Origin of the sequence: Amycolatopsis acidiphila (genome assembly GCF_021391495.1) — a bacterium.
In the GTDB taxonomy this organism is placed as follows: Bacteria; Actinomycetota; Actinomycetes; order Mycobacteriales; family Pseudonocardiaceae; genus Amycolatopsis_E; species Amycolatopsis_E acidiphila.
The window spans coordinates 956,101-1,011,796 of sequence record NZ_CP090063.1; the positions used below are offsets into that span (position 1 = coordinate 956,101).

Consider the following 55,696-nt stretch of genomic DNA (forward strand, 5'->3'; position numbering starts at 1 on the left):
GCTCGGCGCGGTGGTGCACAACGCCCTGCGCGCGCTGTTCGAGCTGCCGCCCGAGCGCCGCTCGCCGATCCGCGCCGCGCAGCTGCTGAGCGAGCACTGGCAGGACGCGGGCTTCGCGGACGCCGAGCAGGCGGCGACGTACCGGGACCGGGCGAAGACCTGGATCATGGAGTACGTCGAGCACAACGACGTCTCCACGACGCCGATCGGGCTCGAGCGCTGGGTTTCCGCGCCGGTGAACCCCGAGCCGGGGAAGCCGCCGTCGATGATCATCGAAGGCCGCGCGGACCGGATCGACGAGCGCGGCGCCGAACTGGTCATCGTCGACTACAAGACCGGGCGGCGGCAGCCCGACGAGTACGAGGCGCGCAGCTCGCAAGCGCTTGCCATGTATGCCGTCGCGGCCACCCGGACGCTGCGCCGCCCGTGCCACCGCGTCGAGCTGCACCACCTGCCCACCGGCACGGTCGCGGCCGCCGAGCACACCGACGAAAGCCTGCGGCGGCACCTCGCCCGCGCGGAGGAGACGGCCGAGGATCTGCGCGTCGCCACGGATACGCTGACCGCAGGCGGAGACGGGCAGGTCCTGTTTCCGGTCAACGTCGGCACGCGCTGCTCGTGGTGCGACTTCCGGCCGAGCTGCCCGGAGGGGCAGGCGGCCGCGCCGGCGGCGAAGCCCTGGGAGCTGCTGGCGCCGTGAGCACGGAAGAACTTCGGGTTCCTCCCGTCGAGGAGGACCGGTCCCGCCGGGGCCGGTGGTGGCGTGGGCTGACGGGCTCGCTCGCCGCGGGTCTGGCGGGGCTGGCCGTGATCGTGCTGGGCGCGGGCCTGCTGTGCCTGCTGCTCGGCGCGCCGGGGCCCGGGGTGGCGATGCTGGTCGGGCACCCGTTGGCGGCGGCGATCGCGCTGGTGGCCCAGCGGTTCGCCGACCGGCGCGAAGGCCCGGTCGCGGGGCTCGCCGGACTCGTGGTGGTCGTGGTGCTGCTCGCCGCGTTGTGGCTGTTCTGGTGGGGCTAGGGGGTGTCCTCAAAGGCTGGTCGATGGGCTTCGTGATCCAGGTGGTTCCTGGTGGTGCCAGGGATTCGCCCTCGTACCGGGTTGTACTCGGGTGAATTCCCGGTGCCGTCCAGGGGCCGCCTGGGCGCGGAGAGCGCGATTGAGCCTTTGAGGACGCTCCCTAGAGCCAGGAGCGCCAGGCGGGCAGCAGGACGCCCAGCAGGCCCTTCGGGTTCTCGATGTTGGGGGAGTGCGCCGCGTGCGGCACGAGCGCGAACGGCGCGTTCAGCCGTGCGGCCATGTCCTGCTGTGCAGCCACGCTCCACGCGTCGTCGCCCTCGCCCGCGACGACCAGGGACGGCACGTTCCGCGCGCGCAGCGCCTCGACGAGGTCCGGTTCGTAGCGCAGGCCGTCGGCCATGCCGAGCAGCCCGGCTGGGCTGGACGAGACGAACCGGTGCCGGTAGAACGCCTTGAGCTCGGCCGGAAGGGCCGTCCACGACGGGAACCGCTCGTTCATCTGCTCACGCACGCCGTACGCGGCTTCGATGCCTTGCTTGCGCAGCAACGGTTCCCCGAGACTGAGCGCGGTGCGCCGCGGCCCCTCGGGGAGCGCGGACGGGCCGGTGTCCATCAGGGTGAGCCCGGCGACGCCCGCTCCCGCCAGCACGGCGGCGCGGGCGACCAGACCGCCGTAGGAGTGCCCGAGCAGTAGTACCGGCTTTCCTTCTGTCGCGAGGTGTTCGACCGTCGCGGCGACGACCTGGCCGAGCGCGGCGGGCAGGTAGGCGGACTCGTCGTCCGGGCCGGGGGACTCGAACTGTCCCGGCAGGTCGATCGCGACCGCGCGGAACCCGTCGGCGGCGATGTCGTCCAGCAGCGGGGCGAAGTCCTCTTTGGAACCCGTGTACCCCGGAACCAGCAGCGCGGTGGCCTTTCCGGCTCCCCTGGTGCTCAGTGCGGCGATCGGACCGTACGGCCCGGGCAGCTCGGCGCGCTCCGCGTCGTGCACCGTGAGCGGGCCGGTCATCTGAGCGCGGCCAGCGTCGCGCCGCGCTGCTCCAGCAACACGGGGCCGAGCGCGGCAAGGCGGACCGGACCGGTGTAGCCGTGGCGGTCGACGCCGATCGTGCGGATCGTCGAGCCGTCCTCTTCGTTCAGCACGGCCAGGCCGCCCTGGATGGGCACCACGAGCTGGTGGTCGAACAGGACGCCCGGCCCCAGCGCCGAGCTGAGCGTCCACTTCGGAGTGAGCGTGTCCCGCGCGAAGGCCATCAGCTTGGAGCCGGTGAACCAGTAGACGTTGGCCGCGGTCGACGACGTCGCCGGGACGCCGCCCGCCGGGTCGTGGTCGAGGTCGCTCGCCGGCAGGTCGAGCGGGTACGCCGACAGCTCGGCGCCGTCCGGGCCGTAGAGCACGAGCTGCTTCTGGTCGGGCATCGCGACCGCGACGTAGTCGCCGGACATCGCGACCATGCGGGCGTGGTAGCCGGGAAGGATCTCGCTGAACGACACCTGGGGGCTGTCGGATTCCTTGGGCGCGGCGCGGAAGACGGTGATCCGGTCGCCGGGGTCGTTCGGGCAGCGCTCGACGACGCCGACGCGGCTGGACGCCATCGCGATGGAGCCGTAGGTGCAGCCGACGCGGGGCTGCTTGTCGGGGTTGACGAGTGCGGGCACCTTGCCGTACTCGGCGGTCTCGACCAGGTCGTCGCGCCAGGTGTTGAGCAGCGTGGTGCCGAACGCGGTGACGTAGGCGCCGTCGCTGACCAGGCCGGTGCCGAGCGGGGCACTGCCGGTGCGCTGCGCCATGCGGTGCCCGGTGCCCGGGTCGAGGGCGACGACCTCGCTGCAGCCGGTCTCGCCGTTGACGCCGTCATTGCGGTACAGGGCGACCGCGCGGGCCCAGCCCTCGGCGGCGGTGCACAGCGGGAGGTCGCGGGAGTAGCGCCAGCGCACCTGGCCGGTGAGCGGGTCGCGGCCGTCCAGCTCGCCCCCGTTGGCGGTGACAGCGGCGTTGCCCTCGGCGATCGGCACCGGGGCGGCCGCGCTGGGGGCCTGCCAGAGTTCGCTGAGCTGCGCGGGGACGGCGGTCGCGGCCTCGGGCAGGGCCGGCCCGGGGTCGGCGGTCTGCGAGACCGTGGCGCGGCTTTCGCTGTTCGCCCAGACGGTGACCCCGGCGGCGACGGCGATCACCGCGATGACCGCCGCGATCACCCGGTCGCGGGGCCGGTTCCACGGCGACCGGCGGTCCCGCTTGACGACGGTGTGCCGGCGAGGCGGCCCCAGCGGAGGCTTCCCGGCGCCCGCGAGCACGTCCTCGACGCCGATGATCACGGTGGTCTCGGAGTCGTCGGCCGGCCGGCGATGCCGCCCGCCCCGGACAGGCGGCCGTGCGGGGCCGCCGTTCTCGGGGTCGCGTTCGTACGTGTATCGCCCCGAGTCCGCCCGGAAGGTCCAGCTCCCGGTGCTCTCGGCCCGGCTCTCGGGCGGGACCGCGGAGGCGGTGAGTGGCGGGGTGGTTTGTGCCGGGGCTGCGGGTGGCGGGGTGGTGACCGCCGGCTCGGTGGTGGCCGAGGTGGCCGCCGAGTCGGAGGTGGCCGCCGGTGGTGATGCGGGGCTGCCCGCTGGCGGGGTGGCTTGGGCCGGGGCTGCGGGTGGCGGCGTGGTGCCCGCCGATGGTGGCGTGGGGCTGTCCGGTGGTTCGGGAGTGGCCGGAGTGGCGCACGCGGGTGGCGGCGGGGTGGCCGAGGTACCCGGGACCGCCTCCTCGGCGGGTGCGGGACTGCCCTCTTCGGCAGGTGCAGAGGCTTGAGCTGGGCCTTCGCCCGCGGTGGTGCCGCCAGTGCCCTCGGGGGCGCGCTGCGCTTGAGCCGCGTCAGCAGCCGCCGGGCCGTCAGCAGCAACCGCGCCGCTTTCATCGGCCGCCGGGCCATGACCCACCGCGGGGGGATCGCCATCCGCCGGGCCATCGGCCGCCGGGCCATGACCCGCCGCCGCGTCGTCGGGCACGGCCGGGGCATCGACCGAAGCCTCGCCGCCAGCGGGCGTCGAAGCGTCACCCTCCGAAGCGCCACCCGTGTTGGCGTCACCCGACCGGGCGGCGCCCGACACGGCGGAGCCGGAGGCACTCGCCTCCGGCTGCCGGCCTTGCTGCTGCTCCGGGCCCTCGTCGTGCTCCGACGTCCCCTCGACGGGCTCGCTCACCTGCTACTTCTCCCGTTGTTCGGCGCGCTTGTGCTCAGTCTGCCGAAGCGGGTGTGTCGGTTGCGTTTGCCGCGCCGGAACGACGGCGGCGACGTCGCCGGGCGGGGCGCTCGGCGCTCTCGACGTTCTCACGCTCGGCCGACGGCGCGGTCTCGCCGCTACGGGTGCGTGAACGACGGCGCGGACGCTCCTCGTCGGACGACGGCTCCGCAGCCTTCGCGGCATCCGCCTTCTCGATGGCCTCCGCCGCACCGGCACCACCACGGGTGCGCCGACGACTGCGGTTCCGCGGCGCCGGGGAGTCCGAACGACGCTTGTTGCGCCCGCCGCCCATCTTCTCCTCGGGCTCGGCGCCCAGCCCGGCGCGGGTCCGCTTGCCCAGCGGCAGCCGACCGGTCGCGTCCTCCGGGATGTCGAGCTCGCTGAACAGGTGCTTCGACGTCGAGTACGTCTCGGCCGGCTCCGGGATGTCCAGGTTGAGCGTGTCGGAGATCAGCTTCCAGCGCGCCATATCGTCCCAGTCGACGAGGGTGATCGCCACACCGGTCTTGCCCGCGCGACCGGTGCGGCCGATGCGGTGGATGTAGGTCTTCTCGTCCTCGGGTGTCTGGTAGTTGACCACGTGCGTGACGTCGTCCACGTCGATGCCGCGGGCGGCGACGTCGGTGGCCACCAGCACATCGATCTTGCCGGAACGGAACGCGCGCAGCGCCTGCTCACGGGCACCCTGGCCGAGGTCGCCGTGCACGGCGGCGGCGGCGAAACCGCGCTCCGCCAGGTCGTCGGCCACCTTCTGCGCGGTGCGCTTGGTGCGGGTGAAGACCATCGTCAGGCCGCGGTCACGGGCCTGCAGCACGCGGGCGACCAGCTCGGGCTTGTCCAGCGAGTGCGCCCGGTAGACGAACTGCGTGGTGCGCTCGTGGATCGCGCCGGCGTCGTTCTCCTCGGCGCGGATGTGCGTCGGCCGGTTCAGGAACGTGCGGGCCAGCGTGATGATCGGGCCCGGCATGGTCGCCGAGAACAGCATGGTCTGCCGCTCGTCGGGCACCATCGTCAGGATGCGCTCGATGTCGGGCAGGAAGCCCAGGTCGAGCATCTCGTCGGCCTCGTCCAGCACCAGCGCCTGGACCTTGCCCAGCACCAGGTGGCGCTGTTCGGCGAGGTCCAGCAGCCGGCCTGGCGTGCCGATCACCAGGTCGACGCCCTTGCGCAGCGCGTCGATCTGCTGCTCGTACGGGCGGCCGCCGTAGATGGCGAGCGTCCGCACGCCCAGGTGCTTGCCGGCGTCGGTGAGGTCGTGGGTGACCTGGAGGCAGAGCTCGCGGGTCGGCACGACGACCAGCGCCTGCGGGGTGCCGTCACCGGGGGTGGTGATCCGCTGCAGCAGCGGGACGCCGAAGCCCAGCGTCTTGCCCATGCCGGTGCGGGCCTGGCCGATGAGGTCCTCGCCCGCCATCGCGAGCGGCAGGGTCAGCGCCTGGATGGCGAAGGTCCGCTCGATGCCGGCCTCGGCCAGCGCGCGGACGATCTCCGGGCGTACCTCGAACTCGGCGAAGGTCGGGTTCTCCGGCTCGACCTCGATGCCCGCCTGCAGCGGGTGGGACGGGTCGGTTGCCGGAAGGCCGCTCTCGCTGTGCTCGAGAGCAACCGGGTCGGTCTCTGTTCGGTTGTCGGAAGTGCTTGCGGTCAGTGTGATCGCCTCTCTCGTACCAGCGCGCACAGCCTGGTCGGAACTCGGCACTCGACCGCGGGATCTTGGTCGCGGGAATGCCGCAAAAAAGGCGTGCACGCACACTGTTGTTCACGAGCCGCAGCGAACGCGGCTCGATATCCGCCCCACAGCGGCGTCGTCCCAGCTCAGAGGTACTGTGCCTCGAGGACGGGCGCACTGTCACGGAGCGGAAGCTCCGTCAATACACCACCCATTGTACCGGTACACCCCCCGGCCCTGGCATTTCGGCCCGGCGTGTCCAGTGGGATTGGTCTCCACCAGCAACCCGACAGGGGCCGGCCGCTTCCCCGCCACCACCCTCAACGGAGACGCTTCGCACCGCGGCTAGATTCAGGCTGTGACTTCCGAGATCAGCGAGGGCGTCGTCGACCTGCTCGGCGTCATCGCGTACGGCGAACTGTCCGCGTTCGACCGGCTGGCCGAGGACGCCCGTACGGCGCCGACCCTGTCCGGCCGGGCCGCGCTGGCGTCCATGGCGGCGGCCGAGATCGGGCACTACGACCTGTTGTCGCGGTACCTGGCGGAGCACGGGCTCACCGTCGAGGACGCGATGACGCCGTTCGTCGACCACATCGACGCGTGGCACGCCTCGACCGCGCCGAGGTCGTGGCTCGAATCGCTGGTCAAGGCGTACGTCGGCGACGGGCTGGCGGCTGACCTGTACCGCGAGGTCGGCAGCTGGCTGGACGAGGAGACGAAGGACCTGGTGACCACCGTGCTCGCGGACACCGGGCATTCGGAGTTCGCCGAGCGCGAGGTGGCCGCGGGGATCGAGGCGGACCCGAAGACGCGCGACCGGCTGGCGTTGTGGGGGCGGCGGCTGCTGGGGGAGGCGCTCACGCAGGCGCAGTACGTGGTGGCCGAGCGGGACGGGCTGGCCGAGCTGATCGTGTCCGGTTCGGGTGATCTCTCGGGAATCGCGGCGCTGTTCCGGCGGTTGCAACAGGGGCACACCAAGCGGATGCAGAAGCTGGGGCTCAGCTAGGCCCGCCGCCACCCTCGACGGACGCGCTGCGCGCGGCGGGATTAGCCTTGAGCACCGGTACGTGACGAACAGACAGGCGGAGGTCACAAGTGGAGGTCAAGATCGGCATCAAGGACACGCCGCGCGAGCTGGTGGTGTCCAGTGGCCAGTCTGCCGAAGAGGTCGAGTCGCTGGTCGCCGACGCGCTGAAGGCCGCCGACGGGGTGTTCCGCCTCACCGACGAGAAGGGGCGCAAGTTCCTCATCCCGTCCGACCGCATCGCCTATGTCGAGATCGCCCCGACCGACGTGCGCAAGGTCGGGTTCGCCGTCGGCGCGTAGTTTTCGGTCCTGCCACGAGGGACGCCCGCCACCGGCGGGCGTCCCTCGTGCTATTCCGCGGCGGTGAGCGTCGCAGGCACCGCGAACGGCGGCGTGCTGGTGCCCAGCACCCGGTACCGGCCCCACGGGTCCGGGTCCGACAGCTCGCCGCGGGCGGTGCCGTCCGGGGTGCGGATCTCGGCCTGCTTCCTGCGGCCGTCGAGCAGGTCGTGCAGGGCCTCGTGCCGGGCGATGCGCCCGTACCAGCGGTAGTAGCCGTCGATGGGCTGGAAGTGCCCCCGCAGCTCGAGCTGGACCTCGAACTCCGACCCGTCGACGACGAGCGTCGCGGGGCCGGTGTAGCCGTCTTCGTCGTCAGCCGACATCCGAGTCCTCCTTGTTGGTAACCGCCGCGAGCTGCACGACCTTGTTCTCCTCCAGGGGCAGGTCGGGGTCGATCGTGACGCCGTTCTGCCGCGCCAGGCCGTCGATCGCCGCCCAGATGATCTGCGTCAGGTACTCCACGACGCTGTCCCGGCTCATCGACCGCCGGTCGAGCCACCATTCCCCGGTGTTCTGGACCATGCCGACGATCCCGTACGCCCACGGCTCGGCCGCGCCGGAGTCCATGCCGAACATCCGCATGTAGTCGCCCAGCAACGCGGTCAAAGCCGTCGCGATGAGCTCCTTGTCCTCGGCGACGACGTCCGAGTCCGCCGCCTTCTCGGTGAACGAGCCGCGGGCCAGCAGGCGGTACAGGTTCGGGTGTTCCTCGATGACGCCGAAGAACGCGTCCAGCGCCATCCGGATCCGCGGCACCGGCGCCAGCTCGGCGTTGATCGCCGGGACCAGCCGGGAGAACAACAGCTCCGTGCCGCGCTGCCCGAGCGCCACGTACAGGTCCGCCTTGTCCTCGAAATGCCGGTACAGCACCGGTTTTGTGACCCCGGCGGCCACCGCGACGTCCTCCATCGCGAGCTCGGGCCCGTGCTCGTCGAGCGCCTTCAGTGCGGCTTCGACGAACTCCGCCCGCCGGGCCACCCTGTGCTTGCGCCACCGGTCCCGCCGGGCGTCCCCCGTCGCCGGTTCGCCTGCCTTGGGTGCCTTGCCGCCGCGCTTGACATGCTCCGTCACAGGACCCATGCTACCAAAGGTAACTGTTACCTCAAGTTACATGAACCTGGGAGGGCGCGATGACGCGGACGCTCAAGGAGTCGGGGCGCGAGAAAACCGCGGAGCGGCTGCTGAAATCTTCGGCCAACAAGTTCTACGACCCCGAGGTCGACATCGACTGGGACGCGCCGCTCGCCGAGGGCGCGCCGTACCAGCTCGAGCACCGGTGCTCGCTCTACGGCACGCACCTGTGGGACCGGCTGACCCCCGAGCAGCGGCTCGAGCTGGGCAAGCACGAGCTCGCGAGCGTCGCCAGCAACGGCATCTTCTTCGAGGTGCTGCTGATGCAGATGCTGCTCAAGGAGGTCTACAGCGCCGACCCGACGACCCGGCACGTGCAGTACGCGCTGACCGAGATCGCCGAGGAATGCCGTCACTCGACGATGTTCGCGCGCTCGGTCGAACGCATCGGCGCGCCGCCGTACGGGCCGGTCAAGCTCGTGCACCGGCTGGGCAAGCTGCTGCCGTTCATCGGCTACGGCCCGGCGCTCTACGGCTCGATCCTGGTCGCCGAGGAGATCCTCGACCGCATCCAGCGCGAGAGCATGGCCGACGAGCGCGTCCAGCCGCTGGTGCGCATGGTCAACCGGATCCACGTGCTGGAGGAGGCGCGGCACGTCACGTTCGCGCGTGAAGAGGTCACCCGCGGGATGGCGAAGCTGTCCAAGGCGGAGCTGCCGTACCAGCGGTGGCTGATCGCGAGCGTGAGCTTCGCGATCAGCCGCAGCCTGATCAACCCGCGCGTCTACAAGGCCGTCGGTCTGCGGCCGAAAGAGGCCTGGGAGACCGCGATGGGCAACCCGCACTACCAGGAGACGATCCGCTGGTCGGGCGAGCGCATCATGGCCTTCCTGGGCGAGGCCGGGCTGGTCGGCGCCCCGGGTATGCACCTGTGGCGCAAGTCGTTCCTGGTCGCGAAATGACCGCGACGATCGGTCGCAGGGGGACCGGGCGCCGCTTCGTGACCAGCGACGGCACCGGGCTGTTCGTGGACACCCGCGGGCCCGAGGACGCTCCGCTCACGCTGGTCCTGGTGCACGCGTGGACCCAGGACCACACCGAGTGGGACCCGATCCTGCCGTTGCTGCCGCCGGACGTGCGGGTGGTCCGCCACGACCACCGGGGGCACGGCGTGTCGGACCCGGCCAAGCCGGGCACGGCCACCATCGCGCAGCTCGCCGACGACCTCGCCGAGGTCATCGCCGACCGCGTGCCGCAGGGGCGGATCGTGCTCGCCGGGCACTCGCTGGGCGGGATGACGCTCATGGAGCTGGCCGACCGGCATCCGGACCTGGTGCGGGAGCGGGTCGCGGGGGTCGCGTTCATCGCGACGTCGTGTTCGAACATGGACCGGCTGACGCTCGGGCTGCGGGGCGCCGCGGGCCGGGCCGCGATCCGGGCCGACAACCGCCTCGCGCGAATGCTTTCCCGCTACGGCAAGGAATCCGTGCCGGTCCCGGCCGTGCTGGCGCGGCCGGCGACGAAGTGGCTGGCGTTCGGGAAGAAGGTCCGCCGGGCGGACGTGCGGGCCATGACGGAGCAGTTCCTGCGAGCGCATCCGCGCAGCGTCGGCGGCTTCCGGGACTCGATCTCACAGCACGACCGGCGGGTGGCGCTCGCGACGCTGGCGGGTAAGCCGGGTGTGATCCTCGTCGGCGACCGGGACCGCATCACGCCCGTGCACCACGCCCGGGTGATCGCGCAGGAGCTGCCGGGGGCGGAGTTCGTGCTGTTCCCGGGCGCGGGGCACGAGCTGACCTACGAGCGGCGCCAGGGCGTGGCGGCGCGGCTGCGGGCGTTGCTGGCGGCGGCCGGAGCGCCAGGCAGGGTTTGACCGGATGACGCGGAGCTGCCGGGTGTGCGGCTGTTCCCCGGCGCGGGCTACGAACGGCGCTGCTGGCGGCCGGCCGGCTACTTCCCCGGCTGCTGCAGGGGGAAGCCGGCACCGATGCCGCGCCAGGCGAGCGTCGCGGTGAGGGCGACGGCCTCCTCCTGGCTCATCGTGCTGTGGTGGGTCAGCCAGAACCGTGCGCTCACCTGGCTCAACCCGACGAGCCCGACCGCGAGCAGCCGTGCCTTGGCCTCGTCCAGGCCGGCGTCCGCGGTGATCGTCTCCGTGATCGCGTCGACGCTGGCCGAGGTGGCCCTGTCCACCGCCTCCTGCACCGCGGGCTCGCCACGCAGGTCCGACTCGAACACCATCCGGAACGCCCCGGCGTCGTTGCTCACGAAGCCGAAGAACGCGCCGACCGCGGCCTGCACGCGCAGCTTGTTGTCCGTGGTCGAACCCAGCGCCTGCTCGACCCGCCCGACGAGCTCGTCGACGTGGCTCTCCAGCAGCGCGATGTACAGGTCGAGCTTGCCCGGGAAGTGCTGGTACAGCACGGGCTTGGACACCCCGGCCTGCTCGGCGATCTCGTCCATAGCCGCCGCGTGGTAGCCGTTCGCGGAGAAGACGCGCTGCGCGGCGGCGAGCAGCTGCGCCCGCCGCTCGGTGCGCGGCAGCCGCACTCCCCGCTGCTGTGCGGGCGCCATTTCCGTCATGCTTCCCTCCCGGTTCAACCCGTTCGAGATTACTCGCCGGTACCCACGAGTCGCCAAGGCCGGGCCTCCAGTTGCATGCTGGATCGATGACCGACACAGTTCCCCGCACCGCGGACGCCCCGTCCGGCAGACGTCCGCCGGTCACCCACGTGCCGCTCTCGAACACCCCGCTGCCCGACCTCGACCCGCACCAGCCGCCGTGGCCCGGCGCCGTCGAGACCTCGGGCGGCGTGACGCTGCACGTGCGCCGTACGCCCGGCTCCGACGAGGCGACCGCCGTGTACGTGCACGGCCTCGGCGGCTCCTCGACCAACTGGACGGACCTCGGCGCACTGCTGTCGCCGTTCGCCGCCGGGATCTCGGTCGACCTGCCCGGGTTCGGCTTCTCCGAACCGGTGCGCGGGTTCAGGTTCAGCCTCGACGAGCACGCCGAGGAGCTGGTGAAGTTCGTCGAGGGGCTGGGCGCCGGGCCGGTGCACCTGCTGGGCAACTCGATGGGCGGTGCGGTCGCGCTGCTGGTCGCGGCCCGCCGGCCGGACCTGGTGCGCACCCTCACCCTGATCTCACCCGCGATGCCCGACCGCCGGCCCGATCCGCGCCGCCTGTCGGACCCGTTGATGGCGCTGGCCTACCTCCCGCTGATCGGGCGCGGGGTGCGCCGCCGGCTGGCCGGGCTGAGCCCGCGGGAGCGGGCGGCACAGGTGATCAAGCTGTGCTTCGCCGACCCGGCCGCGTTTCCCGAGCACCGGCTCGACGAGCTGGCCGAGGAGCACACCGCGCGGGCAGGGCTCAAATGGGCCAACGCGGCGATGTCGGCGAGCACCCTGGGCATCTTCCGGACCTGGTTCGCCCGCGGGCCCGCGTCGCTGTGGTCGGTCGCGCCGCTGGTGTCGGTGCCCGCGCTCGTGGTGTGGGGCACGCAGGACAAGGTGATCTCGGTGCGCCGCGCGGCCCGCACGGCGAACGCGCTGCAGCGGGCCCGGCTGCTCGTGCTGCCGCGCACCGGGCACGTCGCGCAGATGGAGCGCCCGGTCGCCGTCGCGAAGGCCGTATTGGGCATGTGGGAGCGTCAGGAAGGGAACGCCTGGTAGGCCATCCGGGTGACAAAAATCCGGCCCGTACCAGGGCGGTCGCTGTGCGCAGCAGCGGGGAGGTGTGGCACGCTGAGCGCGTGAACCGGGTGACGAACGGCGCGCAGAGCGAGGGGCAGCGCTCTCCGGAGCCCCCTTCTCCCCGCCGCTCGCGTGACGATCTCGGCGACCGCTACCAGCCGGGCCGCCGGCGCACCGCCGGTGAACCGCTCAGTGCGTCGTGGCGCCCGGCGCCCGGACAGCTGGAGCAGACCGCGGCGCAGGCCCGCCAGGCCCGCCGGGAGCGCAATCCGGTCCGGCGGATCACCAAGGCCTACGGCTGGCGCGTGTACGCGCTGCCGATCCTGGTGGTCATCACGGCGCTCGTGGTGTTCAACACCGCTCGCGGGCCCGCGGAGCCCGCCGGGGGCTCGGCGTCGATCGGCACCGACAGCAGTTCCGGCACGGGCAGCGACCTCAGCGAGAAGCCCGCGCTCCCGGCGAACCTGAACGTCCCGACGGCCCCGCTGCCCGACGGCGGCGCGTTCACCCAGAGCGGCCGGATGAGCTGGCACGTGGTGCCGCTGGCCGCCGACGGCACCAGCGGCAAGCGCGCCGGGACGACCGGACGGCTGTACCACTACACCGTCGAGGTCGAGGACGGGATCGACCCGTCGAGCTACGCCGGCGACGACTCGTTCGCCAGGACGGTCGAGGCGACCCTGTCGGACACCCGCAGCTGGGTCGGCACCGGCAAGGTGAGCCTGCAGCGGGTGGACGCGAGCTTCCCGAACCCCGACTTCCGGGTCCGGCTGACCACCCCGGACACCGCGACGCGGGCGGACCTGTGCGGGTTCGGCATCCCGTACCCGACGTCCTGCTACATCCGCGGGTTCCAGCGCAGCGTGATCATCAACCTGTCGCGCTGGGTGCGCGGGGCGCTGGCGTTCGGCGCGGACATGGGCACCTACCGGCAGTACGCGGTCAACCATGAGGTCGGTCACGCCCTCGGCAAGAGCCACGTCGGCTGCCAGGCGAACGGCGCGCTGGCGCCGGTGATGATGCAGCAGACCTTCGGCGTGAGCAACGACTACGTCGCCCAGCTCAACCAGGTGGACATCTACAACTCCAAGGCCGTGCCCTCGGACGGCAAGGTCTGCAGGCCCAATGCGTGGCCGGTGCTCGACCTCGGCGACTCCGCGCCCACGGGCTGACCACCTGCTGGGAAGACCTTGCGTCTCGTCCGCGTTGTGGATACTGGGACAGGACACGCGATTTCGCGCGAGATGGAGGACCGATGTCAGGCACGCTGCCGCCGCTCGTCGAGCCGGCCGCCGAGCTCACCAAGGAAGAGGTGGCCCGGTACAGCCGGCACCTGATCATCCCGGATGTCGGGATGGACGGGCAGAAGCGGCTCAAGAACGCCAAGGTGCTGGTCATCGGCGCCGGCGGACTCGGCAGCCCGGCGTTGCTGTACCTGGCCGCGGCCGGGGTCGGCACGCTCGGCGTGATCGACTTCGACGTCGTGGACGAGTCGAACCTGCAGCGCCAGGTCATCCACGGCCAGTCCGACGTCGGCAAGCCGAAGGCGGTCTCGGCCAAGGAGTCGATCGCGGAGATCAACCCGTTCGTCGACGTCATCCTGCACACCGAGCAGCTGACCAACGAGAACGCGCTGGACGTCTTCTCCGGCTACGACCTGATCCTGGACGGCACGGACAACTTCGCCACCCGGTACCTGGTCAACGACGCCGCGGTGCTGCTGGACAAGCCCTACGTCTGGGGCTCGATCTTCCGGTTCGAGGGCCAGGTGAGCGTGTTCTGGGAGAACGCGCCCGACGGCAGGGGCCTCAACTACCGCGACCTCTACCCGGAGGCGCCGCCGCCGGGCATGGTGCCCTCCTGCGCCGAGGGCGGTGTGCTGGGCGTGCTGTGCGCGTCCATCGGCTCGATCATGGTGACCGAGGCGATCAAGCTCATCACCGGGATCGGCGAGCCGCTGCTCGGCCGGCTGATCAGCTACGACGCGCTGGAGATGAAGTACCGCGAGGTCAAGATCCGCAAGGACCCGGAGACCCCGAAGATCACCGAGCTGATCGACTACGACGCGTTCTGCGGGGTCGTCAGCCAGGACGCCGCTGAGGCCGCCGCCGACCACACGATCACCCCGGCGGAGCTGAAGGCCAAGTTCGACGCGGGCGAGAACTTCGCGCTGATCGACGTCCGCGAGCCGCACGAGTACGAGATCGTGAACATCAAGGGCGCGAAGCTGATCCCGAAGGACCGGATCCTCTCGGGCGAGGCGCTGGCGGAGCTGCCGCAGGACAAGCCGATCGTGCTGCACTGCAAGTCCGGCGCGCGCTCGGCGGAGGCGCTGGCGGCACTGCACCGCGCGGGCTTCAAGGACGCCACGCACCTCGGTGGCGGCGTGCTGGCCTGGGCCAAGCAGATCGACCAGAGCCTGCCGACCTACTGATCGTTTCCGCGAAAGGGGCTTCGGTGCGTTCCGGAGCCCCTTTTCGTGGGTAGCCTCGGGCTGGTGTCCGGTTCCCCTGTGCCTCAGCGCGTGCTGAACGCGTTCGGCGCGCAGGGCGAGCCGGAGAAGCTCCCCGGCAGCTCGGCCTGGCGCTGCGCCGAGCTGGTGCTGAAACCGGTGACGGACAAGGCACGCGCCGTGTGGCTGGCGAACGTCCTGGGCCGGCTCGTGGTGCCGGACCTGCGGATCGCGCGGCCCGTGCGGGCCACCGACGGCCGCTGGATCATCGGCGGCTGGGCCGCGGGCCGGTTCCTGCCCGGTCGGCCCGAGCACCGGCACGACGAGACCATGCTGGCCGCGCTGAAGCTCGCCCAGGCCACCGCGCGGTTTCCGCGGCCGGACTTCCTCGGCCGCCGCCAGGGCCCCGACGCGCTCGCCGACCGGATCGCCTGGGGCGAGGTCGACGTGCCGGTCGAGGAGCGCAAGGGCGGGCGCTGGTTCGAGGTGCTCGCCGTGGCGCGAAGACCCGTGCGGCTGCCGGACCAGGTCGTCCCCGGCGACCTCTTCGGAGCCGTGTTGTTCGACGGCTCGTCCCCGCCCGGGATCTTGGACTTCGAGCCCTACTACCGCCCCGCCGAATGGGGCGCCGCCGTAGCCGCGGTGGACGCCGTCGCCTGGGGCGGCGCCGACCTGGAGTTCCTGAGACGGTGGTCGCACCTGCCCGAGTGGTCGCAGCTGCTCCTGCGGGCCGTGTTGTTCCGGCTCGCGGGCAACTCCCTCAACCCGCGTGCCACCGTTTCCGCACTCGACGGCCTGCGCGCCGCCGCCGCGTCGGTCAGCGAACTGCTCTGAGCAGCGGCTTCTCACCGCCTGCCACGCCCGGTTCCCGAGCAATGTCAAATGCCCGAAACATTCGGGCATTTCCAGGTAACACGCCCTCCTTACCGTCGGAAGTCGTCGACGGAGGAGGTGCGAGTGACGCTGACGGTGGACCAGGAGGTCGGAACGGCCACCCATTGCCCGTACTGCGCGCTGCAGTGCGGGATGACCGTGTCCGGCACCACGGTCGCGCCGCGCGAGTTCCCCGCCAACGGCGGTGGCCTGTGCCAGAAGGGCTGGACGGCAGGCTCGCTGCTGACCTCGCCCGCCAGGCTGACCTCGCCGCTCGTCCGCGTCGACGGCGAGCTGGTGCCGTCCAGCTGGGACGACGCGCTCGACCTGATCGCCTGGCGGCTCACCGAAACCCAGGCACAGCACGGAAAGGACGCCGTCGCGCTGTTCGGCGGCGGCGGGCTGACCAACGAGAAGTCCTACCTGCTCGGCAAGTTCGCCCGGGTGGCGCTCGGCACCTCGCAGATCGACTACAACGGCCGGTTCTGCATGTCCTCGGCGGCGGCCGCCGGGAACAAGGCGTTCGGGCTCGACCGCGGCCTGCCGTTCCCGCTCACCGACCTCGCCGGGGCCGACGCGGTGCTGCTCGTCGGCGCCAACCCGGCCGAGACGATGCCGCCGTTCATGCAGCACCTGCGACCGGTCGCGGACCAGGGCGGCCTCGTCGTGGTGGACCCGCGCCGGACGCCGACCGCCGAGCAGGCGAACCTGCACCTGGCTCCGGCGCCGGGCACCGATCTCGCCCTGGCATCGGGCATCCTGCACGCGGTCGTCGCCGACGGTCTCGTCAAATGGTCCTATGTGGACGAGCGAACCCACGGTTTCGACGCGGTGTGGCGGATCGTCGCCCGCTGGTGGCCCGAACGGGTCGAGCGGGTGACGGGGGTCGCGGCCGCCGACCAGCGCCGTACCGCCGAACGCCTCGCGAAGGCGCGCAACGCCTACATCCTCACCGCCCGCGGCACCGAACAGCACGCGAGCGGCTCCGACACCGTCAGCGGGTGGATCAACCTCGCGCTGGCGCTGGGACTTCCGGGCCGCGCGGGCTCCGGCTACGGCTGCCTGACCGGGCAGGGCAACGGCCAGGGCGGGCGTGAGCACGGCCAGAAGGCCGACCAGCTGCCGGGCTACCGCAAGATCGACGACCCCGCCGCGCGCGAGCACGTCGCGGGCGTGTGGGGTGTGCCGGCGGAGTCGCTGCCCGGTCCTGGCCGGTCGGCGTACGAGCTGCTCGACGCGCTCGGCACCGAAGCCGGCCCCAAGGCGCTGATGGTGTTCGGCAGCAACGTGGTCGTCTCCGCGCCGAGGTCGGCGCACGTGGCGGATCGGCTGTCCGCGCTGGACTTCCTGGTGGTCGCCGACCTCGTGCTGTCCGAGACCGCCGCGCTCGCCGACGTCGTGCTGCCGGTGACGCAGTGGGCGGAGGAGAGCGGCACGATGACGAACCTCGAAGGCCGCGTCCTGCTCCGGCAGCGTGCGTTGACCCCGCCGCCGGGAGTGCGCACCGACCTGCAGGTCCTCAATGGACTCGCGAGTCGCCTCGGCCAGCCCGTGGGCCGGTTCCCGGTCGACGCCGAGGCCGTGTTCACCGAGCTGCGCGAGGCTTCGAGGGGCGGCCTCGCCGACTACTCCGGCATCACCTACGACCGTCTGCGCGCGGGGGAGGCGTTGTACTGGCCCGTGCCGGAGCCCGGGCACGAGGGCACGCCGCGGATGTTCCTCGACCGGTTCGCGCACGCGGACGGCCGCGCGCGGTTCGCTCCCGTCGAGCACCGCGGCCCCGCGGAGCCGACCGACGAGGAGTTCCCCCTGCAGCTGACCACCGGCCGGGTGCTGCAGCACTACCAGTCCGGCGCGCAGACCCGGCTGGTCGCCGAACTGAACGACGTCGTGCCGGAGGCCTACGTCGAGGTGCATCCCGACACCGCCGCCCGGTGCGGTGTCAGCGGGGGCGAGTGGGCGCGGGTCGCGTCGCGCCGCGGGGAGATGACCGCGCGGGTGCGGTGTGTGTCGTCGATGCGGCCGGACCTGATCTTCCTGCCCTTCCACTTCGCGGGCGCACAGCGCGCGAACCTGCTGACCAATCCCGCACTGGACCCGTCGAGCCGGATGCCCGAGTTCAAGGTCTGCGCCGTCGCGCTCGGCAAGGCGGCCGGATCATGAGCGCGCGCAAGGTGGTCGTGCTCGGGTACGGCATGGCGGGCGCGCGGCTGGCGGACGAGATACGCCGTCGCGACCCCGAGGGCAGCGACGTCGCACTGACGGTCATCGGCGAGGAGCCGCAGCACGCCTACAACCGGGTGCTGCTGTCCGCCGTGGTCGCCGGAACGATGCGGCCGGAGCTGGTGCGGCTGCACGAACCCGGCTGGGCCGCGGCGCACCAGGTCGACCTGCGCACGGGTGTCGGCGCGACCGGCATCGACCGGGAACGCCGTGTCGTCACCCTCGACGACGGGTCCACTGTGGACTATGACGCGCTCGTGCTCGCCACCGGCAGCAAGCCGTGGCTGCCGCCGGTCGAGGGCCTGACCCGCGACGACGGCACCCTGGCACCCGGCGTGGTCACCTTCCGCACGCTCGAGGACTGCGAGCGCATCCTCGGCACGGCGCGCGCCGGAGCGCCGGTCGCGGTGCTCGGCGGTGGCCTGCTCGGTCTGGAGGCCGCGCGCGGGCTGGCCGGGCGCGGAAACCTCGTGACGGTCGTGCATCCGGCCGGGCACGTGATGGAACGCCAGCTCGACGCCGGCGGCGGCCAGGTGCTGGCCCGCCTGCTCGGCACACACGGCATCGACTTCCGGCTGAACGCGAGCGCGGCTCGCTACCTGCCCGGAAGCGGCCTCAAGCTCGACGACGGCAGCAAGGTCGCCGCCGATCTCGTCGTGGTGTCCGCGGGAGTCCGCGCGGAGACCGAACTGGCCCGGCGCGCCGGGCTGACCGTCGACCGCGGTGTCGTCGTGGACGACACGCTGCGCACCAGCGACGGGCGGATCTGCGCGATCGGGGACTGCGCCCAGCATCCCGGCACCGTGTCCGGGCTGGTCGAACCCGCGTGGCAGCAGGCGGCCGTCCTCGCCGACCTGCTCACCGGCACCCGGGTGTCCGCGCGTTACCGCGGCACCCGGGTCGTCACCAAGCTCAAGGCGCGCGGCATCGACCTCACCGCGCTCGGCGAGGCGCACACCGACGTGCACGACCCGGACGCCGAGGTCCTGTCCCTGACCGATCCGACCGGCGGCCGCTACACGAAACTCGTGATCCGCGAAGACCGCGTCACCGGAGCGATCCTCCTCGGCGCACCCGACGCGGCCGCCACCATCACCCAGCTCTACGACCGCGGCGTGCCGGTCCCCGACGACCGCCTCGCCGTCCTGCTCGGCCGCGCACTGCCCTCCGGCGCATCCGCCGCCGCGGGGCCTGCCGACCTGCCCGCGTCCGCCGTCGTCTGCCGCTGCAACTCGGTCACCAAGGGCCGGCTCGTCGAGGCCTTCCGGGCGGGTGCGACCGGGGTGGCCGAGCTCGCGTCGGCGACCAGGGCGACCACCGGCTGCGGCAGCTGCCGGGACGCGGTGTGCGGCATCACCGACTGGCTGGCGACCACTTCCTGACAGGAGCAGCGAATGACGACGATGACCTCCCACCGGGGCCGCCGGTGGATCGAGCACTGGACTCCCGAGGACGACACCTTCTGGGCGGCCACCGGCCGGAAGGTCGCCAACCGCAACCTGTGGTTCTCCATCTTCTCCGAGCACGTCGGGTTCTCCATCTGGTCCCTGTGGTCGGTGATGGTGCTGTTCATGGGCCCGAAGTACGGCCTGTCCGCGGGGGACAAGTTCCTGCTGACCTCGACCCCGACGCTCCTCGGCGCGATCGCCCGGCTGCCCTACACCTTCGCCGTGGCGAAGTTCGGCGGTCGCAACTGGACGATCATCTCGGCCCTGCTGCTGCTCGTGCCCACGATCGCCGCGGCGATCGTGATGGAGCCGGGCACGCCGCTCTGGGCCTTCCTGCTGTGTGCCGCGCTCGGCGGTTTCGGCGGCGGGAACTTCGCGTCCTCGATGACCAACATCAACGCGTTCTTCCCGGAGAAGGCCAAGGGGATGGCACTCGGGCTGAACGCGGGCGGCGGCAACCTGGGTGTCGCGGTGATCCAGCTGGTCGGGCTCCTCGTGATCGCCACGGCCGGCAGCAGCGCACCGCGGATCGTGTTGTTCGTCTACCTGCCGCTGATCATCATCGCGGCGCTGTGCGCGTACCTGTTCATGGACAACATCGCGTCCGTGCGCAACGACGGCAAGGGCATGCGCGAGGTCGTCAAGGACCGGCACGCCTGGGTGATGTCGTTCCTCTACATCGGCACGTTCGGCTCGTTCATCGGCTACAGCTTCGCCTTCGGCCTCGTGCTGCAGAACCAGTTCGGCCGCACGCCGCTGCAGGCCGCGGCGGTGACGTTCCTCGGCCCGCTGCTCGGTTCGCTCGCGCGCCCGGTGGGCGGCTGGCTGTCCGACCGGATCGGCGGCGGCCGGATCACGTTCTGGAACTTCGTCGGCATGGCGGTGATGACCGTCCTGCTGATCATCGCGTCGAACGCGAACTCGCTCGCGTTGTTCACCACCGCGTTCATCGTGTTGTTCGTGGTCACCGGGATCGGCAACGGCTCGACGTACAAGATGATCCCGGCGATCTACCGGGCCAAGGCGAAGGCGGCGATCGCGGCCGGCGCCGACGAGACGCTCGAACTGCTGAAGGCGCGCAAGTTCTCGGGCGCGCTGATCGGGTTGGCCGGCGCGATCGGCGCGCTGGGCGGGCTGTTCATCAACCTGGCCTTCCGGCAGTCGTTCATGACCGCGGGCAGCGGGGTGCCCGCCTTCGTCGGGTTCCTCGTGTTCTACGGCCTGTGCTTCGTGGTGACCTGGGCGGTCTACCTGCGTGGATCCGAGGTCGGCGAGAAGAAGCTCGCGCTGGCCGGCTCCGGAGTCTGAGAAACCGCTAGGAGGAACGAAGAGATGACGCGAACGCTGGTCGTCGCCGGGCACGGCATGGTGGGGCACCGGCTGGTGGAGGCCGTCCGCGCCGGGGACACCGAGGGTGCCTGGCGGGTGGTCGTGCTCGCCGAGGAGCCGCGCCCGGCGTACGACCGGGTCGCGCTCACGTCCTATGTGGACGGCTGGGATGCGCAGGCGCTCGACCTCGGCGAGCACACCGAGGTCGAGCTGCGCCTGGGCGACCCCGTGGTGAAGCTCGACCGCGCCGCGCGCACGGTGGTCACCGCGAGCGGGTCGGCGCAGTCCTACGACGCGCTCGTCCTGGCGACCGGTTCGCGGCCGTTCGTGCCGCCGGTGCCCGGTCGCGAGCTGCCCGGTTGCTTCGTCTACCGGACGATCGACGACCTCGACGCGATCCGTGCCGCGGTCGAGAGCGCGAAGGAGCGCAAGCGGGGCCGCGCGGCGGCGATGGTCGTCGGCGGCGGTCTGCTCGGGCTGGAGGCGGCGAAGGCGTTGCGGGACATGGGCCTTTCGCCGCACGTGGTGGAGATGGCGCCGCGGCTGATGCCCCTGCAGGTCGACGACGGTGGCGGCAGCCTGCTGCGCAGGCTGGTCACCGAGCTGGACCTGACCGTCCACACGGGAACCTCGGCGGAGCGGATCGAGCGGGACGGCGACCGGCTGTGCGCCAAGCTCACCAACGGCACCGAGCTGGACCTGGACCTCATCGTGTTCTCCGCAGGCGTGCGCCCGCGCGACGAGCTGGCCCGCGAGGCCGGGCTCGACGTGGGCGAGCGCGGCGGCGTGCTCGTCGACCTCTCCTGCCGGACCAGTGATCCCGCGGTGTGGGCGATCGGGGAGTGCGCGGCGGTCGAGGGCCGGTGCTACGGGCTCGTCGCGCCCGGCTACACGATGGCCGAGATCGTCGCAGCGCAGCTGCTGGGCGGCGAGGGCGAGTTCCCCGGCGCCGACCTGTCGACGAAGCTGAAGCTGATGGGCGTGGACGTGGCGAGCTTCGGCGACGCCCACGCCGCCACCGAAGGTGCGCTGGAGGTCGTGCTCGCCGACTCGGTTTCGGGCTACTACAAGAAGCTCGTGGTCTCCGGCGACGAGCCGCGCACGCTGCTGGGCGGCATCCTCGTCGGGGACGCGAGCGCCTACAACCTGCTCCGGCCGCTCGTCGGCAGCCCGTTGCCCGCCGACCCGGCGGCGATGCTCGCGCCGGAGGGCGCCTCGGGCACGGTGGGCGTGGAAGCGCTTCCCGACGAGGCGCAGATCTGCTCGTGCAACGCGGTCACCAAGGGCATGATCACCGGCGCGATCCGGTCGGACGGCTGCGACAGCGTCGCGTCGATCAAGGGCTGCACCAGGGCGGGCACCACGTGCGGTTCGTGCGTGCCGATGCTGTCGAAGCTGCTCGGCTCCTGTGGCGTGGAACAGTCGAAGGCCGTGTGCGAGCACTTCACGCACTCGCGCCGGGAGCTGTTCGAGATCATCAAGGCCACCCGGATCACCACGTTCGGCGAGCTGATCGCCAAGCACGGCACCGGGGCCGGCTGCGCCCTGTGCAAACCCGCGGTCGCCTCGATCCTCGCGACCATCGGCACCACCGAGGGCGGCGGCGGGCACGTCCTCGACGGCGAGCAGGCGAGCCTGCAGGACACCAACGACCACTTCCTCGCCAACATGCAGCGCAACGGCACCTACTCGGTGGTGCCGCGGGTGCCGGGCGGCGAGATCACCCCGGCGAAGCTGAAGGTGATCGCGGAGGTGGCCGCCGAGTTCGGGTTGTACACGAAGATCACCGGCGCACAGCGGCTCGACATGTTCGGCGCCACGGTTGACCAGCTGCCGCACATCTGGAAGCGGCTGGTGGACGCGGGCTTCGAGTCCGGGCACGCGTACGGCAAGGCGCTGCGGACGGTGAAGTCCTGCGTCGGCTCGACCTGGTGCCGCTACGGCGTGCAGGACAGCGTCGCGATGGCGGTCGAGCTGGAGCTGCGCTACCGCGGCCTGCGCTCGCCGCACAAGCTCAAGTCCGGGGTGTCCGGTTGTGCCCGCGAATGCGCGGAGGCGCGGAGCAAGGACTTCGGCGTCATCGCGACCGAGAAGGGCTGGAACCTCTACGTCGGCGGCAACGGCGGCACCCTCCCGAGGCACGCGGAGCTGCTCGTGTCCGATGTGGACTCCGAATCGCTCATCCGGTACATCGACCGGTTCCTGATGTTCTACGTGCGCACCGCGGACCGGCTGCAGCGCACCGCGCCCTGGATCGAGGAGCTCGACGGCGGCCTGGATCACCTGCGCGAGGTGATCGTGGAGGACAAGCTGGGCATCTGCGACGAGCTCGACGCGGCGATGGCCAAGCACGTGCAGAACTACGCCGACGAGTGGCGCGGCGTGCTGGAGGACCCGGAGAAGCTGGCCCGGTTCACCTCCTTCGTGAACGCGCCCGGCACGCCGGACCCGACGATCTCGTTCAGCACCGAGCGGGAGCAGAAAGTGCCTGTCCTGCTGGGTGTTCCGGAGGTGGTGTCCCGATGACCGCGGTGGACACGCGAACCGTCGCCGTGTGCGAGGCCGGGCTGCTGCTCCCGGGGCGCGGGGTCGCCGCGCTGCTGCCCGACGGCAGGCAGGTGGCGATCTTCCGGACCGAAGGCGGCGAGCTGTACGGACTGTCCAACATAGACCCCTTCGCGCGGGCGGCGGTGCTCTCGCGGGGTCTGGTCGGGGAGACGGGCGGGGTGCCGTTCGTCGCCTCGCCGTTGCTCAAGCAGCGGTTCGACCTGCGCACCGGGGTGTGTCTCGACGACGAGTCCGTCGTGATCCGCAGCTACCCGGTGCACGTCGTGGACGGCATGGTGCACGTCACGCCATGACCACTTCGCCGCCCGTCCCGACCCTCGCCGGGTACGCGATCGGCATCACCGCCGCCCGGCGCGCCGACGAGCTCGGCGCGCTGCTGGTGCGCAAGGGCGCCACGGTCCGGTACGGGCCCGCGATCCGGATCGTCCCGCTGGCCGACGACACCGAGCTGCACGCCGCCACCACGGGTCTGCTCGACGAGCCGGTCGACGTGGTCGTGGCGACCACCGGCATCGGCTTCCGGGGCTGGATCGAGGCGGCGGAGGGCTGGGGACTGGGCGAGGAGCTGCTCGACCGGCTCGGCAAGGCGACGCTGCTGGCCCGCGGTCCCAAGGCCCGCGGCGCGATCCGGGCGGCCGGGCTGCAGGAGCAGTACTCGCCGGTGTCGGAGAGCAACGCGGAGCTGTTGCAGCACCTGCTGGACTCCGGGGTGGCCGGGCAGCGGGTCGCGGTGCAGCTGCACGGCGAGCCGCTGCCGTACTTCGTCGACTCGCTGCGCGCGGCGGGCGCGGAGGTGATCGAGGTGCCGGTGTACCGGTGGGTCGGCCCCGCCGATCCCGGGCCGCTCGACCGGCTGCTGGACGCCGTGCTCGACGGGGCGATCGACGCGATGCCGTTCACCAGCGCGCCCGCGGCGGCGAGCATGCTCGCGATGGCCAAGCGCACGAGCAGGCACGCGCCGCTGGTCAACGCGCTGACCCACCGGGTACTGGTGGCGTGCGTCGGCCCGATCACCGCGGCCCCGCTGGCCGCGCTCGGCGTTCCCACGGTGCAGCCTGAGCGGGCGCGGATCGGGGCGCTGGCCCGGACGGTCGCGCAGTCGCTGATGGAGCGTTCCCCGCGGTTGTGCGCGGCGGGGCGGCAGATCGAGCTGCGCGGACAGGCGGCCATTGTGGACGGTCAGCTGTGCGAGGTCGCGCCCGCGCCGATGGCGGTGCTGCGGGCGCTGGCGCGCGAACCCGGGCGGGTGGTGTCCCGCCGGGAGCTGACGGCCGCGTTGCCGAGCGGGGGCGAGGAGCACGCGGTGGAGACGGCGATCGGACGGCTGCGGACGTCGCTCGGCGAGGGGAAGCTGGTGCAGACGGTGGTCAAGCGCGGGTACCGGCTGGCGGTGGACCGATGATCGTGCTCGTCGCGCACGGCACCCGCGATCCCGCCGGCCCGAAGGTGAGCGCTGAACTGGCCGCGCGCGTGCAGGCCGCGGCCGGGGTGCCGGTCCGCGTTGCCTACGCCGACGTGCGCCGGCCCGACGTGACCTCCGTGCTGCGTTCGGTGCGTGGCCCGGCCGTGGTGGTCCCGGCCTTCCTCGCGGCGGGTTACCACGTGCGCACCGACGTCCCGGCGCAGATCGAGGCGAGCGGGCACCAGGACGCCGTGCTCACCGACGCATTCGGCCCGGCGCCGGAACTGATCGACGCGATGTGCGACCGGCTCGGCGCGGCCGGTTACCGCCGTGGGGACGCGGTCGTCCTCGCGGCAGCGGGCTCGAGCGACCCGCGTGCGCTCGCCGAAGTTCGCGCGGCGGCCGACGCACTGGCCACGGCGCTGGACCTCCCGGTCCGGGTGGGCTACGCCGCCACCGCGACGCCTTCCGTGGCCGAGGCGGTTCAGTCCGTGCGGGGCCGCCGGGTCGCGATCGCGTCGTGGCTGCTCGCGCCGGGCCTGTTCCAGCGCCGCCTGGTCGCCGCCGGCGCCGAGGTGGTCGCCGAACCGCTGGGCGCGCATCCCGGCGTGGTGGACCTGGTGCTGCGCCGCTACCGGCAAGCGGCCCGGCGACTCGTCGCCGCCTGAGGTTCACAGCTTTCTCGCAGGTTCTCCACACCGGCTTCCCAGCCTTTGCGACGAAGGTCGAACCCATGACGTTCGATCCCGCCCAGCACGACCCGCGTGCGGCCCAGGCCCCGACGGACAGCTTCGTGACCCCCGGCAGGTCCGCCGAGTCCGGCGCGACCGGGCAGGGTGGGGCGGCCACGGCGACCGCACCCCCCACGGCGCGGCCCGCCCCACCTGCCACCCCGGCGAAGTCCCGTCAGCTGAGCGTCGGGCTCGCGAGCCTGCTCGCGGTCGTCGCGCTCGTCGTCGGCGGAAGTGTCGGGTTCATCGTCGGGCACTCGACCGGTTCGAGCTCGCAGACCGGCCCGGGTACCGGCCAGTTCACGCCCGGTTCGGGCGGTTACGGCGGGTTTCGGGGGTTACGGGGGTTACGGCCCCGGCGGCGGCAGAGGCGGCTTCCCGCGTGAGGGCGGCAGCGGGCAGAGCCAATCCGGCTCCAGCACCTGATCCGTTCCCTGCGACTTCGGTGGGCCCGGAGGCCCTTTCTGAGCCCATCCATCGGAGGCTGACCGCTCGAGCCGCTCGGGCCCGGGCGGTCAGTCCGTTGTGGACGGACCCCACCGGCGCGACTTCGGCAGCGGTCTGGGGTAGGCCACCCGGCTCGTCCGCAGTCCCAGCGAGACCAGCGACTCCGCCAGCCGCACCGCGGCGGCCACCCCGTCGATGACCGGGATGCCCAGCTCGGCGCTGATCCGCCGGTCCAGGCCCGTCATCCCCGCGCAGCCGAGCACCAGCACCTCCGCGCCGCGGTCCCGCACCCGTCGGGCCGCGGTCACCAGCGCCGAGGCCGTCCGCAGCTCGTCGGCAAGATCCAGGACGCCGAGCCCTGAGCCGACCACGTCCACGCAGTGCTCGCCGACGCCCGCCGCGTGCAGGCTGTCCTCGATGAGCCCGCAGGTTCTGTCCAATGTGGTCACGACGCCGTAGCGCCTGCCCAGCAGGCAGGCCAGGTGCGCGGCCGCCTCGGTGATGTCGACGACGGGGACATCGAGCAGCTCACGGGCGCCTTCGCGACCGTGCTCACCGAACCCGGCGAGCACGACCGCGTCGAACTCCTCCTCCGTGGTGCGCAACAGGTCCAGCACCGCGGCGGCGGAGAGGAAGCTGTCCAGCCAGCCCTCGGCGGACTCCGGTCCCCACGACGGGGTCCGGGCGAGGATCTCGGTGCCGGGGCCGGCCGCCGCGCGGGCCCCGGCCTCGATCTCCTTCGTCATGGCCTCGGTGGTGTTGCAGTTCGTGACCAGGATCTTCACGCGAGCTGCCTCTTGCCGACGGCGTAGTACGCGCACGCGGACACCGCGGTGCCGATGAACCACGAGTAGGGCGCGGCCGGCCCGAACACCGGGACCAGCGCGATCACCGCGGTCAGCACGGCGGTCGGCACGAACACCCCGATCGCCCGCGGGTTGACGCCGCGGCGGTAGTGGTAGGGCGAGCCCGGCGCGGGGTCGAAGAGGGCGGCGAGGGCCACCTTGCCGCGTTTGAGCAGGTAGTAGTCGACGATCATGATCCCGAACAGCGGCCCGAGGAACGCGCCCAGCCCGCCGAGGAAGTAGTTCACGACCGCGGGCGAGGAGTAGAGCTTCCACGGCATCACGCACAGTGCGAACACCGCGCTGATCAGGCCGCCGGTCTTGAAGTTGATCCGCTTCGGCCAGATGTTGGCAAGGTCGTAGGCGGGGGAGACGAAGTTCGCGACGATGTTCACGCCCATCGTCGCGACCGCGAAGGTCAGCGCGCCGACGATCAGCACCGGTGTGTTGTGCACCTTCGCCAGCAGGTCCGCCGGGTCCGTGATCGCCTCGCCGAACACCTTCAGGCTGCCCGCGGTGACGATCACCGACAGCAGCGCGAAGGCGGTCGAGTTGATCGGCAGGCCCCAGAAGTTGCCGCGCCGCACCGTCTTCTGGTCGGGGGTGAACCGGGAGAAGTCGCAGAAGTTGAGCATCAGCGTGCCGTAGGTGGCGAGGATCAGGCCCGCGGCGCCGAACCACTGGCGGAACTGCTCGTCGCTGGAAAGCGCTTTCGGGCTTTCGGTGAACGAGATGCTCCAGTGCCCGGCCGCGAGGATCCACACCGCGAGCGCGATCATCACGAGCCAGATCGCGGGCCCGCACCAGTCCTGGAACTTCCGCACCGACTCCATCCCGCGGGTGAGGATGAGGGCCTGGACCGCCCACAGCGCCACGAAGCAGATCCAGCCCAGCGCGTGCAGGCCGAGGAAACCGTGCTCGGTCCAGGACTTCATCCCGGGGTCGATGGCGAGCACGAGGACGGTGATCGCGACCGACGCGAGGTAGGTCTGGATGCCGTACCAGAAGATCGCGATGACGGCCCGGATGAGTGCGGGCAGGTTGGCGCCCGCGGTGCCGAAGCTGAGCCGCGCGACCACCGGGAACGGCACCCCGGTCCGCTGGCCGATCCGGCCCATCAGGTTCATCCCGACGTAGATGATCACGAACCCGAACAGCAGCGCGCTGAACACCTGCCACGCGGAGAGCCCGAGCACGAACAGGCCGGCCGCGAAGGTGTAGTTGCCGAGGTTGTGCACGTCCGACATCCAGAGCGCGAAGATGTCGTACACCTTCCACTTGCGTTCTTTCGCGGGTGCCAGATCTTCGTTGTACAGGCGGGAACCGGTGCTGGGCTCGGTTCCGGCCGTGGTCTCGACGGCGGTCACGATGACGCCTCCCGGAGGTTTGGGATACCAAACTTTGGTATCCCAAAGGTCGTACACTGACGTCCGTACGTCAAGAGAGAGGCGGGTTGCGTTCGTGTTAAGCCAGAAGCCCTTGGCTGCGGTACGGCAGCGGGTGGTGGACGAACTGCGCGAGCGGATCGTCACCGGCAGGCTGAAGCCGGGGGAGCGACTCGTCGAGCGTGACCTGGCCGAGGACCTGGGGGTGTCGAGGCTGCCGGTGCGCGAGGCGATCCGCGCGCTGGAGTCGGAGGGGTTCCTGGAAACCCCGTCGCCGCGCCGGGTCGTGGTGCGCCAACTGTCCAGGGCGGACGTCGAGGAGCTGTTCGACGTGCGGGAGGCGCTGGAGGTGCTGGCGTGCGGGCTGGCCGCCGAGCGCGCCGGGGAGGCGGGGCTGGCCCGGCTGGCGGAGTGCCTGCGGGACGCCGGGCGGGCGACCGAGAGCGGCCAGGGCCCGCGCATCGCGGCGGCGAACAACCGGTTCCACAACGAGATCCTGGCGGTGGCCGGGCATCGCCTGGTGTCGACCCTGATGCAGCCACTCGGGGGCCGGTTGGCCTGGCTGACCGGGCAGAACGAGCACTGGGAAGACCTGCTGGCCGAACACCGCCGTCTCTACGAGGCCATCGCCACGGGTGACCCGGACCAGGCGAAGGCGTGCGCGCTCGAGCACGTGCGGGTCAACCGGGCGGTGACGCTCGCACTGCTGTTTCCGGAGTGACCGGGGGTGTTGCCCAGCCCCCGGCCCCGCGGCGAAATGACCCCTACCCCCACACCACCCGCAGATCCCCGAATCCCCTCACTTTCGCCACTCGCTCCGCTTCGGCCTCCGCCGCCTTGCGGGCGGCGGCGGGCAGCGGGTCCAGCAGCGTGAACGTGAAGTCCAGCCGCTTGCGGCCGGTGCCCTTCGTGCGCCAGGTCCCGGCCACCTCGCCCCCGGCGAGCACCACGCCCGGGTTGCCGAGGATCTTCCAGACCTCCTTCTGCCGCGCCTTCTCCGGCACGAGCGTCGCCCGGTCGCGTGCCTGCAGGTACGGGTCCCATGGTGGCAACAACCGCACCAGGTCCGGCTCCGGCGGGTTCGACAGCAGGTCCACATCGGCCGCCGGGATGAAGCGCTTGCGGCCCTCGAACCGGACCTCCGCCGGCTCCGACGGCCACATCTCCTGCACCGCCTTCGCCGTGGTGCCGACGAAGCCCGCCGCCTCGGTCGGCGTCGCCGGGCCGTGCAGGTGCAGGTAGTTCGCGACCACCGCCGTGGCGGCCTTGGCGTCGGGCGTCGTCCGCAGGCGCGGGCGCCCGGCGACGGGAGCCAGCGTCGCGGGGAACGCGCCGGCCTCCAGACGTGCGCCGCCGTGGATCGCGGCCAGGCGCATGACCTGCTCCAGGACGTGCGTGGCCTGGCAGCCGCGGCACCAGTAGGACAACCCCGGCGGCACGATCTTCGTGATCTCCGTGCTCACCGCGCCCTTGGTCATCGGCCGGTCGACCACCTGCCGGATCGCGCGGGCCGCCGCGAACAACGCGTCCGTCGCGGTCATCCCCGCCGCCTCGACCTGCCGCCGCTGCCAGCCCATCCTGGCCATCGCGTCCGGCTCGCCGAGCGGGACGAGCGCCCGCGTGACCGCGGGCAGCTCGCCGGCCCGGTGGAAGTGCGGCGCCCCGCGGTGCGTCCAGGCCGGCACGAACCGGTCGTCGTCCACAAAGGACTCTTCGGTGACCTCGCCGTCCAGCCGGGCCGCCAGCGCGATCGCCGCGGTGTCCCGCTGCGTGCTCTGCAGCCCCAGGTCGAACACGGCGAGCTTCGCCGCGTCGCGCTCGCTCCGGTGCAGCCCCTGCGCCGCGATCCGGTAGGCGACGACCTGTTCGCGATCCACTTCCAGCATCAGAACGAGGGGTCGAAGGTGTAGTTCATCGTCTCGCTCGCTCCCTCGATCGTCCCGTGACCGCCGAGTCCGGCCAGCTCGCCGGTGCCGGAGCCCGCCACGACGGTGAACGTGCCGCGGACGCCGTCAGCCGAATAACCTACCTCGTGCCGGACGACGAAACTGCCCTTCCGGCCCTCGACGCTGCCGGTGATCCGCTCGAACCCCGGCGCCGGCCCCTCGCCCGGGTAGTACAGCAGGTAGTCGCACACCGAGCTGCCCTCGATCAGCCCCTGGTACTCGAACGTGCAGTGCGCGTGGGCGAAGCGCGGACCGTGCTCGGGGCCGTCGACGATCGCTTCGTCCCAGGTCTTCATGGTGAACGTGTTGGTCATGCGCACAGCCTTCCGCCCATACCTGTCATCTCCTGTCAGGTTTTCGAGGGACAATTGCCGTATGCGCGCGAGCAGGTTGCTGTCGGTGCTGCTGCTGTTGCAGAACCGCGGCCGGATGACCGCCGACGAGCTGGCGGCCGAGCTCGAGGTCTCGGTACGGACGGTGTACCGGGACATCGAGGCACTCTCGGCCGCCGGTGTCCCGGTGTACGCCGACCGCGGCCGGGCGGGTGGATACCAGCTGGTCGACGGCTATCGCACGAGGCTCACCGGGCTGACCGAGGAGGAGGCGCGGTCGCTGTCGCTCGCCGGGCTGCCGGTCGCCGCCGCGGAGCTGGGGCTCGGCACGGTGCTCGCCGCGGCGCAGCTGAAGCTGTACGCGGCCTTGCCCGCGGAGCTGCGGGACCGCGCGGGGCAGGTCGCGCAGCGGTTCTTCCTCGATGTGCCCGGCTGGTTCCGCGGCATCGAAAGCCTGCCGCACCTGGCGGACATCGCGCGCGCGGTGTGGGAGAGCCGCCGGATCACCACCCGCTACCGCCGCTGGGACCGCAGCGAGGTCGACCGGGTGCTGGAGCCGCTGGGCCTGATCCTCAAGGCGGGCAACTGGTACCTCGCCGCCCGCGCGGACGGCGGCGACCGGACCTACCGGGTGTCCCGCATCGGCACGCCGGAGCTGGGGGAGCGGTTCGAACGGCCCGCCGACTTCGACCTCGCCGCGTACTGGCGCGAATGGTCCGAGAGTTTCGAGCGAAGGCTGTACCCGCGGGTCGCGGTGGTGCGCCTGTCGCGGCTGGGTCGCGACCTCGTACCGTTCTACCTGGGCGCGGTCGGTGCCCGGGCGCTGCGGGAGTGCCGCGACGAGCCGGACGAGGACGGGTGGTTGCGAGTGGAGTTGCCGGTGGAGCCGGGGGCTCCGGCGCTCGGCGAGCTGCTGCGGTTCGGGCCGGAGCTGCAGGTGCTCGAACCCGCCGACCTGCGGGCCGACGTCGCCGCCGCGGTCGCGAGGATGGGGGCGAGCTATGGGTGATCTGCGCGGGGTCACCATCGGCGTCACCGCCGAGCGGCGCGCCGACGAGTTCATCGGCGCCCTGGAACGCAACGGCGCGACCGTGCGGCACGCGCCGACGATCCACATCGTGCCGCTGCCCGACGACCTGCGGCTGCGCGCCGCGACGGACGACGTGCTCGCCCAGGACGTCGACCTGCTCGCCGTGACCACCGGGGCCGGCTTCCGGGGCTGGCTGGAGGCGGCGGACGGCTGGGGTCTGTCCGACCGGCTGCTCGCGACGCTCGGGCGTGCGCGCATCTTCACCCGCGGCCCGAAGGGCAAGGGTGCCGTGCGCGGCCGGGGCCTGTCGGAGGCGTGGTCGGCGCCGGAGGAGAGCAACCGTGAGCTGTTCGCGCACCTGCTCGCCACCGGGGTCGAGGGCAAGCGGGTCGCGGTGCAGCTGCACGGCTCGCCGCTGCCCGAGACGCAGGCGCTCGCCGACGCGGGCGCGCGGCTGATCGAGGTGCAGCCGTACCGGTGGGAGTGGCCGGCCGACCTCGCCCCGGCGTACCGCCTGCTCGACGGCGTGCTGGACCGGCAGGTGCAGGCGCTGGCGTTCACCAGTGCCCCGGCGACGTCGAACCTGCTGAGCCTCGCGCGCCGGCGCGGCAGCTACGACGAGCTGGTGCGAGCCCTCAAGAGTGACGTGGTGTGCGCCTGCGTCGGGCCGGTGACGGCGGCGCCGCTCACGGCCGTCGGCGTGCCGACGCTGCAACCGGAACGGCAACGGCTGGGCGCGCTGGTCAAGCTCCTGGTGGCCGAGCTGGGCGGCTGACTCAGCTCAGCTGGTCGTGCGTGGCGCCGAGGCGCCAGTAGCCGGTGAAGGTGATCGCGCTCTTCGGGAAGCCGCGGTCGCGCACCAGGTGCCGGCGGGCGGACTTGACCATGCCCGCCTCACCCGAGACCCAACTGTACGGGGTGCCCTCGGGCAGCCGTGCCATCCGGACGGCGTTGAGCACGGACTCGCCGTGCGGGGCGGAGCCGCGGTGGACCCAGTGCACCCGGATGTCGCCGAGGGTGGGAAACCGCTGCTCCTCCGCGGGCCCGTCGACCTCGATGAACGCGTGGGCCTTCGCGCCGGGCGAGAGCCGTTCGAGGATCGAGCCGATCGCGGGCAGCGCGGTCTCGTCGCCGATCAGCAGCTGCCAGTCGGTGCCCGGCGGCACGATGTGCAGCCCGCCCGGCCCCAGCACCGCCACGGTGTCGCCCGGCTGCGCGCCGAGCACCCAGCGGCTGGCGGGCCCGGCGTCGCCGTGCAGGACGAAGTCGATGTCCACCTCCGCACCGCGGTGCGCGCGAACGGTGTAGGTGCGCATGGGCGGCCGGATTTCGTCCGGCAGTGCGAGATAAGTGCGGTACCAGGAGCCGGCGGTCAGCTCGGGCAGCCGCGGACGGTCCTGGCCGGGCAGCGGGAAGAACAGCTTGACGTAGGCGTCGGGGCAGGTCGCGGTCATCCGCCGCAGGTCGTCGCCGACGAGGCAGACCCGCGCCATGTTCGGGCTGAGCCGGCGTACCTGCCGCACCTGAGCCACCGAGATCTCCACGAAGGCTAACCTAAACTCTGGGGCGCGGCCAGGGTAGCCCGGATCACACCCGCCAGCGGTACCTGCGCAGATCGACCTTCTGCCCGTCGGCCGGCACGCCCTCCGCGCGCAGGAGCTCCAGCTGCCGGTGCGCCAGATGCGGGGCCGGAGTGCCGTTGGCCCGCAGGATCCGGTGCCACGGCAGATCGTGGCCGTCCTCCGACAGGATCCGGCCGATCATCCGGGGGGACGGGGCGCCGGCGACGCCCGCGATGTCCCCGTAGGTGGCGACTTTGCCGGCAGGTACCGATGCGATCACGTCGCGCACCCGCTCGTGCAGCTCCTCGTCCACGAGGCCAAACTACGCCTCCCGCGTGCCGGTTCACCGTTCTGTCGGACCGGCATGATTCCATCGGCGCATGAACGCGCGGGGCACGGCCACCCGGCGGGCGCGGCTGGTCCGCCGGCCCGTCGAACCGCTGCGCCCGCAGCACTGGGAGCCGGCCGCCCGCGCGGTGATCGAGCGGCCGGGCGGCTTCGTGCGCGTCCTGGGCGGGCCGGGGACCGGCAAGACGTCGCTGCTCGCGACGGCCGTGGCGAGCCGGATCGACGCCGGCGTGGATCCCGAGCGCCTGCTGGTGCTCACGACGTCGCGCCGTGCGGCGGACGCTCTGCGCGCCGACATCACCCGCCGCGTCACCTCCGGCCTGGACGGCCGCACGATCCGCGAGCCGATCGTCCGCACGGTGCACTCCTACGCGTTCGCGTTGCTGCGGCTGCAGGCAAATGCCCAGGGCCTCCCGCCGCCGCGGCTGCTGTCGAGCCCGGAACAGGACGTCGTGGTCCGCGAGCTGCTGGCCGGTGACCTCGAGCTGGGCGCGCAGGACTGGCCCGAGCAGCTGCGGCCCGCGCTGCCGGTGCCGGGGTTCGCCGAGGAGCTGCGTGACCTGATCCTGCGTGCGGCCGAGCGCGGGCTCGGCCCGGAGGACCTGGTCAAGCTCGGCAAGCGCACCGACCGGCCGCAGTGGGTCGCGGCCGGGGTGTTCTGGCGCCAGTACGAGGAGGTCACGATCCTGCAGGGCGCGGGCGGGGCGCCCGCGCTCGACGCGGCGGAGCTGGTCGCCAGCGCGCTCGTCGAGATGGAGGGCGACGCCGAGCTGCTCACGCGTGAGCAGGCGCGGATCCGGCACGTGTTCGTCGACGACGCCCAGCACCTGGACCACCTGCAGTTCCGGCTGATCCGGCTGCTCGGCTCGGCGGCGGCGGACTTCGTCGTCGCCGGTGACCCGGACCAGGCCGTGTTCTCCTTCCGTGGCGCGGATCCGACGCTGCTGGCCGACGCCGACCCCAGTGGCGACCACACGATCACGCTGACCCGCGCGCACCGGATGAGCACCGAGGTGCACTCCGCGGTCACCCGCCTCGCGGGCACGCTCGCGGGCGCGAACCGGCATCGGGCGTTCTCCCCGGCGCCGGACGCCGAGTACGGCGCGGTCCGGGTCCGGCTGCTGCCCACGCCGTCGGCCGAGGCGAGCTGGGTCGCCGACCAGCTGCGCCGCGCCCACCTCACCGACGGCGTGCCGTGGTCGGAGATGGCGGTGCTGGTGCGTTCGCCGGGCCGGTCGTTTCCCGTGCTGCAGCGGGCGTTGCGTGCCGCCGGGGTGCCGATCGCCTCGGCCGCGGAGGAGCTGCCGTTGGCGAAGCAGCCCGCGGTGCGCCCATTGCTGGCGATCCTGCGGGTGGCCACCGACCCCGAGGTGCTCGACGTCGACCTGGCCGAGATGCTGCTGTCGTCCTCGCTCGGCGGGGCCGATCCGCTGGGCCTGCGGCGGATGCGCCGCGGCCTGCGCAGGCTGGAGCTCGCCGGTGGTGGGCAGCGCTCGAGCGACGAGCTGCTGTTGGAAGTGTTGCGGGACAACGACAAGCTCGCCGGGTTGGCGGCGGCCGAGGCGGCCCCGATCCGCCGCGTCGGCGGGCTGATCGCGGTCACGGCGGCGGCGATCCGCCGCGGCGCGCCCGTCGAGCAGGTGTTGTGGGAGCTGTGGAAGGCGACCGAACTGCAGCCGCGGCTGGTGCGGCAGTCGGCCCGTGGTGGCACGCTCGGTTCCCAGGCGGACCGGGACCTCGACGCGATCGTCGCCCTGTTCCACGCCGCCGGACGGTATGCCGACAGGCTGCCCAAGGCGAGTGTCGCCGCCTTCGCGGACTACCTGTCGTCCCAGCACATCGCCGGGGACAGCCTGGCGCCCGTCGCGGCCCGCGGCGAGGGCGTGTCGCTGCTGACCGCACACGGCGCGGCCGGTCGCGAGTGGACGGTCGTCGCCGTCGCGGGGGTCCAGGAGGGCAGCTGGCCGGACCTGCGGCTGCGCGGATCCCTGCTGGGCGTGGAACGGCTGGTCGACCTGCTGTCCGGAGTGGACAATGACGTGGTCTCGGCGACGGCACCGATCCTCGCCGAGGAGCGGCGGCTGTTCTACGTCGCGGCCAGCCGTGCCCGGCACACGCTGCTGGTCAGCGCGGTGGCGGGAGAGGACGAGCAGCCCTCGCGGTTCGTCGACGACATCGAGCCCAACAGCGCCGACGAGTCGGGCATCGACTCGCGGATGAAGCCGCCGGGACGTTCGCTCGTACTCGCCGAGCTGGTCGGCGAGCTGCGCAAGGCCGTGTGCGACGCCCGCACGGACCCCGAGCGGCGGCAGCTCGCCGCACGCCAGCTCGCGAGGCTCGCGGAGGACGGCGTCCCCGGCGCGCATCCGGACTCCTGGTACGGCGTCGTCGACGTGTCGTCGGACCAGCCGCTGTACGGCAGCGGCGACGTCGTGCGCATCTCACCGTCCACAGTGGAAACGCTGCACAAGTGCCCGCTGCGCTGGCTGATCGAGCGGCACGGTGGCAGCGACCCGGCGCAGCTGGCCGCCATCACCGGCACCCTCGTGCACGGCCTCGCACAGGCGGCCGCGAGCGGGATGGACGACCAGCAGCTGCGGGAAGCGCTCGACGAGGCGTGGGCGAAGGTCGACGCGGGCGCGCCGTGGTTCTCCCGGCGCGAGCGCAACCGGGTCGAGCAGATGGTGCGCAACTTCCTGTCCTGGCTGGAGACCAGCCGCGGCGAGCTGATGCAGCTGGGCGTGGAGCAGGACATCGAGGTCGAGCTGCCGGTGGGCGAGGACGGGATGCTCGTGCGGCTGCGCGGCCGGGTCGACCGGCTGGAGTCGGACAAGGAGGGCCGCCCGGTCGTGGTGGACCTCAAGACCGGCAAGACGCCGGTCAGCTCCGCCGACGCCGAGCTGCACCCGCAGCTGGCCGCGTACCAGCTTTCCGTGCTGCTGGGCGCGTTCGGCGATGGCAAGCAGCCAGGCGGCGCGAAGCTGGTGTACCTGGCCAAGTCGAACACCAGGACCGGCGCCACGCAGCGGGCGCAGCAGCCGCTGGACGAGGAGAGCGGCAAGCGCTGGCTCGACCTCGTCCGCGAGGTCGCCGCGGCCGCGTCAGGGCCGGGGTACCAGGCGAGCGAGAACACCGACTGCGACCGCTGTCCCGCCAGGGGCTCCTGCCCGCTGCGGCCCGAAGGGCGGCAGGTGACCGGGGGATGAGCTACGTCAGTCCCGCCGAGGTGGCCGCCGCGCTCGGGCTGCACCCGCCCACGCCCGAGCAGGCGGCGGTCATCGCGGCGCCGATCGAGCCCGCGCTCGTCGTCGCCGGTGCCGGGGCGGGGAAGACCGAGACGATGGCCGCGCGGGTCGTGTGGCTCGTGGCCAACGGGGTGGTGACCCCGGAACGGGTCCTCGGGCTCACCTTCACCCGCAAGGCCGCCCGCCAGCTCGCCGAGCGGGTGCGGGCGCGGTTGCGCCGGCTGGCCGGCTCCGGCCTGCTCGACCGTGTCGACCCGGGCGGCGCCCGTCGCGCCGCCGTGGCCGCAGGCGAGCCCACGGTGCTGACGTATCACGCGTATGCCGGGCGGCTGCTGTCCGAGCACGGGCTGCGGCTGCCGGTGCAGCCCGGTGTGCGGCTGCTGTCGGAGACGTCGTCCTGGCAGCTCGCACACCGGGTGGTGTCCACCTGGGACGGTGACCTGGACACCGACCGGGTGCCGGCCTCCGTCACGGCCCAGGTGCTGGCGCTCGCGGGCGAGCTGGGCGAGCACCTGGTCACCGAGCAGCAGCTCGCCGAGTACAGCACCTGGCTGTGCGAGCTCGTCGAGACCGCGCCCCGGGCCAAGGGGCAGCGTGCGGCACTGCCGAAGGCGCTCGCGGAGATCGCCGCGGCACAACGGTTCCGGCTCGCGCTCATCCCGCTCATCGAGGGCTACCACCGGCGCAAGCGGGCGGAGGGCGCGCTCGACTTCGCCGACCAGATGTCACTGGCCGCGCAGCTCGCGACCAGCCATCCCGAGGTGGCGAGCGGTGAGCGCGACCGGTACGGGGCGGTGCTGCTCGACGAGTACCAGGACACCGGGCACGCCCAGCGCGTCCTGCTGCGTGCGCTGTTCGGCGGCGTCGAGAACGCACCGCTGCCGGTGACCGCGGTCGGCGACCCGGCGCAGGCCATCTACGGCTGGCGCGGCGCGAGCGCGGCCAACCTGCCGCGCTTCACCACCGACTTTCCGCGCCGTGACGGGGAAAGGCTCGCCCCGGCCCGCGAGTACGGCCTGCTCACCAGCTTCCGCAACCCGCCGCAGGTGCTCACCCTCGCCAACGGGATCGCCGAGCCGCTGCGTGCGCGGGGCCTTGGCGTGGCGCGCCTGCGGGCGCGGGAGGGCGCCGGTCCCGCGGACATCGAGTACGCGCTGCTGCCGGACATCCGGGCCGAACGGGAGTGGGTCGCCGACGCGCTCGCCCGCCGCTGGTACGAGCACCTGGACGCGACCGGCTCCCCGCCGACGGCGGCGGTGCTGGTGCGGCGGCGCGCGGACATGGCGCCGATCGCCGCCGAGCTGCGGGCGCGTGGGCTGCCGGTCGAGGTCGTCGGCCTCGGCGGCCTGCTCGACGAGCCCGAGGTCGCCGACCTCGTCGCGACCCTGCGGGTGCTGGCGGACCCGCTCGCCGGAACGGCGGCGGCCCGGCTGCTGACCGGCGCCCGCTGGCGGATCGCCGCCGCCGACCTCGCCGCACTGTGGCGGCGCGCCAACGAGATCGCCGCCCCGCCGCCGACCGGTGAGTCCACAGTGGACGAGTTGTTCGTCGAACGCGCCGAGCAGACCGGGCTCGTGGACGCGCTCGACGACCCGGGCGACCCCGCGCGCTACTCCGCGGAGGGGTACCGGCGGATCCGCCGGGTGGCAAGCGAGCTGACCGCACTGCGTCGCAGGCTCGACCAGTCGTTGCCCGAGCTGGTGGCCGACGTGGAACGCACGATGCTGCTCGACGTCGAGTCGCTGGCCCGGCCCGGCGGTGCCGGTCGCGCCCACCTCGACGCCTTCGCCGACGTCGTCTCCGACTTCGCCGAGACCTCGCCCGACGCCACCCTGATGTCCTTCGTGGACTACCTGCTCACCGCGGCGCACGCGGAGGACGGGCTCACGCCCGGTGAGGTCGAGGTCCTGCCGGACCGCGTCCAGGTCCTCACCGCGCATTCGGCCAAGGGGCTGGAATGGCAGGTCGTCGCGGTGCCGCACCTCGCCCGGGACGTGTTCCCCAACAAGCGAAGGTCGTCCTCGTGGCTGCGCACGGTGACGTCGCTGCCCGCGCACCTGCGGGGTGACGCGCAGGACCTGCCGAAGCTCCGGGTCTCGATGGGCATGGACCGCAAGGAGATCACCGAGGCCTTCGAGATCCACGAGGAGAGCTTCGCCGAGCGCGAGGCCGAGGAGGAACGCCGGCTCTGCTACGTCGCGCTGACCCGGTCGGAGCGCGCCCTGATCGCCTCCGGGCACTGGTGGAACGAGACCAGCTCGCGCCCCAAGGGCCCGTCGGTCTTCCTGACCGAGATCGCGGCACTGGGAGTCGGGCGGCTCTCCGAGTGGGCCGACGAACCGGCGGAGGAGGACGAGAACCCGCTGGTCACGCAGTCGCGGACGGCGCAATGGCCGGTCGACCCGCTCGGCGGCCGCCGTTCCGCCGTGGCCGAGGGCGCCGAACTGGTGCTCGCCGCGCTGGCGTCCGGCGAGCACCCGGAGGAAGACGAGGCCGACCCGGACGGCTGGATCGCCGACACCGACGTCCTGCTCGCCGAGCGTGCCGCGGCGGCGGGCGCCGGGGAGCAGGTCACGCTGCCGGGCCACCTGTCGGTGAGCCAGCTCGTCGAGCTCGCGTCCGACCCGGGCGCGCTCGCGCGCCGCCTGCGCCGCCCGCTTCCGTTGCCGCCCAACACCTTCGCCCGCCGGGGCACCGCTTTCCACGGCTGGCTCGAGCGCCGGTTCGAGGGTGAGCGGCTGCTCGAGATCGACGACCTGCCGGGCGCCGCCGACGAGGGCGCCGCGCCCGACGAGGCGCTCGACGAGCTGCGTGCCGCGTTCGAGGCGAGCAGCTGGGCCGTCCGCACCCCGCACGAGGTGGAGGTGCCGTTCTCCACGGAGGTCGACGGGGTGCTCGTGCGCGGCCGGATGGACGCCGTGTTCGCCGATCCGGACGGCGGCTGGACCGTCGTCGACTGGAAGACGGGCGCGGTGCCCGAGTCGTCGAAGCTGCAGCCGCTGGCCGTGCAGCTGGCGGCCTACCGGCTCGCGTGGGCCTCGCTGTCGGGTACGCCGCTGGAGAAGGTGCGCGCGGCGTTCCACTACGTCCGCGACGATCACACGCTCCGCCCCGTCGACCTGCTCGACGGTGACGGCCTGAAAGAACTGTTGCGCACGATTCCCGAAGGTCAGGTGTAACCATGTCCATGCCGGCCGACATCAAGGCTGTCAACCGCGCCATCATCGAGGAGTTCCGGGCGAACGACGGGGTCGTCAGCGACGAGCGGCTCCGCCGGGGGAAGCTGGTCCTGCTCACCACCGTGGGCGCGAAGTCGGGCCGGGAGCACACGGTTCCGCTCGGCGACTTCAGCGACGACGACGGCAAGGTCCTGCTGTGGGCTTCGGCGATCGGCGCGCCCAGGCATCCCGCCTGGTACTCGAACCTGGTCGCGAACCCCGCGGTGGTGGTCGAGCGCAAGGGTGCGGACGGGCATCTCGAGCGCGTCGAGAGCACCGCCGTCACCGCCGAAGGGCCCGAGCGCGAACGGTTCCTCGCGCTGCTGTCCCGGGACCACCCGCACGTCGCGGTGCACCAGGAGCGCACCGAGCGCGAGATCCCGATCGTCGTCATCGACTGCTGAGGGTGGCCGCGGGGTGGCCGTAGGTGGCTTGATCCCTTACGATCCGCGGCGTGCGCCACCCTGACCGCCCCGATCACACGCTCGTCGGCGTGATCCGGATGCCGGAACCGTCGGTCAGCCCGATGCGGTCGATCGGCAGACGGGTCATCGGGGCCCTGCTGGCCCTCGTCGCGACGGTGCTGATCGTCTACGCGGGGCGTGACGGCTACCGCGACGTCAACGGCGACGGTTTGTCGCTTTTGGACAGTTTCTACTACGCCACGGTCTCGCTCTCGACCACCGGGTACGGCGACATCACCCCGGTCAGCGCGGCGGCGCGGCTGATCAACGTCCTGATCATCACGCCACTGCGGGTGCTGTTCCTCATCGTGCTGGTCGGGACCACACTGGAAGTGCTCACCGAACGGTCGCGGCAGGCGTTCCGGATCCAGAAGTGGAGGTCCAAGGTGCGGGACCACGTGGTGGTCGTCGGCTTCGGCACGAAGGGCCGGTCCGCGGTGAAGACGTTGCTCGGCGACGAGAACGTCGAGCCGAACCGGGTCGTCGTGGTGGACACCGACCAGCAGGCGCTGGACTCGGCGGCGGCGCTCGGCCTGGTCACCGTGCACGGCTCCGCGACCCGCTCGGACGTGCTTCGCGTCGCGGGCGTGCAGCGGGCGCGCGCGGTGGTGGTCGCGACGAACCGGGACGATTCGGCCGTGCTGGCCACGCTGACCGCCCGGGAGCTGGCGCCCAAGGCGCACATCGTCGCCTCGGTGCGGGAGGCGGAGAACGTGCACCTGCTCAAGCAGTCGGGTGCGAACCAGGTGGTCGTGTCGAGCGAGACCGCGGGACGGCTGCTCGGGATGGCCACCTCGACGCCCGTCGTGGTCGACATGGTCGAGGACCTGCTGACCCCCGAGTCCGGACTGGCGATCGCGGAGCGTGCTGTCGAGCCCTCCGAAGAGGGTGGCTCGCCTCGGCATCTGAGTGACATCGTGCTCGGCGTCGTCCGGGACGGGGAGCTCTACCGGGTCGACTCGCCGCAGGTCGACGCCATCGAACCAGGGGACCGCCTGCTGTATGTGCGGAAAGTGACCCCCGCTGACCACAACGAGTGATAGATGGGGGCCACACCGCTCTCCCTGTGAATCCCGGGAATCATCTGGAACGATTGCGTGCGTGCGGTCCTCGAAGCGATTCCGGCCGGTGCCCAGCGGGGGCGCGGCATGATGCGCCGACTGCGCTGGCAGAGCCTGCTGATCCCGGTGCTCGCCGGCATCGCGGTCGTCGTCATCGTGTGGTGGGCCGGGCCCGGCATGTTCGGCTCGGTCGCGTCGAACGGCGGTCCGGTCACCGAGGCCACCGTGACCACGCCGGCGTCCTGCTCCGACCCGAACCCGACGGAGACGGTGCAGTTCCAGGCCGGCGGGCAGACCCGCACGGGTTCGCTGGACGCGTGCGGGCACGACAGGAACAACCGGGTGGACATCACCGTGCCGTCCGACGCGGGTCCCGGGCAGGTGAACGTGCACCTGGCCGACGTCGTCGCAGGCCACAGCGACCTGCGGCGCCCGGTGGGCCTCGCGCTGCTCGCACTGAGCTGCCTGAGCGGTGGCGCGTACGCGTTCCTGGTCCAACGCCGAACGGCGGCCCTGGCCAGTAGTTGAGGCGGGGGGGGGGGGCTCCCGGAGTCGGGTGGTCATCCCGTCGCCTGAACTCGCGGCATCACTTGATCTTTTCCCCTGCGCGAAGTGCAAGGGCGCGCGCCGTGCGCGGGTGGCTGGGGAACGCCCGTCCCACCCCGATCACGGAGTGGACGCGGGGATCGGGGTAAGGGAGCGGGCTGGGCGCGGGCATTCTCGGCTGCCGTTGCCGGGTCGCTGTGCGCGGGTGGCTGGACACTGCCGCGTTACGAGACGTCGTTCGACGACGCCGCGAAGGTGTTGCACTGGGCGATCCGGTTGTACTGCGCACCCTTGCGCCACCACGCCGCGTAATGCGCGTTCGTCCCGTGGTCGTCGCTGCCGGACGTGTTGTCGCCCCGGGTGTCCTGGTCCCGCCACGCCTTCTCGTACATGTCCCGCGTCACCGAACCCCCGCGGTCGACCACCGCACCCAGGAACATCCCCGAGAAGCACTGCGCCTGCAGCTCCTTGCGACGCGACAGGTCCAACCCGGCCGGGGTGTTCTGCCCGACCTGGTAGATCTGCTGCCACACCGCGTCCATGATCCCCGCCACCTCCTGCACGTGGTGGCCGTACTCGTGCGCGATCAGGGCCAGGTACACGCCCGGGTTGTCGCCGTACTGGTCGATCTGCAGCCCCCGGTACGGCACATACAGGTTGTTGTCGCAGTAGTACGCCGCGGTCGCGACGCCGACCCCGATGGTGCCGCACGGGGTCTCGAAGCTCCGGCCGGTCGGGAAGTGCAGCGCCGGCGGCATGAACGGCAGGTGGTAGGCCTCGAGGAACTGGCCCCACGCCTCGTTGAGGCACTTGTCGGCCGCCGTGAAGAACGCCTCGACCGAAGCCTCGTCGCTGTGCCACACCGGAAGCGTGCACACGATGTTCTGCAGGCCCGCGTCCGGATCCTGCAGGATGGGATGGTCGGCCAGCTCGAGGATCTTCTGCCCCGCCACCGCGCCACCGGCGCCCGCGCCCGGCCCGGCGTTGCCGCTGTTGTCCGACGTCGCCGATGTGGAGGTGCCGGTGGAGGCCGTACCCGCACCGTCGCCGCCGGTGCTGCTCACCACGACGAACACCACGAGCCCGGCCAGCAGCACGGCCACCGCGCTGAGCGTGAAGGCCATGAACGGCATCGAGGACGACTTCGAGCTCCGGTGTCGTCGGCCCGGCCGTGGTGCGCCCGTGGACGGGCGCGGCGGCGAGTTCGTCATCGCGCGCAAGCATAGTCAGGGCCCGGAGATCACGACTCGGAAAGACCCGGGCGCCCGAGATGGTCCGGGGCCGCCCGCTCTGCGAGAGTGGGCGCGTGCACCCGAGAACCAGGAGAGACCTCGATGAGTGAGACCGGGGGCTGGACCAACCCCGACCAGCCACGCAGCGACCTGCCGCCCGCCCCGCCGCCGCCTCCCGCGCCGGCCCCCGGCGGTGGTTACGGCAAGCCGGGCGTCATCCCCCTGCGGCCGCTGTCGGTCGGCGAGATCCTGGACGGCGCGGTGCAGACGATGCGCCGGCATCCGGCACTGGTGTTCGGCGTCTCCGCGATCGTCGCGGTGGTCGCGGGCGCGCTCGACCTGGCGAGCTCCTACTGGTTCCTCAGCGACCTGCCCGACCCGGGGCAGCTCGGCCCGGCCGCCACGCAGGAGGAGCAGATGCGCTTCCTGTCCGAGACGTTCGGGCGGCTGCTCGCGACCCTCGGCGTGACGCTGGTGATCTCCCTGCTCATCCGCACGTTCCTGGCCGGGTTCATCACGGTCGTCGTCGGCAAGGCCGTCCTCGGCCGCCCCGCGACGCTGCGCGAGTCGCTGACCGAGCTGCGTCCGCGCCTGCTGCCGCTGCTCGGGCTGACGGTCCTGGTCACGATCATCGTCGCGGTCGCGTCGGTCTTCCTGATCATCCCCGGCATCTGGCTCTGGGCGATGCTGAACCTGGCCGCGCCGGCGCTCGTGCTGGAGCAGGGCCGGGTCGGCCAGGCGATGAAGCGGTCCTGGCGGCTGGTGTCCGGCAGCTGGTGGCGGGTGTTCGGCATCCTGCTGCTCACCGGGATCGCGGCCGCGATCATCAGCATGGTCATCGAGATCCCGTTCGGCGTCGGCTTCGGCTTCAGCGCCAGCAGCGCGGACGTCGCGAACCAGTCGTTCGGCAGCCAGCTGCTCGCGGCACTGGGCGGGGTGGTCGCGGAGACCATCGTCGGGCCGTTCACCGCCGCCGCCACCGCGCTGCTGTACATCGACCAGCGGATGCGCAAGGAGGGCATGGACATCCAGCTGGCGCGTTCGGCCGGCGCGGCCCAGTGATCCTGGCGCTGCGTGCGGACGTCCCGGTCACCATCGACCGGGACGCGGCGCAGCGTGCCGCCGAGGCGGAGCTGTCGAAGCCCGAGTACCACGCGGCCGACCCCGGCCTGTTCGACCGGGTGCTGATGTGGCTCGGGCAGCGCCTGTCCGAGCTGTTCGACGCCGCGTCCAACGCCGTCCCCGGCGGGGTGCTCGGCCTGCTGGTGCTGCTCGCGGTGCTCGTGCTGGTGGCCGTCGTGGTGCGGTTGCGCGTCGGCAAGCTGGCCCGCAACGTCCGCGCCCCCGGCCTGGTGTTCGAGGACCGGACACGCACCGCCCAGGACCACCGGCAGGCCGCCGAGCAGGCGTTCGCCGCCGGGGACTTCGCGGCCGCGGCGCGCGAACGGTTCCGCGCGATCGTGCGTGGCCTGGAGGAGCGTGGGGTGCTCGACGCGTTGTCCGGCCGCACCGCTGACGAAGCGGCGCGTGACGCGGGTGCCCGCCTGCCCGGCTCACGGGCGGAGCTCGCCGTGGCCGCCAGGCTGTTCGACGACGTGCACTACGGCGACCGGCCCGCGACCGCCGAGGACTACCGCCGGCTGGCCACGCTCGACGAGCAGGTGTCTCGGGAACGGCCGGGAGTCCTTACGTGACAACGGTTTCCCCGGACGCGCGACGGATCTGGCGAGCCGCGCGGGCGCCGGTCTTCATCGCGGTGGTGCTCGTCCTCGGTGCCGTCCTGCTCGTCCTGGCCAGGGACAACGGCAACCACGGCACGCTCGACCCGGACTCGACGGACCCCGGCGGCTCGCACGCGCTGGCGACGTTGCTCGCCCAGCAGGGCGTGCACATCGTGCCGGCTCACACGCTGGCGGATGCCGAGTCGGCCCTCGGTACCGAGGCGAACGCGACGCTGCTGGTCACGGCCCCGAGCCTGGTCGAGCCCGCACACTTGGCGCAGCTGCGCGGACGGGCCGCCGACGCGGTGTTCGTCGGGCCCGGGCAGGACGTCCTCGACCTGCTGTTGCCCGGTGTCGTGGTGCGAGGGCAGAACGACGCCTCCACCCGCTCACCGGACTGCACGGTCGCGGCCGCCGTCGCCGCCGGGGACGCGGTGCTCGGCGGGCTCGAGTACGAGGGGCACCAGCGCGGGCGGCCCTGTTACGGCGGCTCGCTGCTGCAGATCACCGGCAGCACGACGCTGCTCGGGGACGGCACGCCGCTGACGAACGACCGGCTCGACGACGAGGGCGACGCCGCGCTCGCCCTGCGGTTGCTGGGACGGCAGGCGACGCTCGTCTGGTACGTCCCGTCGCCCGGCGACCCGGCCGCGGCGGTGACCCAGCAGTCGCTGACCGAGCTGCTGCCGCGCGGCTGGTTGTTCGGCGCGATCCAGGTCGCGGTCGCCGCGGTGCTGTTCGCGCTGTGGCGGGCGCGGCGGCTCGGCCCGGTCGTCGCCGAACCGCTGCCCGTCGTGGTGCGGTCCGCCGAGACGACGGAGGGCCGTGCCCGGCTGTACCGGCGGTCGGGCTCGGCCGCGCACGCCGCCGGGTTGTTGCGCCACGCCGCGGTCGAACGGCTGCTGCCGGTGCTGGGCCTGGGTGCCGGGGCCGAACCGGCGGCGGTGCTCGGTGCCGTCGCCGCCAGGACGGGCCGGGACGCCGGGCCACTGTTGTACGGTCCGGCTCCGGAGGACGACGCGTCGCTGGTCCGGCTCGCCGACGAGCTCGACCGGTTGGAGAGAGAGGTACGAGGATCTTGACCACTGAGGCGGCCGTGGACGCCCGGGAGGCGCTGCTCGCGCTGCGGGCCGAGGTCGGCAAAGCGGTGGTCGGCAACGACGCCGCCGTCACCGGGTTGATCATCGCGTTGCTGTGCCGGGGGCACGTGCTGCTGGAGGGGGTGCCGGGCGTCGCGAAGACGTTGCTGGTGCGCGCGCTGGCGACCGCGCTCGACGTGGACACCGCGCGCATCCAGTTCACCCCGGACCTGATGCCCGGCGACGTGACGGGCTCGATCGTCTACGACTCGGGGGAGTTCTCCTTCCGCGAGGGGCCGGTGTTCACGAACCTGCTGCTGGCCGACGAGATCAACCGGACGCCGCCGAAGACCCAGTCGGCGCTGCTGGAGGCGATGGAGGAGCGGCAGGTGTCGGTCGAGGGCAGGGCGCGGCCGCTGCCGGACCCGTTCATCGTGGTCGCGACGCAGAACCCCGTGGAGTACGAGGGCACGTACGCGTTGCCGGAGGCGCAGCTCGACCGGTTCCTGCTGAAACTGACCGTGCCGACGCCGTCACGCGAGGACGAGATCGGCATCCTGATGCGGCACGCGCAGGGCTTCGACCCGCGCGACCTGCGAGCGGCCGGGATGCGGCCGGTCGCGGGGGCCGAGCAGTTGGCCGCGGCCCGGGCGGCCGTGTCGGCGGTGGTGGTGAACCCGCAGGTGCTGGGCTACATCGTCGACCTCTGCCGCGCGACGCGCGCCCTGCCCTCGGTGCGGCTGGGCGTGTCCCCGCGCGGCGCGACGGCCCTGCTGGCGGCGACCCGGGCGTGGGCGTGGCTGGCCGGACGCGACTACGCGACCCCGGACGACGTGAAGTCGTTGGCGCGCCCGGCGTTGCGGCACCGGCTGGACCTGCGGCCGGAGGCGGAGCTGGAGGGGGCCACCCCGGACGGCGTGCTCGACCGCGTGCTGGCGACCGTCCCGGTTCCGCGCTGATGGCGAGGGGGGAGCGGAGCGAGGGTCCGCGGATGCGGGCCGGTGGCGCGGGGTTTGGTGGTGCGGGGTTTGGTGGTGGGCTGCGCCACCGCGCCAGCTGCCTGCGCTGCGGCGCCACTCGCCCGCACCCCGCCACCTGCCGCTCGCGCCCCGGCACTACTCGCCTGCGCTCCGGCGCCAGCTGCCCGGGCCTGGTCGCCACCTGCCCGTACTCCGGCGCGATCCGACCGCGTTCCGGCGCCACTCGCCCGCGCAACCGTGCCAGCTGTCTGCGCCTCGGCGCCACCTGCCCGGGCCTGGTCGTCACCCGCCCGCACCCGGTCGTCACCCGCCCGCACCCGGTCGTCACCCGCCCGCACCCGGTCGTCACCCGCCCGCACCCGGTCGTCACCCGCCCGCACCCGGTCGTCACCCGCCCGCACCCGGTCGTCACCCGCCCGCACCCGGTCGTCACCCGCCCGCACCCGGTCGTCACCCGCCCGCACCCGGTCGTCACCCGCCCGCACCCGGTCGTCACCCGCCCGCACCCGGTCGTCACCCGCCCGCACCCCGCCACCCCCGCCGCCCTGAAAGCGCTTTCCCCCCACCGGAGCCTCCGGTGGCCATAACCGCGCGGGTCGGGGTCCTCGCCGTCATCGGGGCGGTCGTCGTCGGGTTGGGGGCACCGTCGTGGGGCGGGGTCGCCGCCGTGGCGGGGGTGCTCCTCCTGCTGGTCCTGCTCGACCTCGCGCTGGCCGGCGCCGTGCGCGGCCTCCGCTTCACCCGCTCCGGCGCCACCTCCACCCGCCTCGGCGAGGCGGCCGACGTGCACCTCACCATCGCCAACCCCGGCAACCGCCCGGTCCGCGGGCTGGTCCGGGACGCCTGGCCGCCCAGCGCGGGGGCCGAACGCGACCGCCACCCCGCCACCATCCCGCCCGGCGAACGGCGCACCATCACCGTCACCCTCCGGCCGACCCGCCGCGGCGAACGACCCGCCGCGCGGGTGACCGTCCGCTCGACCGGCCCCCTCGGACTCGCCGCCCGCCAGGGCTCGCACCGCGTGCCGTGGGCCGTGCGCGTGCTCCCGCCGTTCCACAGCCGCCGCCACCTGCCGTCCCGGCTCGCCCGCCTGCAACAGCTCGACGGCCGCCAGGCGGCGCTCGTCCGCGGCGCCGGCACCGAGTTCGACTCCCTGCGCGAGTACGTGATCGGCGACGACGTCCGCTCGATCGACTGGCGGGCCACCGCCCGCGCCGCCGACGTCATGGTGCGCACCTGGCGCCCCGAACGCGACCGGCACGTCCTGCTCGTCCTCGACACCGGCCGCACCTCGGCCGGCCGCGTCGGCGACGAACCACGCCTGGACGCGATGATGGAAGCCGCCCTGCTGCTGGCGACGCTGGCCACCCGCGCGGGCGACCGCGTCGACCTGCTCGCCTACGACCGGCAGCTGCGCGCGAAGGTCAGCGGCCGCGACGTGGCCACCCTCGTCAACGCGATGGCCCCACTCGAACCCAGCCTCCTGGAGACCGACGCGCGCGGCCTCGTCGGCGAGGTGCTCCGCCGCGCCCGGCACCGCTCACTGGTCGTGCTGCTCACCGGTCTCGACGCCGCCCCGCTCGAAGAGGGCCTGCTGCCGGTCCTGCCCTCGCTGACCTCCCGGCACCGGCTGCTCGTCGCCTCGGTCGCGGACCCGCGCATCGCGGAAATGGCGCGGGGACGGGGAACCGCCGAGGCCGTCTACGATGCTGCCGCGGCCGAACGCACCCTCGCCGATCGCCGGCACGTCACCGCGCTGCTCGGCAGGCACGGCGTCGAAGTGGTCGACGCCGTGCCCGACGAGCTGCCGCCCGCCCTCGCGGACCGTTACCTGGCGATGAAGGCCGCGGCTACCCCTTGAACCCCGCGAAGATGTTCGTGAACTGGTACTGCGACTGCGAAATGCTGCTGCACGTCGGCGAGACACCGCCGCCGGGGCACGAGCCGTTGTCGCGGCCCGCCGACCAGAACGCCAGCCGCCCGATGTGGTTCGCCGTCGCCCACTGGACGAGCTGGGTGGCGTCGTCGGGTTGGAAGATCTTGCCGTTGTAGTTGCGGCCGATCATCGGCGTCACCCCGAGGTGCCGCTTCAGGTCCGCGTCCGACTTCCCCGGCCAGATCTGCTTCAGCTGGCCCAGCGTGCTCTGCGCGGCGGCGATCACCGCGTCGCCCCAGTCCGCCCGGCTGGTGCCGAACTCCATCGTCATCGGGTTGACCAGCACGTCGACGCCGTGGGCGGCCGCGCTGTCCAGCACCGTGACCGAGTACGGGTCCATGCCGTAGTCGTCGCCCTGGACCCGCATCGTGTAGCTGATCGTCGTGCCGCGCTCGGCCTGGAGCGTGGCCAGCGCCGCGTTCACGGTGTCCTGCGGGATCGTCGTCTCGACGTCCACGTCCAGGCTGTTCGTGCCGACCGTGTCCAGGATCTCGCGGTACGCGTTCGCCAGCGCCGTCGCGTCCGAGCAGGTGTACTCCAGGTACGGCCCCGCCGCCCCGCCGGTGGCGACGACGACCTGACCGCCCATCGCCTGGAAGGCCTTGATGTCGTTGAGGATCCTGGAGTCGTTCAACGGGATCGTGCCGCCCCACGAGGGGTTGCAGCCGGTGCTGTCGGCGAGCACGAAGGCCAGGGTGAACGTCTTCTGCCCGGTCGCCCTCGAAACGTCCACAAGGGACGGTGTGCTGGCCGTGATGTCCAGGTAGGGGGCCGACCCCGGCGAGGTCACCGCCGCCTGCGCGGGGCTCGCCAGGCCGAGTGCGGCAAGCGCCGCCGTTACACAGAGTCCGATCCGGGTCTTCCAGCGGGTCATCGACGACCACCTCCACCGCGGGTGCGTGAGTTTCCCACGGTAAGTGGTTCAGACCAGTGGGTCAAGAAGTGGTCAGCACCATGAACAACCTGGTGTTCACGATTTCCAGCAGCTGCAAGGAAATCTCCCCGACCTGTTCGCCGAGCGAGGTCTTGGGCACGTGGTCGAGCCGGGTGTAGGAGATGTGCAGCCCGTCCGGCGTGGTCACGGTCAGCGGGTCGGGGGCGGCGACGACGTCCATGGTGATCACGTACGGCACGGCGTCGAGATCGTTGAACATGTCGCCGCTGTAGACCAGTACTCGTCGCCGGTCCGGTCCGGCGACCGTCCAGAGCTGTCCCCTACGCGGCCGAAGAACCACGTCGGCTCTCGGTACGCCGCTCCTGGCGGCGGTGGTACGCGGCGGTCTCGGCTCGGGCCTCGTCAGGGTGGGCCTGCCACCATTCGTCAGCCTTCTCGCACAGCTGGCGGAACGCCTCGCGCTCGACGGCGGCGACGATCCACGCGTGCGCCGAGATCCCGGCCTCGGCGGCGCGGGCCTTCACCTGGGCATGCGTGTCGTCCGACAGAGACAGTGCCAGCCGCTTCCCCATGGCGTCACCCTACGACGTCGCGCGGCGACGTCGGCCGAAGCCGCGAAGGTGTGTCGCTCAGCCCGCCTCCGGCCGCACGTCACCGCCGAAGCGGGCGTCGACGTCGCCGGTCACGCCCCTTCGCGCGGCCCGCCTGCCGAGCACGAACACGTAGCTCAGGAACGCCAGCTCGGCCAGCACGCCGATGCCGATCCGCGCCCATGTGGGCAGCCCGGACGGGGTCACGAACGCCTCGATCACCCCGGACACGAGCAGCACGCAGGCGAGCCCGAGCGCCATCGCCGCCGTCGCGCGGCCCTCCTGCGCGAGCGCCACCGTGCGGCTGCGCGGGCCGGGGTTGAGCACCGCCCAGCCGAGCCGCAGCCCGGTGCCGGCGGCGACGAAGACCGCGGTCAGCTCCAGCAGGCCGTGCGGGGTGATGAGCCCGAAGAAGATGTCGAGCCGTCCGGCGGCGGACATCAGCCCGGCGCTGACGCCGACGTTCGCCGCGTTCGCCCACAGCGCGAGGAACACCGGAACCCCCGCGAGGACGCCGAAGAACAGGCAGGTGGCGGCGACCCACGCGTTGTTCGTCCACACCTGCGCGGCGAAGGAGCCCGCGGGGTTGGAGGAGTAGTACGTCTCGAACTCGCCGCCCGGCTCGGTCAGCCTGCGGACCTGCTCCGGCGCGGCGATGCTCGCCTGCACCTGTGCGCTGGAAGCGACCCAGGCGGCGAGCAGGGCGCTCACCACGATCGTGGCCAGCGCCGTGGACAGCCACCACCGACGGCTGCGGTAGACGGCGGCCGGGAACCGCTGGGCGAAGAACAGCCCGACCTCGCGCCACGCGGGGTTGTGCGTGCCGGTAACCGCCGAACGCGCCCGGGTGACCAGCGACGACAACCGGGACAGGACGGCGGGGTCCGGTGCGGCCGAGCGCACCATCGACAGGTGGGTGGCGGTGCGCTGGTACAACACGATCAGCTCGTCCGCCTCGGCGCCGCGCAGGCGGCGGCCGCGGTCGAGCAGCTCGCCCAGCCGGTCCCATTCGGCGCGATGGGCCACGACGAAGAGATCGACGTCCACGCGGTCAGACTACAGTTGGCGGGTGAGTCCCGAACCCGATCTGGTGACCGGCGACGCGGTGGCGCTCGAACTGCGCCTGGCCCGGCTGGCCAGCCGCGGCCTCGCGTTCGCCATCGACGCGGTCATCCAGCTGGTGATCCTGGTCGTCGGCCTGATCGTGGTGGTCGCCGCCGGTCCCGACGACGGCGCCGCGCGCGCGGCGATCCTGCTGACCCTGCTCGTGCTGGTGCGCGTCGGCTACCCCGTGCTGTTCGAGACGCTCAGCCGCGGCCGCACGCCGGGGAAGTCGGCGTTCGGCCTGCGGGTGGTCCGCGACGACGGCGGGCCCATCCGGTTCCGGCACGCGCTGGCGCGGGGTCTCGCGGCCGCGATCGTCGACTTCGGGCCGGTCTTCGTCTGGGGTGCGGTGGCCGTGGTCTGCTCGCTGGTGTCGGAGAAGTCCAAGCGGGTGGGGGACTTCCTCGCCGGCACGGTCGTCGTGCTGGAGCGGGCGCCGGCGGAGGTGACGCCGAACATCGTGATGCCGCCGCCGCTGGTGTCGTGGGCGGCGCAGCTGGACCTGTCCGGGCTGACCGACGACCTCGCGCTCGCGCTGCGGCAGTTCCTGGCGCGCTACCAGTCGCTGCGCCCGGAAGCGCGCGACAGCCTGGGCGCGAACCTGGCGCAGGAGGTCGCGGCGCGGATCGGGGCGCCGGTGCCGCCGGGCGTGCCGGTGTGGGCGTACCTGATGGCCGTGCTGGCGGAGCGGCGGAACCGGACGTGGCCGGGCGCTAGCTGACGTCGCCCGCCGGGGCGGCGAAGGTGTTGCACTGGGCGAGCCGGTCGCTCTGCGCACCCTTGCGCCACCAGGCGGCGTAGTGGGCGTTGGTGCCGTGGTCGTGGCTGCCCGAGGTGTTGTCGCCGCGGGTCTCCTGGTCGTTCCACGCCACGTCGAACACGCTCTGCGTCACCGTGCCGCCGCGGTTGGCCGTCGAGCCGAGGAACATGCCCGAGAAGCACTGCGCCTGCAGTTCCTTGCGGCGCGACATGTCCAGCCCGGCCGCGCTGTCCTGGCCGTCGGTGTAGATGACCTCCCACGCGGCGTCCATCAGGCCGACGAGATCCTGCACGTGGTGGCCGTACTCGTGCGCGAACAGCGCGAGGTAGACGCCGGGCTTGTTGCGGTACTGGTCGGTCTGCAGCCCGCGGTAGGGCACGTAGAGGTGGTCCTTGCAGTAGTAGGCGGCGGTGGCCAGCCCGACGTCGATGGTGCCGCACGCGGTGGTGAAGCTCGCGCCGGTCGGGAACTCGAGCTGTGGCGCGTGGAAGGGCAGGTCCATCGACGCGAGCAGCGCGCCCCAGCGCGCGTTGAGGCACTGCGCGGCGGCGGTGAAGAAGGCCTGGGAGGCGGCCGGGCTGCTGGGCCAGCCGGGCACGTTGCACGGCGCGTTCGCCAGGCCCGCGTCCGGATCGGTCAGCAGCGGGTGGTCGGCGAGCGTGACGACCTTGCGCGGCCCGGTGGACGCCGGCCGCGTGGTCGTCGTCGTGGTGCGGCTGGACGAGGAGGGCGGGCGCGACGTCGTGGACCGGGACGAGCGGGTGGTGGCCGAGGCCGAGGTGATGGTGTCGTAGGAGGCGGCGGTGCTCGAGCCGGACGACCCGGCCGTCAGCGTGACGACCAGGGTCACCGTCAGCACGACCACCGCGGCGACCGAACCGGCGACGATCGCGCCGGTGTGCTTCTTCTTCGGTGCGGGCGGACGTGGCGGGTAGGGACCCCACGGCGGCGGCCAGTGGCCTGGTGGAGGTTGGCTCATCGCCGGCTGTTCTCCCGGTGCTCGGGCACACCCGCGGCTGGTCGGCGTGCGCCTTGCAGCATAGGGGGTGGCCGCGGGTGCCCGGGCACTCTTCGGGAACTACGCGGCCGACGCCGGGCGGGCACCGCCGTCCACGCGGAGGGGGACGCCCTGGTGAAGGGTTTGCCGAGCCCGGTGATCCGCCGACCGGGTAACGCGCGTTGGTCGTATGGTGGGCGCATGCCCGAGAACTCGCGCTTCACCCTGGACAACGGCTTACGCGTCGTGCTCGCGCCCGACCCGACCGCGCCCGTGGTCGGCGTCTCCGTGCACTACGACGTCGGCTTCCGCTCCGAGCCGGAGGGGCGTACCGGGTTCGCGCACCTGTTCGAGCACCTGATGTTCCAGGGCAGCGAGAGCCTCGAGAAGCTCGCGCACTTCAAGATCGTGCAGTCCAGCGGTGGCACCTTCAACGGGTCGACCCACCCGGACTACACCGACTACTACGAGGTGCTGCCCTCGGCGGCGCTCGAGCGGGCGCTGTTCCTCGAGGCCGACCGGATGCGCGCGCCGAAGCTGACGCCGGAGAACCTGGCCAACCAGATCGACGTGGTCAAGGAGGAGATCCGGCTCAACGTGCTGAACCGGCCCTACGGCGGGTTCCCGTGGATCCTCCTGCCGCCGGTGCTGTACCGGACCTTTCCCAACGCGCACAACGGGTACGGCGACTTCACCGACCTCGAGCAGGCGAGCCTCGACGACTGCGCGGCCTTCTTCGACACCTACTACTCGCCCGCGAACGCGGTGCTCACGGTGGCGGGGGACTTCGAGCCGGACCGGGCGCGCGAGCTGATCGAGAAGCACTTCGGCGACGTCCCGTACCGCCCGGCGCCGCCGAAGCGCTCGTTCGCCGAGCCGCCGCCCGCCGGCGAGGTCCGCGACAGCCACACCGACCCGCACGCCCCGCTGCCGGCACTCGCGATCGGCTACCGGATGCCGGACCCGATCAACGAGCTCGACGGCTACCTCGCGAACCTGGTGCTCGCCGGGGTGCTCACCGACGGCGACGGCTCCCGGCTGCAGCAGCGGCTGGTGCACCGCGAGCCGCTGGTGACCGACATCGGCGCGGGCGCCGGGCTGTTCGGCCCGTTCGAGGCGCGTGACCCGGACACCTTCTCCATCACCGCGATCCACGCGCCGGACGTGTCGCCGGACAGGGTGCTCTCGGCGGTCGACGAGGAGCTGGAGAAGCTGGCCGCGAACCCGCCGGAGGCCCAGGAGCTGCAGAAGGTCACCGCACGCTGGGCCGCGAGCCTGCACTCGGAGCACGACAGGCTGGTCTCGCGCACGCTCGGCCTCGGCTCGTTCGAGCTGCTCTACGGCGACCCGTCCCTGATGTACCGGCTTGCCGACCGGATGGCCGCGGTCACCGCGGCAGACGTCGCGGCGGCCGCCAAGGCGCTGCGGCCCGACTCGCGCGCGGTCCTGGTCGTCGAGCCCGAGAATGGAGAGAGCAAGTGAGCACTGCGACGCATCGCGACGCGGCGGAGATCGGCCGGACGGCCAAGGGCCCGCGTGCCGTGCCCCTGCTGGGCGACCAGCGCGCCGCCGGGAACCTGTCGTCGGTGGACACGACGATCGGCAACGGGCTGCGCGTGCTCGCCGTCCGCAAGGCGAACGTGCCGCTCGTGGAGCTGCGCCTGCGCATCCCGTTCGCCGGTGCCGACCCGCTGCACCCGGCGATGGCCGAGGTGCTGGCCGAGACGATCCTCACCGGCACCGCGCGGCGCGACCGGATCGAGATCGACACCGAGCTGGCGCTGATCGGCGGCGAGGTGAACGCGACGGTGGACCCCGAGCGGCTGTCGGTCAACGGCAGCGCGCTCGCCGACGGGCTGCCGACGCTGCTGGACGTGCTCGCCGACGTGCTCACCTCGGCGTCCTATGTGGACAACGAGGTCGGCCGGGAGTCCGCCCGCCTGGTCGAGCGGCTCGCGGTGTCGCGCACCCAGCCGCGGGTGATCGCGCGCGAGGCCCTGCTCAAGCACGTCTACGGCGACCACCCGGTCACCCGCGAGATGCCGGAGGCCGAGGACGTCGCGAAGGTGACCCCGGACGCCGTCCGCGCGCTGCACGCCCGTGCGGTGCTGCCGCGTGGTTCGGTGCTGGTGGTCGTCGGTGACATCGTGCCGGAAAGCGTCGTCTCCGACATCGAGAAGGCCCTGCAGGGCTGGCAGGCCGACGCGGAGGCGGCGGTACTGCCCCCGCTGCCTGCCGTGACCGGCCGCGACGTGCTGCTGGTACCGCGCGCCGGCGCCGTGCAGTCGCAGATCCGGCTCATCGCCCAGGCGCTACCGCGCACCGACCCGCGCTACGCCGCGCTGCAGCTGGCGAACCTGGCCTACGGCGGGTACTTCTCCTCGCGCCTGGTCGAGAACATCCGCGAGGACAAGGGATACACCTACAGCGCGCACTCCGGCTTCGAGTTCACCGGCGCCACCGCCACGGTGGGCGTGGACGCCGACACGGCGAACGACGTGAGTGCCGCGGCCGTGCTGGAGACGTTCTACGAGCTGGGCAAGCTCGCGCTCGTACCGCCGACCGAGGAGGAGGTCGAGTCGGTGCGGCAGTACGCCGTCGGCTCGCTGCTCACCTCGACCGCGTCGCAGGCCGGGCTCGCCAGTCAGCTGTCCGCGCTCGCGGCCGGCGGGCTGGGCGCGGAATGGCTCGCCGAGCACCCGGCGCGGTTGGCGGCCGTCACCGTCGAGGAGGTCGCGCAGGCGGCGCTGGACTACTTCGCGCCGGTGCGCTTCACCGGCGTCGTGGTCGGAGACGCCGAAAGCCTCGCGCCACGGCTGGCCGCGCTCGGCGGCTTCACCGTCGGAGAGCCCGCCCAGTCATGACCCTCCCGTTTCAGCTCGGCACCCTCCCCACCCTG

At 72.6% G+C, this 55,696-nt stretch carries 55 protein-coding genes (2 of these 55 running past the window's edge); 37 read left to right on the plus strand and 18 right to left on the minus strand.

Going from position 1 to position 55,696, the window contains the following annotated elements; translation table 11 throughout:
• Both LWP59_RS04745 and LWP59_RS04750 read left to right on the plus strand, forming a co-directional pair.
• Positions 1-700, plus strand: the 3' portion of a protein-coding gene (locus LWP59_RS04745; protein ID WP_186383491.1) for a RecB family exonuclease. It extends 158 nt beyond the left edge of the window; 700 of the gene's 858 nt are visible here — the last part of the coding sequence; its start codon lies off the left edge, out of view; it ends in the stop codon at positions 698-700.
• On the plus strand, positions 697-1,017 hold the full coding sequence (locus tag LWP59_RS04750) for a hypothetical protein (protein WP_144643413.1): 321 nt from the start codon (positions 697-699) through the stop codon (positions 1,015-1,017). The genes LWP59_RS04745 and LWP59_RS04750 overlap by 4 nt, the downstream gene beginning before the upstream one ends.
• Before the next feature lie 160 nt (positions 1,018-1,177).
• Here LWP59_RS04750 and LWP59_RS04755 read toward each other — a convergent pair whose 3' ends face one another.
• On the minus strand, positions 1,178-2,026 hold the full coding sequence (locus tag LWP59_RS04755; protein WP_144643412.1) for an alpha/beta fold hydrolase: 849 nt from the start codon (positions 2,024-2,026) through the stop codon (positions 1,178-1,180).
• Positions 2,023-3,333, minus strand: a complete 1,311-nt coding sequence (locus tag LWP59_RS04760) for an Rv3212 family protein (RefSeq protein ID WP_186383488.1) — start codon at positions 3,331-3,333, stop codon at positions 2,023-2,025. Before LWP59_RS04760 ends, LWP59_RS04755 begins: the two co-directional genes overlap by 4 nt.
• Before the next feature lie 91 nt (positions 3,334-3,424).
• On the opposite strand from LWP59_RS04760, the gene LWP59_RS40280 reads away from it, so the two are divergent.
• Positions 3,425-3,811: a hypothetical protein gene (locus tag LWP59_RS40280; RefSeq protein WP_191334858.1), complete on the plus strand. Its 387-nt coding sequence runs from the start codon at positions 3,425-3,427 to the stop codon at positions 3,809-3,811.
• 426 nt (positions 3,812-4,237) lie between these two features.
• Here the strand turns inward: LWP59_RS40280 and LWP59_RS04770 are convergent, their stop codons facing one another.
• Positions 4,238-5,797, minus strand: coding sequence for a DEAD/DEAH box helicase (locus tag LWP59_RS04770; protein WP_373299841.1), 1,560 nt, complete (start codon positions 5,795-5,797; stop codon positions 4,238-4,240).
• A 475-nt stretch (positions 5,798-6,272) separates the two neighbouring features.
• Here LWP59_RS04770 and LWP59_RS04775 point away from each other — a divergent pair, with 475 nt between their 5' ends.
• Together LWP59_RS04775 and LWP59_RS04780 are read left to right on the plus strand one after the other, a co-directional pair.
• Positions 6,273-6,920: a ferritin-like fold-containing protein gene (locus tag LWP59_RS04775; RefSeq protein ID WP_144644667.1), complete on the plus strand. Its 648-nt coding sequence runs from the start codon at positions 6,273-6,275 to the stop codon at positions 6,918-6,920.
• A gap of 89 nt (positions 6,921-7,009) precedes the next feature.
• Positions 7,010-7,240, plus strand: a complete 231-nt coding sequence (locus tag LWP59_RS04780) for a DUF3107 domain-containing protein (protein WP_144644670.1) — start codon at positions 7,010-7,012, stop codon at positions 7,238-7,240.
• A gap of 50 nt (positions 7,241-7,290) precedes the next feature.
• Here LWP59_RS04780 and LWP59_RS04785 read toward each other — a convergent pair whose 3' ends face one another.
• Both LWP59_RS04785 and LWP59_RS04790 read right to left on the minus strand, forming a co-directional pair.
• Complete coding sequence (locus LWP59_RS04785) at positions 7,291-7,605, minus strand: DUF4873 domain-containing protein (protein ID WP_144644672.1); 315 nt, start codon at positions 7,603-7,605, stop codon at positions 7,291-7,293.
• Entirely contained in the window at positions 7,595-8,362 is a 768-nt protein-coding gene (locus LWP59_RS04790) for a TetR/AcrR family transcriptional regulator (protein ID WP_144644675.1), read from the minus strand. The genes LWP59_RS04785 and LWP59_RS04790 overlap by 11 nt, the downstream gene beginning before the upstream one ends.
• Before the next feature lie 50 nt (positions 8,363-8,412).
• Between LWP59_RS04790 and LWP59_RS04795 the strand changes: the two genes are divergently transcribed.
• The gene (locus tag LWP59_RS04795) at positions 8,413-9,315 is read left to right on the plus strand and encodes an AurF N-oxygenase family protein (RefSeq protein ID WP_144644678.1); all 903 of its coding nucleotides are present in this window, start codon (positions 8,413-8,415) and stop codon (positions 9,313-9,315) included.
• Positions 9,312-10,226: an alpha/beta fold hydrolase gene (locus LWP59_RS04800; protein WP_144644681.1), complete on the plus strand. Its 915-nt coding sequence runs from the start codon at positions 9,312-9,314 to the stop codon at positions 10,224-10,226. The genes LWP59_RS04795 and LWP59_RS04800 overlap by 4 nt, the downstream gene beginning before the upstream one ends.
• Before the next feature lie 77 nt (positions 10,227-10,303).
• Here LWP59_RS04800 and LWP59_RS04805 read toward each other — a convergent pair whose 3' ends face one another.
• Complete coding sequence (locus LWP59_RS04805; RefSeq protein ID WP_144644684.1) at positions 10,304-10,936, minus strand: TetR/AcrR family transcriptional regulator; 633 nt, start codon at positions 10,934-10,936, stop codon at positions 10,304-10,306.
• A gap of 86 nt (positions 10,937-11,022) precedes the next feature.
• On the opposite strand from LWP59_RS04805, the gene LWP59_RS04810 reads away from it, so the two are divergent.
• From LWP59_RS04810 to LWP59_RS04865, 12 genes are all read left to right on the plus strand, one after another.
• The gene (locus LWP59_RS04810) at positions 11,023-12,027 is read left to right on the plus strand and encodes an alpha/beta fold hydrolase (RefSeq protein ID WP_144644687.1); all 1,005 of its coding nucleotides are present in this window, start codon (positions 11,023-11,025) and stop codon (positions 12,025-12,027) included.
• An 80-nt stretch (positions 12,028-12,107) separates the two neighbouring features.
• Positions 12,108-13,220: a DUF3152 domain-containing protein gene (locus tag LWP59_RS04815; RefSeq protein WP_144644690.1), complete on the plus strand. Its 1,113-nt coding sequence runs from the start codon at positions 12,108-12,110 to the stop codon at positions 13,218-13,220.
• A gap of 83 nt (positions 13,221-13,303) precedes the next feature.
• Positions 13,304-14,482: an adenylyltransferase/sulfurtransferase MoeZ gene (gene moeZ, locus LWP59_RS04820; protein ID WP_144644693.1), complete on the plus strand. Its 1,179-nt coding sequence runs from the start codon at positions 13,304-13,306 to the stop codon at positions 14,480-14,482.
• Between the two features lie 60 nt (positions 14,483-14,542).
• Positions 14,543-15,334 (plus strand): TIGR02569 family protein, encoded by a 792-nt coding sequence (locus tag LWP59_RS04825; RefSeq protein ID WP_373299842.1) that lies wholly within the window; start codon positions 14,543-14,545, stop codon positions 15,332-15,334.
• Between the two features lie 192 nt (positions 15,335-15,526).
• Complete coding sequence (locus LWP59_RS04830) at positions 15,527-17,536, plus strand: molybdopterin oxidoreductase family protein (protein ID WP_229858185.1); 2,010 nt, start codon at positions 15,527-15,529, stop codon at positions 17,534-17,536.
• A complete protein-coding gene (locus LWP59_RS04835) occupies positions 17,533-18,978 on the plus strand; it encodes an FAD-dependent oxidoreductase (RefSeq protein ID WP_144644702.1) in 1,446 nt (481 codons plus the stop codon). Before LWP59_RS04830 ends, LWP59_RS04835 begins: the two co-directional genes overlap by 4 nt.
• A 12-nt stretch (positions 18,979-18,990) precedes the next feature.
• Positions 18,991-20,352, plus strand: coding sequence for a nitrate/nitrite transporter (locus LWP59_RS04840; RefSeq protein WP_144644705.1), 1,362 nt, complete (start codon positions 18,991-18,993; stop codon positions 20,350-20,352).
• A 24-nt stretch (positions 20,353-20,376) separates the two neighbouring features.
• On the plus strand, positions 20,377-22,899 hold the full coding sequence (nirB, locus tag LWP59_RS04845) for a nitrite reductase large subunit NirB (protein ID WP_144644708.1): 2,523 nt from the start codon (positions 20,377-20,379) through the stop codon (positions 22,897-22,899).
• Complete coding sequence (nirD, locus tag LWP59_RS04850; protein WP_144644711.1) at positions 22,896-23,234, plus strand: nitrite reductase small subunit NirD; 339 nt, start codon at positions 22,896-22,898, stop codon at positions 23,232-23,234. Before nirB ends, nirD begins: the two co-directional genes overlap by 4 nt.
• Positions 23,231-24,343: a uroporphyrinogen-III synthase gene (locus tag LWP59_RS04855; RefSeq protein ID WP_144644714.1), complete on the plus strand. Its 1,113-nt coding sequence runs from the start codon at positions 23,231-23,233 to the stop codon at positions 24,341-24,343. The genes nirD and LWP59_RS04855 overlap by 4 nt, the downstream gene beginning before the upstream one ends.
• A complete protein-coding gene (locus LWP59_RS04860) occupies positions 24,340-25,011 on the plus strand; it encodes a sirohydrochlorin chelatase (protein ID WP_144644717.1) in 672 nt (223 codons plus the stop codon). Before LWP59_RS04855 ends, LWP59_RS04860 begins: the two co-directional genes overlap by 4 nt.
• Before the next feature lie 65 nt (positions 25,012-25,076).
• Positions 25,077-25,460: a hypothetical protein gene (locus tag LWP59_RS04865; RefSeq protein WP_144644720.1), complete on the plus strand. Its 384-nt coding sequence runs from the start codon at positions 25,077-25,079 to the stop codon at positions 25,458-25,460.
• Between the two features lie 129 nt (positions 25,461-25,589).
• Here the strand turns inward: LWP59_RS04865 and LWP59_RS04870 are convergent, their stop codons facing one another.
• Together LWP59_RS04870 and LWP59_RS04875 are read right to left on the minus strand one after the other, a co-directional pair.
• A complete protein-coding gene (locus tag LWP59_RS04870; RefSeq protein WP_144644722.1) occupies positions 25,590-26,306 on the minus strand; it encodes an aspartate/glutamate racemase family protein in 717 nt (238 codons plus the stop codon).
• Positions 26,303-27,733, minus strand: coding sequence for an NCS1 family nucleobase:cation symporter-1 (locus tag LWP59_RS04875; protein WP_186383580.1), 1,431 nt, complete (start codon positions 27,731-27,733; stop codon positions 26,303-26,305). Before LWP59_RS04875 ends, LWP59_RS04870 begins: the two co-directional genes overlap by 4 nt.
• A gap of 112 nt (positions 27,734-27,845) precedes the next feature.
• Here LWP59_RS04875 and LWP59_RS04880 point away from each other — a divergent pair, with 112 nt between their 5' ends.
• Entirely contained in the window at positions 27,846-28,472 is a 627-nt protein-coding gene (locus LWP59_RS04880) for a GntR family transcriptional regulator (RefSeq protein WP_373299831.1), read from the plus strand.
• Positions 28,473-28,515: 43 nt separating this feature from the next.
• Here the strand turns inward: LWP59_RS04880 and LWP59_RS04885 are convergent, their stop codons facing one another.
• Positions 28,516-29,637 (minus strand): winged helix DNA-binding domain-containing protein, encoded by a 1,122-nt coding sequence (locus LWP59_RS04885; protein ID WP_144645270.1) that lies wholly within the window; start codon positions 29,635-29,637, stop codon positions 28,516-28,518.
• The gene (locus LWP59_RS04890; RefSeq protein ID WP_144645268.1) at positions 29,637-30,011 is read right to left on the minus strand and encodes a DUF3224 domain-containing protein; all 375 of its coding nucleotides are present in this window, start codon (positions 30,009-30,011) and stop codon (positions 29,637-29,639) included. The genes LWP59_RS04885 and LWP59_RS04890 overlap by 1 nt, the downstream gene beginning before the upstream one ends.
• 61 nt (positions 30,012-30,072) lie before the next feature.
• Here LWP59_RS04890 and LWP59_RS04895 point away from each other — a divergent pair, with 61 nt between their 5' ends.
• Entirely contained in the window at positions 30,073-31,038 is a 966-nt protein-coding gene (locus tag LWP59_RS04895) for a helix-turn-helix transcriptional regulator (protein ID WP_144645266.1), read from the plus strand.
• Positions 31,031-31,834: a uroporphyrinogen-III synthase gene (locus LWP59_RS04900; RefSeq protein WP_144645264.1), complete on the plus strand. Its 804-nt coding sequence runs from the start codon at positions 31,031-31,033 to the stop codon at positions 31,832-31,834. The genes LWP59_RS04895 and LWP59_RS04900 overlap by 8 nt, the downstream gene beginning before the upstream one ends.
• Before the next feature lies 1 nt (position 31,835).
• Here LWP59_RS04900 and LWP59_RS04905 read toward each other — a convergent pair whose 3' ends face one another.
• Positions 31,836-32,603 (minus strand): siderophore-interacting protein, encoded by a 768-nt coding sequence (locus LWP59_RS04905; RefSeq protein ID WP_229858154.1) that lies wholly within the window; start codon positions 32,601-32,603, stop codon positions 31,836-31,838.
• Positions 32,604-32,646: 43 nt separating this feature from the next.
• The gene (locus tag LWP59_RS04910; protein ID WP_144645262.1) at positions 32,647-32,934 is read right to left on the minus strand and encodes an MGMT family protein; all 288 of its coding nucleotides are present in this window, start codon (positions 32,932-32,934) and stop codon (positions 32,647-32,649) included.
• A 67-nt stretch (positions 32,935-33,001) separates the two neighbouring features.
• Here LWP59_RS04910 and LWP59_RS04915 point away from each other — a divergent pair, with 67 nt between their 5' ends.
• From LWP59_RS04915 to LWP59_RS04935, 5 genes are all read left to right on the plus strand, one after another.
• Positions 33,002-36,175: an ATP-dependent helicase gene (locus LWP59_RS04915; RefSeq protein ID WP_144645260.1), complete on the plus strand. Its 3,174-nt coding sequence runs from the start codon at positions 33,002-33,004 to the stop codon at positions 36,173-36,175.
• Positions 36,172-39,393 (plus strand): ATP-dependent helicase, encoded by a 3,222-nt coding sequence (locus tag LWP59_RS04920; RefSeq protein WP_144645258.1) that lies wholly within the window; start codon positions 36,172-36,174, stop codon positions 39,391-39,393. Before LWP59_RS04915 ends, LWP59_RS04920 begins: the two co-directional genes overlap by 4 nt.
• A gap of 2 nt (positions 39,394-39,395) precedes the next feature.
• Positions 39,396-39,836, plus strand: a complete 441-nt coding sequence (locus LWP59_RS04925) for a nitroreductase/quinone reductase family protein (RefSeq protein WP_144645256.1) — start codon at positions 39,396-39,398, stop codon at positions 39,834-39,836.
• Positions 39,837-39,934: 98 nt separating this feature from the next.
• On the plus strand, positions 39,935-40,936 hold the full coding sequence (locus LWP59_RS04930) for a potassium channel family protein (RefSeq protein ID WP_144645276.1): 1,002 nt from the start codon (positions 39,935-39,937) through the stop codon (positions 40,934-40,936).
• A gap of 57 nt (positions 40,937-40,993) precedes the next feature.
• The gene (locus LWP59_RS04935) at positions 40,994-41,485 is read left to right on the plus strand and encodes a hypothetical protein (protein ID WP_229858156.1); all 492 of its coding nucleotides are present in this window, start codon (positions 40,994-40,996) and stop codon (positions 41,483-41,485) included.
• Positions 41,486-41,727: 242 nt separating this feature from the next.
• On the opposite strand, the gene LWP59_RS04940 is transcribed toward LWP59_RS04935, so the two are convergent.
• Positions 41,728-42,627 (minus strand): neutral zinc metallopeptidase, encoded by a 900-nt coding sequence (locus LWP59_RS04940; RefSeq protein WP_308431773.1) that lies wholly within the window; start codon positions 42,625-42,627, stop codon positions 41,728-41,730.
• Positions 42,628-42,837: 210 nt separating this feature from the next.
• Between LWP59_RS04940 and LWP59_RS04945 the strand changes: the two genes are divergently transcribed.
• From LWP59_RS04945 to LWP59_RS04970, 6 genes are read left to right on the plus strand one after another with little or no spacing between them, the layout of a single operon-like run.
• Positions 42,838-43,797, plus strand: coding sequence for a hypothetical protein (locus LWP59_RS04945; RefSeq protein ID WP_144645252.1), 960 nt, complete (start codon positions 42,838-42,840; stop codon positions 43,795-43,797).
• Complete coding sequence (locus tag LWP59_RS04950; protein WP_229858158.1) at positions 43,794-44,429, plus strand: DUF4129 domain-containing protein; 636 nt, start codon at positions 43,794-43,796, stop codon at positions 44,427-44,429. The genes LWP59_RS04945 and LWP59_RS04950 overlap by 4 nt, the downstream gene beginning before the upstream one ends.
• Positions 44,426-45,538, plus strand: coding sequence for a DUF4350 domain-containing protein (locus LWP59_RS04955; RefSeq protein WP_144645250.1), 1,113 nt, complete (start codon positions 44,426-44,428; stop codon positions 45,536-45,538). Before LWP59_RS04950 ends, LWP59_RS04955 begins: the two co-directional genes overlap by 4 nt.
• Positions 45,535-46,494, plus strand: a complete 960-nt coding sequence (locus LWP59_RS04960; RefSeq protein ID WP_144645248.1) for an AAA family ATPase — start codon at positions 45,535-45,537, stop codon at positions 46,492-46,494. The genes LWP59_RS04955 and LWP59_RS04960 overlap by 4 nt, the downstream gene beginning before the upstream one ends.
• Positions 46,495-46,526: 32 nt before the next feature.
• Positions 46,527-47,102 carry a hypothetical protein gene (locus LWP59_RS04965; protein WP_233921973.1) on the plus strand — a complete coding sequence of 192 codons (576 nt, stop codon included), beginning with the start codon at positions 46,527-46,529 and terminating at the stop codon, positions 47,100-47,102.
• On the plus strand, positions 47,093-48,376 hold the full coding sequence (locus LWP59_RS04970) for a DUF58 domain-containing protein (protein WP_191334859.1): 1,284 nt from the start codon (positions 47,093-47,095) through the stop codon (positions 48,374-48,376). Before LWP59_RS04965 ends, LWP59_RS04970 begins: the two co-directional genes overlap by 10 nt.
• Here LWP59_RS04970 and LWP59_RS04975 read toward each other — a convergent pair.
• From LWP59_RS04975 to LWP59_RS04990, 4 genes are all read right to left on the minus strand, one after another.
• Positions 48,366-49,325 (minus strand): chitinase, encoded by a 960-nt coding sequence (locus LWP59_RS04975; RefSeq protein ID WP_144643179.1) that lies wholly within the window; start codon positions 49,323-49,325, stop codon positions 48,366-48,368. The two genes, LWP59_RS04970 and LWP59_RS04975, sit on opposite strands and share 11 nt — an antisense overlap.
• Before the next feature lie 61 nt (positions 49,326-49,386).
• Complete coding sequence (locus LWP59_RS04980; RefSeq protein WP_144643177.1) at positions 49,387-49,605, minus strand: hypothetical protein; 219 nt, start codon at positions 49,603-49,605, stop codon at positions 49,387-49,389.
• A gap of 61 nt (positions 49,606-49,666) precedes the next feature.
• Positions 49,667-49,918 carry a hypothetical protein gene (locus LWP59_RS04985; protein ID WP_186383454.1) on the minus strand — a complete coding sequence of 84 codons (252 nt, stop codon included), beginning with the start codon at positions 49,916-49,918 and terminating at the stop codon, positions 49,667-49,669.
• 57 nt (positions 49,919-49,975) lie between these two features.
• On the minus strand, positions 49,976-50,983 hold the full coding sequence (locus LWP59_RS04990) for a stage II sporulation protein M (RefSeq protein ID WP_144643176.1): 1,008 nt from the start codon (positions 50,981-50,983) through the stop codon (positions 49,976-49,978).
• Between the two features lie 22 nt (positions 50,984-51,005).
• On the opposite strand from LWP59_RS04990, the gene LWP59_RS04995 reads away from it, so the two are divergent.
• The gene (locus LWP59_RS04995; RefSeq protein ID WP_144643174.1) at positions 51,006-51,761 is read left to right on the plus strand and encodes an RDD family protein; all 756 of its coding nucleotides are present in this window, start codon (positions 51,006-51,008) and stop codon (positions 51,759-51,761) included.
• Here the strand turns inward: LWP59_RS04995 and LWP59_RS05000 are convergent.
• On the minus strand, positions 51,754-52,779 hold the full coding sequence (locus LWP59_RS05000; protein ID WP_144643173.1) for a neutral zinc metallopeptidase: 1,026 nt from the start codon (positions 52,777-52,779) through the stop codon (positions 51,754-51,756). The two genes, LWP59_RS04995 and LWP59_RS05000, sit on opposite strands and share 8 nt — an antisense overlap.
• A 219-nt stretch (positions 52,780-52,998) precedes the next feature.
• On the opposite strand from LWP59_RS05000, the gene LWP59_RS05005 reads away from it, so the two are divergent.
• The 3 genes in view from LWP59_RS05005 to nudC are tightly spaced (each overlapping or abutting the next) and all read left to right on the plus strand, a layout consistent with a single transcriptional unit that may run on beyond the window.
• Positions 52,999-54,279 carry a M16 family metallopeptidase gene (locus LWP59_RS05005; RefSeq protein ID WP_144643171.1) on the plus strand — a complete coding sequence of 427 codons (1,281 nt, stop codon included), beginning with the start codon at positions 52,999-53,001 and terminating at the stop codon, positions 54,277-54,279.
• Positions 54,276-55,661: a M16 family metallopeptidase gene (locus LWP59_RS05010; RefSeq protein ID WP_144643170.1), complete on the plus strand. Its 1,386-nt coding sequence runs from the start codon at positions 54,276-54,278 to the stop codon at positions 55,659-55,661. Before LWP59_RS05005 ends, LWP59_RS05010 begins: the two co-directional genes overlap by 4 nt.
• Positions 55,658-55,696, plus strand: partial view of an NAD(+) diphosphatase gene (nudC, locus tag LWP59_RS05015; protein ID WP_144643168.1) — the beginning only. The gene runs 969 nt beyond the window's last position; the window shows 39 of its 1,008 coding nt (coding positions 1-39); its start codon is at positions 55,658-55,660; the stop codon falls past the right edge of the window. Before LWP59_RS05010 ends, nudC begins: the two co-directional genes overlap by 4 nt.

What these genes read in the sequence shown, in the direction of transcription:
- LWP59_RS04755 (WP_144643412.1), bottom strand. Translation starts at nt 2,026, where the DNA reads ATGACCGGCCCGCTCACGGTGCACGACGCGGAGCGCGCCGAGCTGCCC.
- LWP59_RS04785 (WP_144644672.1), bottom strand. Translation starts at nt 7,605, where the DNA reads ATGTCGGCTGACGACGAAGACGGCTACACCGGCCCCGCGACGCTCGTC.
- LWP59_RS04790 (WP_144644675.1), bottom strand. Translation starts at nt 8,362, where the DNA reads ATGGGTCCTGTGACGGAGCATGTCAAGCGCGGCGGCAAGGCACCCAAG.
- LWP59_RS04795 (WP_144644678.1), top strand. Translation starts at nt 8,413, where the DNA reads ATGACGCGGACGCTCAAGGAGTCGGGGCGCGAGAAAACCGCGGAGCGG.
- LWP59_RS04800 (WP_144644681.1), top strand. Translation starts at nt 9,312, where the DNA reads ATGACCGCGACGATCGGTCGCAGGGGGACCGGGCGCCGCTTCGTGACC.
- LWP59_RS04805 (WP_144644684.1), bottom strand. Translation starts at nt 10,936, where the DNA reads ATGACGGAAATGGCGCCCGCACAGCAGCGGGGAGTGCGGCTGCCGCGC.
- LWP59_RS04810 (WP_144644687.1), top strand. Translation starts at nt 11,023, where the DNA reads ATGACCGACACAGTTCCCCGCACCGCGGACGCCCCGTCCGGCAGACGT.
- moeZ (WP_144644693.1), top strand. Translation starts at nt 13,304, where the DNA reads ATGTCAGGCACGCTGCCGCCGCTCGTCGAGCCGGCCGCCGAGCTCACC.
- LWP59_RS04830 (WP_229858185.1), top strand. Translation starts at nt 15,527, where the DNA reads ATGACCGTGTCCGGCACCACGGTCGCGCCGCGCGAGTTCCCCGCCAAC.
- LWP59_RS04835 (WP_144644702.1), top strand. Translation starts at nt 17,533, where the DNA reads ATGAGCGCGCGCAAGGTGGTCGTGCTCGGGTACGGCATGGCGGGCGCG.
- LWP59_RS04840 (WP_144644705.1), top strand. Translation starts at nt 18,991, where the DNA reads ATGACGACGATGACCTCCCACCGGGGCCGCCGGTGGATCGAGCACTGG.
- nirB (WP_144644708.1), top strand. Translation starts at nt 20,377, where the DNA reads ATGACGCGAACGCTGGTCGTCGCCGGGCACGGCATGGTGGGGCACCGG.
- nirD (WP_144644711.1), top strand. Translation starts at nt 22,896, where the DNA reads ATGACCGCGGTGGACACGCGAACCGTCGCCGTGTGCGAGGCCGGGCTG.
- LWP59_RS04855 (WP_144644714.1), top strand. Translation starts at nt 23,231, where the DNA reads ATGACCACTTCGCCGCCCGTCCCGACCCTCGCCGGGTACGCGATCGGC.
- LWP59_RS04860 (WP_144644717.1), top strand. Translation starts at nt 24,340, where the DNA reads ATGATCGTGCTCGTCGCGCACGGCACCCGCGATCCCGCCGGCCCGAAG.
- LWP59_RS04865 (WP_144644720.1), top strand. Translation starts at nt 25,077, where the DNA reads ATGACGTTCGATCCCGCCCAGCACGACCCGCGTGCGGCCCAGGCCCCG.
- LWP59_RS04885 (WP_144645270.1), bottom strand. Translation starts at nt 29,637, where the DNA reads ATGCTGGAAGTGGATCGCGAACAGGTCGTCGCCTACCGGATCGCGGCG.
- LWP59_RS04890 (WP_144645268.1), bottom strand. Translation starts at nt 30,011, where the DNA reads ATGACCAACACGTTCACCATGAAGACCTGGGACGAAGCGATCGTCGAC.
- LWP59_RS04895 (WP_144645266.1), top strand. Translation starts at nt 30,073, where the DNA reads ATGCGCGCGAGCAGGTTGCTGTCGGTGCTGCTGCTGTTGCAGAACCGC.
- LWP59_RS04900 (WP_144645264.1), top strand. Translation starts at nt 31,031, where the DNA reads ATGGGTGATCTGCGCGGGGTCACCATCGGCGTCACCGCCGAGCGGCGC.
- LWP59_RS04915 (WP_144645260.1), top strand. Translation starts at nt 33,002, where the DNA reads ATGAACGCGCGGGGCACGGCCACCCGGCGGGCGCGGCTGGTCCGCCGG.
- LWP59_RS04920 (WP_144645258.1), top strand. Translation starts at nt 36,172, where the DNA reads ATGAGCTACGTCAGTCCCGCCGAGGTGGCCGCCGCGCTCGGGCTGCAC.
- LWP59_RS04925 (WP_144645256.1), top strand. Translation starts at nt 39,396, where the DNA reads ATGTCCATGCCGGCCGACATCAAGGCTGTCAACCGCGCCATCATCGAG.
- LWP59_RS04930 (WP_144645276.1), top strand. Translation starts at nt 39,935, where the DNA reads ATGCCGGAACCGTCGGTCAGCCCGATGCGGTCGATCGGCAGACGGGTC.
- LWP59_RS04940 (WP_308431773.1), bottom strand. Translation starts at nt 42,627, where the DNA reads ATGGCCTTCACGCTCAGCGCGGTGGCCGTGCTGCTGGCCGGGCTCGTG.
- LWP59_RS04945 (WP_144645252.1), top strand. Translation starts at nt 42,838, where the DNA reads ATGAGTGAGACCGGGGGCTGGACCAACCCCGACCAGCCACGCAGCGAC.
- LWP59_RS04965 (WP_233921973.1), top strand. Translation starts at nt 46,527, where the DNA reads ATGCGGGCCGGTGGCGCGGGGTTTGGTGGTGCGGGGTTTGGTGGTGGG.
- LWP59_RS04975 (WP_144643179.1), bottom strand. Translation starts at nt 49,325, where the DNA reads ATGACCCGCTGGAAGACCCGGATCGGACTCTGTGTAACGGCGGCGCTT.
- LWP59_RS04980 (WP_144643177.1), bottom strand. Translation starts at nt 49,605, where the DNA reads ATGTTCAACGATCTCGACGCCGTGCCGTACGTGATCACCATGGACGTC.
- LWP59_RS04985 (WP_186383454.1), bottom strand. Translation starts at nt 49,918, where the DNA reads ATGGGGAAGCGGCTGGCACTGTCTCTGTCGGACGACACGCATGCCCAG.
- LWP59_RS05000 (WP_144643173.1), bottom strand. Translation starts at nt 52,779, where the DNA reads ATGAGCCAACCTCCACCAGGCCACTGGCCGCCGCCGTGGGGTCCCTAC.
- LWP59_RS05005 (WP_144643171.1), top strand. Translation starts at nt 52,999, where the DNA reads ATGCCCGAGAACTCGCGCTTCACCCTGGACAACGGCTTACGCGTCGTG.